Source organism: Bradyrhizobium sp. Rc2d (assembly GCF_900099855.1).
Classification (GTDB): Bacteria; Pseudomonadota; Alphaproteobacteria; order Rhizobiales; family Xanthobacteraceae; genus Bradyrhizobium.
Map to the genome: position 1 here is coordinate 1 of NZ_FNCU01000053.1, position 55,947 is coordinate 55,947.

Annotated in this window: 46 protein-coding genes and 4 pseudogenes; 24 read left to right on the forward strand and 26 right to left on the reverse strand. The window is 61.5% G+C overall.

Annotation, left to right across the window (positions count from 1 at the left end; all coding sequences use genetic code 11):
* Nucleotides 1-59 precede the first annotated feature (59 nt).
* Complete coding sequence (gene ku, locus BLV07_RS38410; protein ID WP_091896623.1) at nucleotides 60-992, reverse strand: non-homologous end joining protein Ku; 933 nt, start codon at nucleotides 990-992, stop codon at nucleotides 60-62.
* Between the two features lie 159 nt (nucleotides 993-1,151).
* Here ku and BLV07_RS38415 point away from each other — a divergent pair, with 159 nt between their 5' ends.
* Nucleotides 1,152-1,370 (forward strand): hypothetical protein, encoded by a 219-nt coding sequence (locus BLV07_RS38415; RefSeq protein WP_091896626.1) that lies wholly within the window; start codon nucleotides 1,152-1,154, stop codon nucleotides 1,368-1,370.
* Between the two features lie 5 nt (nucleotides 1,371-1,375).
* Nucleotides 1,376-1,621, forward strand: coding sequence for a hypothetical protein (locus BLV07_RS38420; RefSeq protein WP_091896630.1), 246 nt, complete (start codon nucleotides 1,376-1,378; stop codon nucleotides 1,619-1,621).
* A 14-nt stretch (nucleotides 1,622-1,635) separates the two neighbouring features.
* On the opposite strand, the gene BLV07_RS48050 is transcribed toward BLV07_RS38420, so the two are convergent.
* Nucleotides 1,636-1,803 carry a hypothetical protein gene (locus BLV07_RS48050; RefSeq protein ID WP_176937125.1) on the reverse strand — a complete coding sequence of 56 codons (168 nt, stop codon included), beginning with the start codon at nucleotides 1,801-1,803 and terminating at the stop codon, nucleotides 1,636-1,638.
* A gap of 302 nt (nucleotides 1,804-2,105) precedes the next feature.
* Here BLV07_RS48050 and BLV07_RS38425 point away from each other — a divergent pair, with 302 nt between their 5' ends.
* Nucleotides 2,106-2,306: a hypothetical protein gene (locus tag BLV07_RS38425; protein WP_091896751.1), complete on the forward strand. Its 201-nt coding sequence runs from the start codon at nucleotides 2,106-2,108 to the stop codon at nucleotides 2,304-2,306.
* 131 nt (nucleotides 2,307-2,437) lie between these two features.
* Here the strand turns inward: BLV07_RS38425 and BLV07_RS38430 are convergent, their stop codons facing one another.
* Nucleotides 2,438-4,396, reverse strand: a complete 1,959-nt coding sequence (locus tag BLV07_RS38430; protein ID WP_091896632.1) for an adenylate/guanylate cyclase domain-containing protein — start codon at nucleotides 4,394-4,396, stop codon at nucleotides 2,438-2,440.
* 421 nt (nucleotides 4,397-4,817) lie between these two features.
* Here BLV07_RS38430 and BLV07_RS38435 point away from each other — a divergent pair, with 421 nt between their 5' ends.
* On the forward strand, nucleotides 4,818-6,584 hold the full coding sequence (locus BLV07_RS38435) for an adenylate/guanylate cyclase domain-containing protein (RefSeq protein ID WP_176946046.1): 1,767 nt from the start codon (nucleotides 4,818-4,820) through the stop codon (nucleotides 6,582-6,584).
* 211 nt (nucleotides 6,585-6,795) lie between these two features.
* Here BLV07_RS38435 and BLV07_RS38440 read toward each other — a convergent pair whose 3' ends face one another.
* Nucleotides 6,796-8,079 carry an adenylate/guanylate cyclase domain-containing protein gene (locus BLV07_RS38440; RefSeq protein WP_091896638.1) on the reverse strand — a complete coding sequence of 428 codons (1,284 nt, stop codon included), beginning with the start codon at nucleotides 8,077-8,079 and terminating at the stop codon, nucleotides 6,796-6,798.
* Between the two features lie 727 nt (nucleotides 8,080-8,806).
* Here BLV07_RS38440 and BLV07_RS38445 point away from each other — a divergent pair.
* Nucleotides 8,807-9,328 carry a Cache 3/Cache 2 fusion domain-containing protein gene (locus BLV07_RS38445; RefSeq protein ID WP_091896641.1) on the forward strand — a complete coding sequence of 174 codons (522 nt, stop codon included), beginning with the start codon at nucleotides 8,807-8,809 and terminating at the stop codon, nucleotides 9,326-9,328.
* 574 nt (nucleotides 9,329-9,902) lie between these two features.
* Here the strand turns inward: BLV07_RS38445 and BLV07_RS38450 are convergent.
* From BLV07_RS38450 to BLV07_RS38490, 9 genes and pseudogenes are all read right to left on the reverse strand, one after another.
* Nucleotides 9,903-10,964, reverse strand: a complete 1,062-nt coding sequence (locus BLV07_RS38450) for an adenylate/guanylate cyclase domain-containing protein (protein ID WP_091896644.1) — start codon at nucleotides 10,962-10,964, stop codon at nucleotides 9,903-9,905.
* Nucleotides 10,961-11,332 carry a response regulator gene (locus tag BLV07_RS38455; RefSeq protein ID WP_091896647.1) on the reverse strand — a complete coding sequence of 124 codons (372 nt, stop codon included), beginning with the start codon at nucleotides 11,330-11,332 and terminating at the stop codon, nucleotides 10,961-10,963. The genes BLV07_RS38450 and BLV07_RS38455 overlap by 4 nt, the downstream gene beginning before the upstream one ends.
* A complete protein-coding gene (locus BLV07_RS38460; RefSeq protein WP_176946047.1) occupies nucleotides 11,325-14,051 on the reverse strand; it encodes a response regulator in 2,727 nt (908 codons plus the stop codon). The genes BLV07_RS38455 and BLV07_RS38460 overlap by 8 nt, the downstream gene beginning before the upstream one ends.
* A 28-nt stretch (nucleotides 14,052-14,079) precedes the next feature.
* Nucleotides 14,080-14,817: a Tll0287-like domain-containing protein gene (locus tag BLV07_RS38465; protein WP_244551359.1), complete on the reverse strand. Its 738-nt coding sequence runs from the start codon at nucleotides 14,815-14,817 to the stop codon at nucleotides 14,080-14,082.
* 57 nt (nucleotides 14,818-14,874) lie between these two features.
* Nucleotides 14,875-17,082 carry a xanthine dehydrogenase family protein molybdopterin-binding subunit gene (locus BLV07_RS38470; RefSeq protein WP_091896656.1) on the reverse strand — a complete coding sequence of 736 codons (2,208 nt, stop codon included), beginning with the start codon at nucleotides 17,080-17,082 and terminating at the stop codon, nucleotides 14,875-14,877.
* Between the two features lie 67 nt (nucleotides 17,083-17,149).
* Nucleotides 17,150-19,375, reverse strand: a complete 2,226-nt coding sequence (locus tag BLV07_RS38475) for a xanthine dehydrogenase family protein molybdopterin-binding subunit (RefSeq protein ID WP_091896659.1) — start codon at nucleotides 19,373-19,375, stop codon at nucleotides 17,150-17,152.
* Between the two features lie 16 nt (nucleotides 19,376-19,391).
* Nucleotides 19,392-19,859, reverse strand: coding sequence for a (2Fe-2S)-binding protein (locus tag BLV07_RS38480; RefSeq protein ID WP_091896662.1), 468 nt, complete (start codon nucleotides 19,857-19,859; stop codon nucleotides 19,392-19,394).
* Between the two features lie 464 nt (nucleotides 19,860-20,323).
* Nucleotides 20,324-21,223, reverse strand: a complete 900-nt coding sequence (locus tag BLV07_RS38485) for a class I SAM-dependent methyltransferase (RefSeq protein ID WP_244551360.1) — start codon at nucleotides 21,221-21,223, stop codon at nucleotides 20,324-20,326.
* A 102-nt stretch (nucleotides 21,224-21,325) separates the two neighbouring features.
* Nucleotides 21,326-21,649 (reverse strand): annotated as a pseudogene (locus BLV07_RS38490) (transposase); the annotation flags it as partial.
* A 24-nt stretch (nucleotides 21,650-21,673) separates the two neighbouring features.
* Between BLV07_RS38490 and BLV07_RS38495 the strand changes: the two are divergent.
* The 3 genes and pseudogenes from BLV07_RS38495 to BLV07_RS49300 all read left to right on the forward strand — a co-directional run.
* Nucleotides 21,674-22,723, forward strand: coding sequence for a CaiB/BaiF CoA transferase family protein (locus tag BLV07_RS38495; protein WP_283806580.1), 1,050 nt, complete (start codon nucleotides 21,674-21,676; stop codon nucleotides 22,721-22,723).
* A 28-nt stretch (nucleotides 22,724-22,751) separates the two neighbouring features.
* On the forward strand, nucleotides 22,752-23,492 hold the full coding sequence (locus BLV07_RS38500) for an SDR family oxidoreductase (protein WP_091896754.1): 741 nt from the start codon (nucleotides 22,752-22,754) through the stop codon (nucleotides 23,490-23,492).
* A gap of 454 nt (nucleotides 23,493-23,946) precedes the next feature.
* Nucleotides 23,947-24,246, forward strand: a pseudogene (locus tag BLV07_RS49300) (IS21 family transposase); the annotation flags it as partial.
* A 127-nt stretch (nucleotides 24,247-24,373) separates the two neighbouring features.
* Here BLV07_RS49300 and BLV07_RS50485 read toward each other — a convergent pair.
* The gene (locus BLV07_RS50485) at nucleotides 24,374-24,745 is read right to left on the reverse strand and encodes a DUF1214 domain-containing protein (protein WP_091896671.1); all 372 of its coding nucleotides are present in this window, start codon (nucleotides 24,743-24,745) and stop codon (nucleotides 24,374-24,376) included.
* Between the two features lie 304 nt (nucleotides 24,746-25,049).
* On the reverse strand, nucleotides 25,050-25,340 hold the full coding sequence (locus BLV07_RS38515; protein ID WP_091896674.1) for a hypothetical protein: 291 nt from the start codon (nucleotides 25,338-25,340) through the stop codon (nucleotides 25,050-25,052).
* 278 nt (nucleotides 25,341-25,618) lie between these two features.
* Between BLV07_RS38515 and BLV07_RS38520 the strand changes: the two genes are divergently transcribed.
* From BLV07_RS38520 to BLV07_RS38535, 4 genes are all read left to right on the forward strand, one after another.
* On the forward strand, nucleotides 25,619-26,554 hold the full coding sequence (locus BLV07_RS38520) for a helix-turn-helix domain-containing protein (protein ID WP_244551362.1): 936 nt from the start codon (nucleotides 25,619-25,621) through the stop codon (nucleotides 26,552-26,554).
* A 229-nt stretch (nucleotides 26,555-26,783) separates the two neighbouring features.
* Nucleotides 26,784-27,410, forward strand: coding sequence for a (2Fe-2S)-binding protein (locus BLV07_RS38525; RefSeq protein ID WP_091896680.1), 627 nt, complete (start codon nucleotides 26,784-26,786; stop codon nucleotides 27,408-27,410).
* A gap of 2 nt (nucleotides 27,411-27,412) precedes the next feature.
* Entirely contained in the window at nucleotides 27,413-28,390 is a 978-nt protein-coding gene (locus BLV07_RS38530) for an FAD binding domain-containing protein (RefSeq protein WP_091896683.1), read from the forward strand.
* Entirely contained in the window at nucleotides 28,387-30,501 is a 2,115-nt protein-coding gene (locus BLV07_RS38535; RefSeq protein ID WP_091896686.1) for a xanthine dehydrogenase family protein molybdopterin-binding subunit, read from the forward strand. The genes BLV07_RS38530 and BLV07_RS38535 overlap by 4 nt, the downstream gene beginning before the upstream one ends.
* A 169-nt stretch (nucleotides 30,502-30,670) precedes the next feature.
* Here BLV07_RS38535 and gcvA read toward each other — a convergent pair whose 3' ends face one another.
* The gene (gene gcvA, locus BLV07_RS38540) at nucleotides 30,671-31,615 is read right to left on the reverse strand and encodes a transcriptional regulator GcvA (RefSeq protein WP_349525553.1); all 945 of its coding nucleotides are present in this window, start codon (nucleotides 31,613-31,615) and stop codon (nucleotides 30,671-30,673) included.
* A gap of 166 nt (nucleotides 31,616-31,781) precedes the next feature.
* Between gcvA and BLV07_RS38545 the strand changes: the two genes are divergently transcribed.
* The 7 genes from BLV07_RS38545 (at nucleotide 31,782) to BLV07_RS38575 (ending at nucleotide 38,638) form a co-directional block, all read left to right on the forward strand.
* The gene (locus BLV07_RS38545) at nucleotides 31,782-32,186 is read left to right on the forward strand and encodes a Zn-ribbon domain-containing OB-fold protein (RefSeq protein WP_091896689.1); all 405 of its coding nucleotides are present in this window, start codon (nucleotides 31,782-31,784) and stop codon (nucleotides 32,184-32,186) included.
* A complete protein-coding gene (locus BLV07_RS38550) occupies nucleotides 32,186-33,337 on the forward strand; it encodes a thiolase family protein (RefSeq protein WP_091896692.1) in 1,152 nt (383 codons plus the stop codon). Before BLV07_RS38545 ends, BLV07_RS38550 begins: the two co-directional genes overlap by 1 nt.
* A gap of 2 nt (nucleotides 33,338-33,339) precedes the next feature.
* A complete protein-coding gene (locus tag BLV07_RS38555; RefSeq protein WP_091896695.1) occupies nucleotides 33,340-34,095 on the forward strand; it encodes an SDR family oxidoreductase in 756 nt (251 codons plus the stop codon).
* Nucleotides 34,096-34,101: 6 nt separating this feature from the next.
* Nucleotides 34,102-34,905: an enoyl-CoA hydratase/isomerase family protein gene (locus BLV07_RS38560; protein WP_091896697.1), complete on the forward strand. Its 804-nt coding sequence runs from the start codon at nucleotides 34,102-34,104 to the stop codon at nucleotides 34,903-34,905.
* An 86-nt stretch (nucleotides 34,906-34,991) separates the two neighbouring features.
* Nucleotides 34,992-35,885, forward strand: coding sequence for an NAD(P)-dependent oxidoreductase (locus BLV07_RS38565; RefSeq protein ID WP_091896700.1), 894 nt, complete (start codon nucleotides 34,992-34,994; stop codon nucleotides 35,883-35,885).
* A gap of 133 nt (nucleotides 35,886-36,018) precedes the next feature.
* A complete protein-coding gene (locus tag BLV07_RS38570) occupies nucleotides 36,019-37,236 on the forward strand; it encodes an ABC transporter substrate-binding protein (RefSeq protein ID WP_091896703.1) in 1,218 nt (405 codons plus the stop codon).
* 76 nt (nucleotides 37,237-37,312) lie between these two features.
* Nucleotides 37,313-38,638, forward strand: coding sequence for an MFS transporter (locus tag BLV07_RS38575; RefSeq protein WP_091896706.1), 1,326 nt, complete (start codon nucleotides 37,313-37,315; stop codon nucleotides 38,636-38,638).
* Nucleotides 38,639-38,725: 87 nt separating this feature from the next.
* On the opposite strand, the gene BLV07_RS38580 is transcribed toward BLV07_RS38575, so the two are convergent.
* Entirely contained in the window at nucleotides 38,726-40,201 is a 1,476-nt protein-coding gene (locus tag BLV07_RS38580; RefSeq protein WP_091896710.1) for an aldehyde dehydrogenase, read from the reverse strand.
* A gap of 227 nt (nucleotides 40,202-40,428) precedes the next feature.
* On the opposite strand from BLV07_RS38580, the gene BLV07_RS38585 reads away from it, so the two are divergent.
* Nucleotides 40,429-41,703 carry a CaiB/BaiF CoA transferase family protein gene (locus BLV07_RS38585; protein ID WP_244551363.1) on the forward strand — a complete coding sequence of 425 codons (1,275 nt, stop codon included), beginning with the start codon at nucleotides 40,429-40,431 and terminating at the stop codon, nucleotides 41,701-41,703.
* A gap of 621 nt (nucleotides 41,704-42,324) precedes the next feature.
* Here the strand turns inward: BLV07_RS38585 and BLV07_RS46905 are convergent.
* Nucleotides 42,325-42,531 (reverse strand): hypothetical protein, encoded by a 207-nt coding sequence (locus tag BLV07_RS46905; RefSeq protein WP_143035631.1) that lies wholly within the window; start codon nucleotides 42,529-42,531, stop codon nucleotides 42,325-42,327.
* 2,176 nt (nucleotides 42,532-44,707) lie between these two features.
* Between BLV07_RS46905 and BLV07_RS38610 the strand changes: the two genes are divergently transcribed.
* A complete protein-coding gene (locus BLV07_RS38610) occupies nucleotides 44,708-44,881 on the forward strand; it encodes a hypothetical protein (RefSeq protein WP_244551364.1) in 174 nt (57 codons plus the stop codon).
* Nucleotides 44,882-45,177: 296 nt separating this feature from the next.
* On the opposite strand, the gene BLV07_RS38615 is transcribed toward BLV07_RS38610, so the two are convergent.
* The 3 genes from BLV07_RS38615 to BLV07_RS38625 all read right to left on the reverse strand — a co-directional run bounded on the left by BLV07_RS38615 (nucleotide 45,178) and on the right by BLV07_RS38625 (nucleotide 47,531).
* Entirely contained in the window at nucleotides 45,178-45,750 is a 573-nt protein-coding gene (locus BLV07_RS38615; protein ID WP_091896727.1) for a c-type cytochrome, read from the reverse strand.
* The gene (gene soxC, locus BLV07_RS38620; RefSeq protein ID WP_091896766.1) at nucleotides 45,737-47,026 is read right to left on the reverse strand and encodes a sulfite dehydrogenase; all 1,290 of its coding nucleotides are present in this window, start codon (nucleotides 47,024-47,026) and stop codon (nucleotides 45,737-45,739) included. Before soxC ends, BLV07_RS38615 begins: the two co-directional genes overlap by 14 nt.
* Before the next feature lie 205 nt (nucleotides 47,027-47,231).
* A complete protein-coding gene (locus tag BLV07_RS38625) occupies nucleotides 47,232-47,531 on the reverse strand; it encodes a hypothetical protein (RefSeq protein ID WP_143035632.1) in 300 nt (99 codons plus the stop codon).
* A gap of 759 nt (nucleotides 47,532-48,290) precedes the next feature.
* Between BLV07_RS38625 and BLV07_RS38635 the strand changes: the two genes are divergently transcribed.
* Nucleotides 48,291-48,512 carry a hypothetical protein gene (locus tag BLV07_RS38635; RefSeq protein ID WP_091896736.1) on the forward strand — a complete coding sequence of 74 codons (222 nt, stop codon included), beginning with the start codon at nucleotides 48,291-48,293 and terminating at the stop codon, nucleotides 48,510-48,512.
* A gap of 265 nt (nucleotides 48,513-48,777) precedes the next feature.
* Here the strand turns inward: BLV07_RS38635 and BLV07_RS46910 are convergent, their stop codons facing one another.
* Nucleotides 48,778-49,161, reverse strand: a complete 384-nt coding sequence (locus BLV07_RS46910) for a hypothetical protein (RefSeq protein WP_143035633.1) — start codon at nucleotides 49,159-49,161, stop codon at nucleotides 48,778-48,780.
* A gap of 146 nt (nucleotides 49,162-49,307) precedes the next feature.
* On the opposite strand from BLV07_RS46910, the gene BLV07_RS38645 reads away from it, so the two are divergent.
* A complete protein-coding gene (locus tag BLV07_RS38645) occupies nucleotides 49,308-50,048 on the forward strand; it encodes a hypothetical protein (protein WP_091896742.1) in 741 nt (246 codons plus the stop codon).
* Nucleotides 50,049-50,282: 234 nt separating this feature from the next.
* On the opposite strand, the gene BLV07_RS38650 is transcribed toward BLV07_RS38645, so the two are convergent.
* The 3 genes and pseudogenes from BLV07_RS38650 to BLV07_RS48055 all read right to left on the reverse strand — a co-directional run.
* Nucleotides 50,283-51,146, reverse strand: a complete 864-nt coding sequence (locus BLV07_RS38650) for an aldo/keto reductase (RefSeq protein WP_091896745.1) — start codon at nucleotides 51,144-51,146, stop codon at nucleotides 50,283-50,285.
* Between the two features lie 177 nt (nucleotides 51,147-51,323).
* Nucleotides 51,324-52,145: a Crp/Fnr family transcriptional regulator gene (locus BLV07_RS38655; protein ID WP_244551365.1), complete on the reverse strand. Its 822-nt coding sequence runs from the start codon at nucleotides 52,143-52,145 to the stop codon at nucleotides 51,324-51,326.
* Nucleotides 52,146-52,304: 159 nt separating this feature from the next.
* Nucleotides 52,305-52,952, reverse strand: a pseudogene (locus tag BLV07_RS48055) (Crp/Fnr family transcriptional regulator); the annotation flags it as partial.
* Between the two features lie 522 nt (nucleotides 52,953-53,474).
* Between BLV07_RS48055 and BLV07_RS38660 the strand changes: the two are divergent.
* Nucleotides 53,475-54,755: a S41 family peptidase gene (locus tag BLV07_RS38660; RefSeq protein WP_091896748.1), complete on the forward strand. Its 1,281-nt coding sequence runs from the start codon at nucleotides 53,475-53,477 to the stop codon at nucleotides 54,753-54,755.
* Between the two features lie 109 nt (nucleotides 54,756-54,864).
* Here the strand turns inward: BLV07_RS38660 and BLV07_RS38665 are convergent.
* A pseudogene (locus tag BLV07_RS38665) lies at nucleotides 54,865-55,947 on the reverse strand (Rieske (2Fe-2S) protein); the annotation flags it as partial.

A 55,947-nucleotide genomic window follows, 5' to 3' on the forward strand; every position in this document is an offset into this window, starting at 1 on the left:
GGGAAACCCCCGTCCGCCTGCCCCGCATCTGCGATGGGCGTATCCGGACCGCTCGGCTCCTACGCGGACTTCCGTTGCTGTTTGGAGGACTTCCTTGCAGCAGCCTCCTTGGCCGGCTTCTTACCAGCGATCGGCATCAGCATTTCCTTCTGACCTGACGACGCCTTCTTCGGCTTCTTCCCCGGCTTCTTCGATTCGGTCTGGGCGGCTTCCCTGCCGACGCTCCGGCGCAGCGCCTCCATCAGATCGACGACGTTGCCCGCTGGGGGCCGCTCCTTCGGCGTGATCGGCTTGCCGGCGCGCTTCTGGTTGATGAGTTCGACCAGCGCGGATTCGTAGTGATCCTCGAACTTCTCGGGATCGAAGCGCCCCGCCTTCTGGTTCACGATGTGCTTCGCCAGGTCGAGCATGTCCTTGGTGACCTTCACGTCCTGGATCTCGTCGAAATATTCCTGCTCGCTCCGCACCTCGTAGGGGTAGCGCAGCAGCGTGCCGACCAGTCCCTTGTGCAACGGCTCCAACCCGATGATGTGCTCGCGGTTGGTCAGCACGACCCGTCCGATCGCGACCTTGTCCATCTCGCGGATGGTCTCCCGGATCACCGCAAAGGCGTCGTGCCCGACCTTGCCGTCTGGACGGATGTAGTAGGGGCGGATCAGGTAGCGGGGGTCGATGTCGGCTTTGTCGACGAACTCGTCGATCTCGATGGTGCGCGTCGACTCCAGCGCGATCTCCTCGAGTTCCTCCTTGGTCACCTCGATGTACTGACCCTTGTCGAGCTCGTACCCTTTGACGATGTCCTCGTTCGGCACCTCGTCGCCGGTGTCCGCGTCCAACTTGAGGTACTTGATGCGGTGGCCCGTCTGCCGGTTGAGCTGGTTGAACGAGATCTTCTCGGACTCGGAGGTGGCCGGGTAGAGCGCCACTGGACATGTGACGAGCGAGAGTCTCAGAAATCCTTTCCAGTTGGCTCGGGGCGCCCATGTACGCAGAACTCCGTTGGAGGCGGCCTGGATTCAAGACGAACGACAGATGCCAGTTCCGACAGGCCAGCCTTTCTGGGCGAAGATTCATCCGCACGGTCCCTCGCCGCCAGCGGAATCCAACTGATGCCCATTGGCTCATGCGGAACAAATGAAGAACATGAGAGCATGTCCGCCGCTTCCGAACCTGCTGCGCCCGCCGATGGCGATCTTGAACTCGCCGCCGACCAGGCCATCGAAGCCTGCGGCGGAGACCCCCGCGAGACGGTCAAGGCGTTGTTGATCGCCATCGACTTTCTCGAGGCCGAGGCCAACGAGCTGCGCGCGGCGGTCTCGAAAGGATATTCACGCGGGCGACATGGCGCGCAACGCGAACGCAAGGAGTGACTGCGATGGACGTCACGTACTATGTGGCACTGCCGTTCGTCATGGCGGACGACGGGGTGGCGGCCGGTGAGGCGGTGGAGTGCCTGAGCGCCAACGCGGCCGTCATGCGCGCTGAAGCGCTCTCGCGGAAACCAGGTTGCGCCGTCGCCGTCGCCTTTTCTCGGACAGGAGACCCGTCAAGCGGCGATTTCAGCGACGCCAAACTGATCCGGAAGTTCGGCGAGGTGCCGGACGACCTGAGCACTATGTGACCGGCACGAGCCGATCATTCCTCGCCCGGGGTGGCGGCATCGCCCGACTCGAGCAGGTTCAGCGCGGTCTCGATCTGCGCGAGTAGGCGCTCGATTTCCTCGCGTTCGTTCGGCCCGGTACCGCTCTCCAGTCGCTCCATGAGCGCCTGCTTCCGCGCAAGCAGGTTTGCGACAGCCGACACATCGCACCTCCCCATGTTTGGCATCTACAAGGGAGTTGGTGCGGCCGTGACGAACTTGCCAGTCCCGATTCTGCGAGGTCCGGACCTGCCCCTGCCTTCCGGACCGCTATTTCGCGGGCGGCCGCAGCGGGCCGCCCGCCCACAGTGCGGGCAAGGCTTCCGGATTGGATGCTGCAGCGACATTTGGCTTCCCCCACCTCGGTCAGCGTAGTGCCCTTTGCCGGGCGGGCACAAGCGATCTCTTGACGTGAGCCTCGTCGACCATCGAAGATCGGCATTCGGTGATGTTGTGGGGTGGCGTCATGGAAGAGTTCTACAGTGGCTTCGCGCAGCGGGCGCGGGATCTGGCGGAGAAGGCCGACCCGTTCACCAGGCGGCGGCTTCTCGATCTGGCCCAAAGGTACGAGCTCAAGAGCAGACCGGGATCGAGCTACGGACGGCCCACGCCCCCCACGCGCGCGACCCCGCCCACGGTGCTCTTCTCGGGCTCCGGCGAAGCCTGACACCGGGGGCCTGCTTTCGCCCCGCGAAGCGCGGTTTCCAGACGATTGGCCAGTCAAACCTAGGCACAATGTAACGAAATTCCCTTGGACCAAATTGGCGCTTGCGGCTATCTCACGGTACTTAGCGGCCCTCACTCTTCGGGTAATCCGGCCTTCCGGAGCCCCTCAATGATCCGCTGATACTGGGCGAGGAAAACCGGATTGTCTGACCAGTCCTCATTGGCAAATTTCCGCACCGTGTAATTTGGCATTTGCTTATTCAGCTCGGCTATCGCGGCACGGGCGTCATTTTTCTGCCCCTTCCAGCCGTAGGCCGAGATCAGGTCGATATAAACAAACCCAGCCGGATTAGTCGCGATCGACCTGCTACACCAGTCGATCGCCTCGTTATCGTGACCCAGATGCGTATGTGCGTGACAGATATAGAATAGCCAGACGTTCAGGAGCGGATCGCGCGGACTCAACTGGATGGCGGTCTCGATCGGGGCGAACGACTGCTCCGCTTGTCCCACAAAGAGCTTGGTAAAACCGCTCGCAGCATAGGCGTCCGCGAGATTGCGGTCGAAATTGATAGCTGTCTCGAACTCAGCGAGTGCCTGCCCAAATTGTTTCCGCGCCCACAAGATCCAACCCTTGGTATCGTGTGCCAGCGCATTGCCAGGCGAATTCGAGAGGACCCGTCCCACCGCTTCATCGGCGCGCGTGAGGTCGGCGGCGGGAGCATCGCTAAAGCGGCCGTTTACTGCTACGAGAAGCGTGCTCGCCAGGCCATGCAGTGCCTCGGGAGATTGAGGATTGATGCGCAATGCCCGCTCGAACAGCATCCGCGCTTCGGCCAGTTGCTGACGGGATCGCGGCCGGTAGTAGGCGGCCCAGCCCCGCATGGCGAGGTCGACGGCGTCAGGATTGTCGGGATGCTCACGCTCTGCGCGCTGGCTTTCCGCCCTGATCAGTTCCAGGTTGAGGGTGCCGGCGATGCGAGCGGTGACCTCGTTCTGCATCTTGAAGATGTCCGCGCGATCCTTGTCGAACCGATCGGCCCAGATGTGTGCACCGGTTTCGGCGTCAATCAGCTGTGTATTTACTCGGACTTGGTCTCCATCGCGCCGCACGCTGCCCTCCAGGACGTAGCGCACATTCAACTCGCGGCCGACCTGTTTGATGTCTACGGGCTTTCCCTTGAAGGTGAACGCGGTGTTGCGGGCGATCACGAAGCTACCTGAAACTCGTGATAAGTCAGTAGTCAGATCATCGGTGATCCCGTCCGCGAAGTATTCTTGATCGGGATCGCTGCTCAAGTTCGCGAAGGGCAACACAACAATCGAGAAGCGTGGCGCGGAGGTTGCGTGAGTGATCGTAGCAATGCTCTTGGCGTTGTTCGAAGCATTTGAGGCCGATGAGGGGATGCCAGAGCTCGGTCGAAACCACCAAGCGGCTGCTGTGACACCGCCGACGACTGCCAGGGCGATCGCAGCGCCAGCCCAAAGATGTCTGCGTGGCGTCGACCTTAGGGCGGCAGGGCCCTCCGGAGGTACCGGAAGACTACCCAGAACATCGGGCTGCAAGGCGAAGACGTGCACGGGATGGGCGATGTTTTTAAGGTTCTGCTCGCCCAGATCGGCGAACTCGACGCCTACCTTGCCCCGCACTTGATCGTAGGCAGAGGACGAGACGCAAATGCCGCCCGGTTCTGCGATGCTCTCAAGCCGCGCCGCGATATTGACGCCATCTCCAAAGATGTCGTGCGGCTCGATGATCACGTCTCCGATATTGACGCCCACACGGAAGGCAATATGCCCGTCTTCCACCTCACCGATCGTAAGTGCCTTAATTTGGACTTGAAACTGCACAGCAGCTCGGACCGCTTCAACTGCGCTGGGAAACTCGGCCAGGAGCCCGTCTCCGGTATTCTTCACGGTGCGCCCGCCATGCTCGGCGATTGCCGGGTGAATAATCTCGGTCAAGAGCGCGGTTAGCCTGGCGTGCGTAGCTTCTTCGTCGCGATGCATGAGCCGCGAATAGCCAGACACGTCAGCGGCCAATATCGCCGCCAACCTGCGCTCGACCCGGACTGGCCGCTCTTGCACCATGGCCCGAAATCCAACTCAGCACATTTGTACGACGGATCACACGGCAGCGCCAACGCGCTTTGACGGAACGCCCCCATCCAGAGCTCATGTCGCTCGTTGCCACTAGCTTGAAGTGTCAGTCGCGCTGACGGATGTCTGCTCGGGATGTGCGAACAAAGATTTGGAAGGGAATGTCCGCCTCTGGCCCATCAGCGAAGTAACGCCCTGTCTGATGGAGGTCCCCTTATTCGGGCATAGCGGACTAAACTTGCTCACCCTGAGTTCTTCGCATTTTGACCCCACAGCAGTCATTCCCAGGAATGCGGGGCCGCTCGAAGCGGGGCAACGGCCGGAACTTTCCAGCCAAAGGTGGGAGGGACGTGATACTATCTCCGCTACCTGCGGTGATCCGCAAAGGGAATCCCACGGGAGGGAAACCCAAATGGCTTCGGATCAGGTCAAGCGCAAACTCGCCGCTATTCTCGCCGCCGATATTGCTGGTTATAGCAGGTTGATGGGTGCAGATGAGGCCGGCACGCTGGCCCGCCTGAAGGAGTGTCGGCGCGAGCTGATCGACCCCAAGAACAAGCAATATCGCGGTCGCCTCGTGAAAACGACGGGCGATGGTATGCTCATTGAGTTTCCAAGCGTCGTGGATGCGGTAAGTTGCTCGATCGAGGTCCAGCAGGGCATGCGCGAACGCAATGCCCATATCCCTCCGGAGAAACGCATAGAATTCCGCATCGGGATCAACCTTGGTGATGTGATTATCGAGGGGCGCGACCTCTATGGCGATGGGGTTAACATTGCTGCTCGACTGGAGGGTCTAGCGGAGCCGGGCGGCATCTGCATATCGCAGACCGTCCTCAATCACGCTCGCGGCAAGGTCGCCTTCGAGGTCGAGGATCTGGGCGAACAGCAGCTCAAGAACATCTCCAAACCGGTCCGCGCTTACGCTATATGCGCGGGAGCGCATCGCGCGCCGACCGAGCGGCTAAGTGCGGCTCCTCCACTTCCGGAAAAGCCTTCCATAGCCGTGCTGCCGTTCGAGAACATGAGCGGCGACCCCGAGCAGGAATATTTTGCCGACGGCATGGTCGAGGATATCATCACCGAGCTCTCGCGTATCCGCTGGCTTTTCGTGATCGCCCGCAATTCGAGCTTCACCTACAAGGGGCAACCCGTCGATGTGAAGCAGGTCGGGCGCGAGCTAGGCGTTCGCTATGTGCTCGAGGGCTCGGTGCGCAAAGGCGGCAACCGGATCCGGATCACCGGACAGTTGATCGATGCGCTTACAGGCGTGCATCTCTGGGCCGAGCGCTACGACCGCGATCTCAGCGATATCTTTGCAGTGCAGGATGAGATTGCGGCGAGCGTCGCCGCGGTTATCGAGCCGGCACTGGCAGCCGCCGAGCAACAGCGCGTGCTGCGCAAACCACCGGAACGGCTGGACGCCTGGGAGGCCTATCAGCGCGGCCTTTGGCACTTCCACCAATACCGGCCTGAGGAGAACAAAACCGCGTTGGCCTTCTTCAGCCAAGCTATCGCGCTCGATCCGAATTTCGCTCCCGGCCATTACGGATATGCGCTGGCTCTCCAGTGGGATATCTGGCACTTCTCGACCCGCCCCTTCTTGGAGGTTCAAGGAAGGGCGCGTGAAGAGGCGCACATCGCCGTATCGCTCGACGACAACGATGCGACGGCGCATGCCGTGTTGGCACACATGATGATGTGGGGCAGCGAATGGGAGGCGGCGATCGCCGAAGCGCGCATTGCGGTTGCCCTCAATCCAAATAGTGCCTTTGTTATCAGCATGCTTGGTTGTGTACTCGGGTTCGGCGGCTATCGAGAGGAAGCACTCGAGAGGCTGCAGCAAGCAATCCGTGCCAGCCCACATGATCCCCTGATTTGGCTTTGGTCGGTCTGGCGTGGGGCTTTGCAGTTTCTTTCGCGCGATTTCGTCGCTGCGCTGCAGACGTGGCGCCAAGTCGTTCGCCTGCGTCCGAGTTATGCTACCGCTTACGAATACATCGCCGCGTCGCTCGCTTATCTCGGGCAATTGGATGAAGCGCGCGAAACGCTGGAACGTATCCCCCCGCAATCGACGGAGCAGCTTCAGCGTTGGCAGCAAAGGCCCCCCTGGATGCGGCCCGAGGACTATGCCCTCCGGGTCGAAGGTGTCCGCCTCGCAGCCGGAGTGCGGGGATGAGTGCGACGCCGCGATCCGAATCCTCTCTGAGCGACTTTCAGGCGGCGCGTCAGTGACGTCTTGAAGGTCTGCAAATCGCGGATGCGAACGGGGCTGTCGACTTCCGTTATTGCCCCCTTTCGGACATCGGTCTAACCGGAATGCGAGGCAGTCGGCCATTTCTAGTGTTAGGTAAGAGCGCACAGCTCGTTTGTCTGGCGGATGAGCGGGCCTAGCCGGAAAAGCCGGTCAAAAGTCGGTTGCATTCGGCAGCAACCTTCTCGTTTGGCAGTCGCCCCTCCGCATCGCGCGAGAATTCCGGTTTCAGGCGGTTGAGGAAGAACATTTCGAGCAGGCGATGGTGCTTCGTTTCAATGGCGCCTCTCGGCTCGAGATCGAAGAGTGACCTCACATGTCCGGCGGCCGTCTCCGAGATATTGATCCGGCCAGGAGCGCCATTCGTCTCCATGAGCGCCGCAGTGTTCACCGCATCGCCCCAGATGTCGAATGTAAACTTCCGCCGACCGACCACGCCCGAAATGACCGGCCCGGTATGGACGCCGACGCGCAGGTCGAGCGACGGCAATCGCATCTTGTCGCGTTGCGCCTTTATGCGGGCGACGGCGCCTTGAATTTCGAGCGCCGCGAGGCAGGCATCGAAAGGATGCCGGCGATTGGCCGCCGGCACGCCGGCCACAGCCATGTAGGCATCGCCGATCGTCTTAAGCTTTTCGAGCCCATGGCGCGTCACGATCTCATCGAAAGCAGTGAAATATTGGTCGAGCAGTCCGATCAGGGCGACCGGCTCGACACGCTCTGTCAGCAAGGTGAACCCCTTGAAATCAGCAAACAGGATAGTGGCCGAGGGGACGTATTTCGGCTGGACCTTGCCATTCGCCTTAAGCTCGTCGGCAATCGATACGGGCAGTATATTGGTGAGCAGTTCTTCGGTGCGTGTCTTCTCGGCGGCAATATCCTTCCTCGCCTGATCTAGATCCTTATTTGCCCGGTCAAACTCGATAAGGTTTCTCCGCAGCTCCAGCTGCGTTATCACCTGATGCGATAGACGGCGTAGCGATTCAGCCTGTTCGAAGGCAAGCTGGCGCGGTTCGAAATCCATGACACACAGTGTCCCAAGCGCATATCCTTCGCCGGTGACAAGCGGCATGCCACAATAGAATTTGAAGTACGGCTCCCCTGTAACAAATGGAATTCTGCTGAAGCGCGGATCTTGCCTGAGATCGGGCGCCACGACGAGTTCGGTGCCGCAAACCGTCTCCGCGCAGAAGGCAATTTCGCGCGGGCACTGGTGGAAATCCGGCGGCAAACCATACTTGGCCTTGAGCCAAAGGCGATCGTCGTCCATCAAGCTGACATAGGCCACCGGACACTGACAAATCTGGGCGGCCAGTTCACCAACTTCGTCATATGCGATGTCCGGCGCGGTATCGAGGATATTGAGCGCGCGAACGGCAGCAAGCCGTTCGGGCTCGTTGGCAGGTATTGGGAATGACATCTTGACCCTCCCGCAATCGGGCTGACACGTTCACTCCGAGGATTAGGGGCGCCTTGGGTAGTGATCCTACCTCCTTGACGACCGCTTTGGTAAGCCCACGCAATTCGAGGCCGAAAGCGTCGTTAGTCCGAACAAAGAGGAATCAACCCGCCACCCGGCTTTGCGGCAGGTCTGCATTTGGCCCGTGACTGACCTTAGCTCAGAGCGCGGCGACGGCCACTTCCGGGAGGTGAGCCGACCAAGGTCTTGCAAGCTGCCGAGGGCTGCCTTTGACCCGATGACGAAGTTCGGTTTGGCTCAGATATGGTCTGCTGATCGGGGCAAACCGGAAGTGACACGCCGCCATTCAAACCGGCGCTGTTGGCCCAAACGCGACATGGATGACCGAACATTAGGGCAAGTCGCTCGGCATGCCGTGAGCGCCTTTCTAAAGGGAGAATTGCTGTCCCAATTTTCAATGGCCGTGTCGTCGCGCTGTGACATGGATTTTGTGCCTCGGTTGCTAAAACGCGTGCATTCGTGGATGAAAATCTAGACTACATTCGGTCGATCCAAGTCCCTGCTATTGACAGACCGGACTTGGTTGAGACGCGTGTCGGAATGCCTACCGGTACGAGGTCATCCGATGACATTAAACCCAAATCGACAGCCTGATCCTTCGAGCCGTCACCAAAATGCGGTGAGGGCCATCGGCGCATGCAGGCGTTTTTCCAGGGAAGGAAAGGTCATGAACATCAAGCGAACTGCGTTCGGCTTTCTCACAGTCGCGAGCCTCATCGGGGCCGCTATGCTTCTGCCAAACGTTGGCAAGGCTCAGGATGCAAAAGTAAAGACGGCAATGGAGCTTCTGGAGTCGAAGGCGAATAAGCTAGGTCCACCTAAGATCGATGGGACCGACACCGTCGCGGGCAAGCAAGTCCCTGCAATCTTTTTTGGCTCTACAAAGATGAACAACCAATTCGATTTGGTCGACGAAGTGGTTAAGGAGGCTCAGGGAACGGCCACCATATTTGTGAAAAACGGCGAGGAGTATGTTCGCGTCGCCACGAACGTCAAGAAGGATGACGGCTCGCGAGCAGTCGGAACCGTTCTCGATCCCAAGGGCAAGGCGATCGAGTCCATCAAGCGAGGTGAGGCGTTTTATGGAGAGGTAGACATTCTAGGTAAGCCCTACATCACGGGCTACAAGCCGATCCATGATGCATCAAAGAGTGTGATCGGTATCTACTACGTGGGATACATGAAGTAGAGGCCACGCTCCTTCTCGAAGCATCAGCCTCCTCGCGGATTTTGGAACTTGCTGGGATCGCAATTCGGGCGGCCCCAGCGAGAGTGAAGCCAACCCGAGGGTCATGACTAATGGTTTGCCGCGCCAACGCGCGACTTATTTCTTCTTGTGGCCCATCGGCGAAGTGGCGGCACCTCTCATGGATGTCCGCTCAGTGGGGTAGGCCGGACTCGATTTGCTCACTTTGAGTTCTTCGCATTTTGACCCTAAGGCGACCTCGGCGTCCCATCGTAGGTCCGCTTTGCGCCGATACTGTTGAAAGTCACTTTGCGCTGAGGGAGAATTCTTAAGCCCCGCCAATGCGTCCTTGCAAAGACGTGGGGCCGCATCAATTCGTGTAGTTGCCGCCAGCGATCTTCGTATTGGTTCTGGGGTGGATTTCAGCGCCTAGAGTCGCCACTGCCAAGCCCGTACGAGAATTTCGCGTTCGTTCAGATTTTGAGTTTTTCAACAGAATCCGCCCTAAGCAGCCGTTTCGGTGACGCCACCTTTTTGCGCGTCTCGGACTAGCCAGGGAGATTGACGAGTACACTGCCTAATTTGGGGTGACCGCCTGAAGGCCATGACATTCGAACAGCTCGAGTGCTCCCTTTCCCTTCAGTTCCACCAGTCCGCAGCTGCGTCCCGCGCAACAGTGCCGGACCTGGGCCCAGGCTGCTGCACTCATGAGGATAGATCCTCCCTGGGCATGCGAGGTGATACGGGCAGCGGTGTTGACGGTATCTCCCCACAAATCGAACAGATATTGACGCCGGCCCATGATGCCGGCGACCACTGGGCCGGTATGAATCCCCACACGGATCGTCCAGCCGGGCTTGAGCCTCTGTGAGGTCTCGATCATCGCCCCCGCACAGCGTACGGCGGCGAGCACACCGTCCTCCATTGGTCTAAGCAGCCCGGCGGTGGCAAAGAATGCATCCCCAATGGTTTTGATCTTTTCCATCGCTTGCGCATCGACGATGTCTTCAAACGAATCAACAAGACCGCGAAGTTCAGATACGACCTGCTCCGCAGGATGGCTGTCGCAGTACTTCGTAAATCCAACGATGTCGCCGAATAGTACCGTCACGCCTTCCACGCGACGGGGCTTGACCTCGTTCGTCGCTTTCAACTCGGCCAAGGCACTTGGCGGCAGGATGGCTTGCAGCAACTGATCGGCGCGGCGTCTCTCGCGCTGGATCTCTTCGCGGTAGTAGGCCTCGCGGTCTCGTAGGCGCTTCTTCTCAAGGCATGCGCCGACCCGCGCACCGAGAATGACCGGGTTGAACGGCTTCAGAAGATAGTCGTCGGCGCCAAGTTCGATACCGCGGACCACGCTGTCAACGTCGTCCACCGCAGAAATCATGATGACGCGCATTTCCCGTAAAGCGGGCTGCGCCTTAACTTGCTCCAGGACCTCATGACCATTCATTCTTGGCATCATGACATCGAGGAGCATGAGATCCACGGCCTGCTCGGAAAGCACTGACATGGCCTCGACGCCATCCGCGGCAGTCAGCACCGTCTCATAGCCAAGGTGTCGCAATCTCCGCACGAGCAGATAACGATTATCCTCGTTGTCATCGACGATCAGTATCGTCGGCAAAGGCTCGTTCATGCCCTCGCCCTCAGAAGAGCCTCGATCCGATCCAGCAGACGCGGAAAGTCGGTTGGCTTCGCAATGAAATCATTGCACCCGGCCGCGAGCGCTCGCTCGCGATCCTCCGGCATCGCGTGCGCGGAGAGGGCGACAATAGGGACGGCCGCGGTTTCCGGCGCAGCGCGCAACTGGCGCGTAACCTCCCAGCCGTCGAGGACCGGTAGTCCGAGATCCATCAGAATCAGGTCCGGGACGTGGCTCCTGGCCTGCGCCAGGCCCTCCGCGCCGTCGCGTGCAACGAGCACCTCGTAGCCCTTTCGATGCAATCGGCGGGACACCATGTAAATGTTGTCTTCGTTATCCTCGATGTACAGGATCTTAGCCATGGCTCTTGGCTCGCCGTTGCAGTCCATTGATGGGAATCTTGCGCATGAGGAGGTCGTGGATTCTCGTCAGCAACTCGTCGCGGGTGCAGCCCGCCTTGGATACGAACTCGACAATTCCGCTATTGAACCGTTCACGATCCGCCTCGCTCAGGTCGTTGGCGGTCATCACGACGACGGGAATGTTCTCGAATGCCGCGTTGCTGCGGAGTTCCTCGATGAACTCGAACCCGTCCATCTCCGGCATCATCAGATCGAGCAGGATCAGACTCGGCCTGCGCTCGGCAAGTCGCTTCAAGCCCTCTCGACCATTTTCGGCTTCGACGATTCGCCATCCCTCGGCGGCAAGTCTTGATGCCAAGAGTCGCCGCGTCCGTTGGTCGTCCTCGACGAGAAGAATATCCTTTCCCGACGGACTTCCGCTGAGATGGTGCAGGACTGCCCGGAGCCTGGTCCAATCGATCGGCTTGGTGATGTACTCGCTGGCGCCCAGCGCATAGCCCTTGCTGCGCTCATCGACGATGGTCAGCATGATCACGGGAATCGAAACCAGCTCCGGCTTTGACTTGAGCTCTCTGAGCACGTGCCAGCCGTCGAGCTCGGGCATCAACACATCCAGGGTGATCAGTGAGGGGCGAAGTTCGCGCGCGAGCTGCAGCCCCTCCCGTCCTCCGCGTGCGGTCAGGACGTCAAAACCCTCTTTGCTGAGGAAGCGACGCATGACATCCAGCGCATCGAGATCGTCGTCGATGACAAGCACCCGCGGGAAACCGTCCATCATCCGCCTAGGCGAGCCGCCCTTCGCGACCGACGAAATCTCGGCGCGCTGTGTTGCCGCATGGACGGCTTGATCGGGCAGACGAACGGTGAAGACGGCTCCGCGGCCGGGCATGCTGGTAACGGTGATTTCGCCGCCCATGGCCCGACACAAGCGCTGGCTGATCGCCAGACCAAGCCCCGAGCCGCCGTATTTGCGGGTCGTCGAGCTATCGGCCTGAGAGAACTCCTGAAAGAGCCGCCCAAGTTGCTCCGCCGTCATCCCGATGCCGGTGTCGGCCACGATGAAGACCACCCATCCGGTTGATCCGTCCGTCTCGCGCGCAACTGTTAAGCGTATCTCGCCGCTTTCCGTGAATTTGCAGGCATTGCTCAGCAGATTCAGAAGCACTTGGCGCACGCGGGTCGAGTCCGCCCGCATCACACCAATATCCGCAGGACATTCGACGACGAGCTGGTTGCGATTCCTGTCGGCGATCGACTGGGTGGTCTTCGCAAGCTCGCCGATGAGGGGTGCGATATCGAGCTCCTCCAGGTACAGATCGAGCTTGCCGGCCTCGATCTTGGACAAGTCGAGAATATCGTTGATCAACATGAGAAGATGTTTGCCGGCCCGTACGATGCGGCCAATGGGCTCGGCAAGAGCGTTGTCGCGCTCCTCCTGCGTTTCCTCATAGAGCATCTCGGCTATACCAATGATGGCGTTGAGCGGCGTTCGAAGTTCGTGGCTCATATTTGCCAGGAACTGGCTCTTTGTTCGGTTTGCCGCCTCTGCCTCCTCCCGCGCGTGCTCGAGCTCAATCTGGCGGCGCTTGAGCTCGGTGATGTCGGTGTAGACGAATACCGTGCCCCTATCATGCGTCTTACGCTGGGTAACTCGCACCCAGAGATCATTCCGGTATGAAATCTCGGCGACACTATACGGTGCGGAATGCTGCCTTAGGCGTTCCTCAATCCAGTCCTCCGCGGGACGTCCATTCAAATCGGCCACAGAACGCGTAACTGCTGCCTCGAGGATCTCGCGAAAGCTTGTCCCGGGCTGGAAGAGGTCTGCCCGGTGAGGGTAGATCTCGCGTACGCGCTCGTTGCACACCACGATGCGGTCATCGGCATCATAGAGGACGAAGCCATCGGAGATGGTTGCAATTGCTGCCGCGAGCGTCTTGCGCTCGTGCTCTCGTTCGGCAGTCAACCGGTCCCGCTCTTTGAGGGTGTCGCGGAACATTGCCAGCGTCCTTGCCATGGCACCGATCTCGTCACGGCCCACGTCGGGAATCGGAACTGCCACGTCCCCAGCGTTAAGGCCGTCGATCGCCACCACAAGCCGCCCGAGCGGAAGCGTGATCGAGCGTAGTAAGAAGAAGGTCAGTAGGGCTCCCATAATTACAACTGCCACTGCGATCCCTTGCGTGATACGCGTCGCAGTGGCGACATCCGCAACTGCGCGATCGCGGGCTGCTGCTGCCTCATTGGTTAATTCGGTTACGATCGATCTTAGAAGTTCATCGACGACCGCACTGTGTTTTCGCGCCTGCGCCAGGAGAGAATTGCCCATCACTCGGCGATCGGCGGTGTACTCCTCAACGGCATCAGCGGCGAATTTCTGGAACTGAGCGAGCTCCTCACGAACGGAGGCGATGCGATCAGGCTTCCGCGTCGCTAGTTGATCGAGAAGATGCTCCATTCGGCTCTGAGCTTCCGCGGCGTTTCTTTCCGAGAGCGTCAGCATGCTAACGGCGAGGTCGGTCAACCAATAGCGCAGCTCTCCGAATGCGATGCGCGCGCCATTCGCCTGTTCGATGACGCCGATCAAATCGGAGACTTGAGCGACGGCCGCTGAATTGTCCACGAGCTTGCGCGTCAGATAGATATTCATTCCCAGGATAACGAGCAGCAGTGCGCTCGACAGAAGAATGATCCGAGTTCGGATATTCAGTCGGGCCATCGTCGCGTGCCTTGCATTTGGAGCTGGGCTATCGGTAGAGGATGATGCTGATAACGCCGCCCAGCTCATCCAATTTCGCGCCTTCCTTCGGGTAGCCTGTTATGTCGACTTCGCCTTTTGGTGAACCATGGCAAGCCAGGCAGGTTTCATCATAGTATTGCGGCACCATGACTCGGAATGCTGCGCGTCCGCCCGTTTCGACAGCCGCAGAATAGGCGTGGTCGCGCGGCCAGTTTGGCGCGAGCAGTTTTGATTTTATGACATTGGTCTCCCACGCGTCTGGACGTGCCTTTCGGTTGCGGATGCGATCGGGCGGTCCCGTGACTTTCACTTCAGCCTCCCCCTTTGCTTTGCGGGCAAAGGCTTCGTTGACGAGGCGCGCGAACACCGCCGGGATGAACCCCTTGAACCCTGTCCCCTTCGCGTTGATCGTTGTCTGATTTGCGTCCATGACCTCGACGATCGCGTCCATTTGGGCGCGGAGAAGCCGGCCATGTCGGGAGGCGGGGTCGACTGCTGCGGCATCGACGCCGGTTGCCCTGCGATAGATTTCGCGAGTCTGTTCCAGCAGCGTCTCGCCGCTAAGGCCCTTGTCGCCGAGCTTTGGATCATCGATCCGGTCCTGCTCGCGGGAGATGACGGTTTCGCCAGCGACCAGCATGTCGGCCAGGCTCTTGCCTATTGACAGATCCTCGCCGTCGGGGGCTGCGTAGATCACCGGTGCCGGAATTGTGCCCATGGATATGAGGGCCACCGTCAGTTTCATCCACCAATGCCTCGACCGGACCATCGCTTTGCCTCGCGTTTACTGAGCGCGTACGGGTCAGCCCTCAATCGCAGCCATCACCTTCGCCGGGGTGAACGGGACCGAGCGCAACCGCACGCCAATGGCGTCGAACAGCGCGTTCGAGATCGCGGACGGCACGATCGTGGTTGCAGGCTCGCCCGCGCCCCACGGCTTTTCATTCGGACGATCGATGAGCTCGACGATGACATCCGGTACCTCGGCGAAGGTGAGGATTGGGTATGTCGCCCAATGCAGGCTCGTCACCGCCGAGCGATCAAAGAGAACTTCCTCTTTCAACGTGCGGCTGACGGTCTGGATGATGCTTCCCTCGATTTGATTTGTCACCCCGTCGGGGTTGATGACCTGCCCGCAATCGTGCGCGACGAAGAACCGCTCCACCCGGATTTCCCCGGTCCTGCGGTCTACCGCAATCTCGGCGACCGCGCCTACATAGGTCCGGACCAAGTCATACATGAGGTAGCTGATGCCTCGTCCGGTCACGACATCACCCTTGATGTCTTTCCGAGGAGAGGGGCGTCTCTCCCAGTTCGCGAGAGCGGACAAGCGTTGCAGGAGCTCTGCGCCTCGCCGGTCATTGAGATGCTTCAAACGAAAATCCAGCGGATCTGCGCTGATGGACGCGGCCAACTCGTCTAAGAAGCACTCGTTCGCGAAGGTGCTCTGCAGACGACCAGGCGACCGGATCCAAGACGCGCGAAGCGGCGTCTCGCCAAGCAAATGTGCCACTGTCTTGACGTTTGGAAAGGCGTAGGGGAGTGCGAGATTGCGATTGTTAAACTTGGGGAGCTGCAACACAGTCGTCCCTGGCAGATTGGCGTGTGTTGCCGCGAGCAGCGGAACTGGTCCGAAACCATGATCGGGTAGAAAGAATTCCGACTCCCACGCGATAGTCTTTCCTTCGTCGTCAATCCCCGCGCGCATGTCGATTAGCATTGGCGGACCTTTCGGGTCCCAGCCGTGCTCGTCTGCCCGCATCCATTGGACGCGCACGGGTCTTCCTCCCACTGCACGGGACAGAAGCGCGGCGTCGCCGGCCGCGTCTTCGTGTCCGTTTCGACCGTAACAGCCCGAACCTTCGATGTAGAGGCAGCGCACATCGTCGAGGGACACCGCCATCATCGCGGCCAGTTGATTTCTGAGCCAGTGTGTCGCCTGCGAGGCACTCCAGCACGTGATTTTGCCGTCGTTGATCTCGACCACCGCGCAAGACGGGCCGATCGAGCCATGCGTGTGGATCGCGAAATCGTAGGTTGCCGAGATGCGTTTCGGCGCATCACGCAGCGCCTTGGCGCTGTCACCAACACTGGAGGTAACCTGATCGCTATTGATCTTGGTGGCGCGAACATGCTCCCAGAGGTGCGCGCGCTCTGGCAGTTCTTCCCATTTTGACCAGGTCGCCTTCAACTTGCGCGCGGCTTGAATGGCGCCCCATTCGGTTGCCGCTACGACGCCAAGGAAGTTGCGTTCGCGCACCACCTTCACAAGACCCGGAACGCCGTTTGCCGAAGAATCGTCGACATCCTCAAGTTTGGCGCCGATCGCCAAGGGACGAATTACGCGGCCATGCAGCATGCCCGGGACGCGGAAATCCTGCATGTACATGAATTGTCCCGTCGCCTTTGCCGGAATATCGAGACGTGGCACAGACTTACCTACAATTGTGTACGACGCCGGGTCCTTTACCGGCGCGTCCTTATCGACCTTCAGCGAGAAGGTCCTGCCGCCGATGAGATCGGCATATGAAATGCTCCTGTCTCTGCTCTTGATTGTACCGGCCTCGATCCGCAACTCGGTCGCCGGGACGCTGAGGTGCCCGGCGGCCATTTCAACGAGCGCCTTTCGCGTCGTCGCCGCCGCCTTCCGGATCTGCATCCCGCCCATCTGGATCGAGATGCTGCCCCAAGTGGGACCTTGGTCCGGCGTCAGCGCTGTGTCGCCCTGGATGAGCCTTACTCGGTCAAGCGGCACGTCGAGCTCTTCGGCCGCGATCTGCGTCAGCGCAGTACGCAATCCGGTCCCGAGGTCTACCTTGCCGGTATAGACGGTGACCTGTCCGTCGGCATCGATCGACAGAAATCCGTCGACCTCGTCTGATGCGATAGTCTTCTTCGGCGCGCCACTCTGCTCCAAAGCGGAGCAAGCCGTTTCTGCGAGCGTGAAGCTGACGAGCAGCACGCCGCCGGTCTTCAGTATCTGACGACGGGTGGAGACGAAATTCAGCATCTCTGCCTCTTTTGTCCTATGCCCTCCGGACCATCGCTCTGTCACACAGTTACTGAGCGAGTGCAGGTTAGTGCCCCTCAATCGCAGCAAGAACCTTCGCCGGCGTAAACGGGACTGAGCGCAATCGCACGCCAAGAGCGTCAAAGACCGCATTCGAGATTGCGGACGGCACGACCGCGGCTGCAGGCTCGCCCGCACCCGAAGGCTTCTCGGTCGGACGGTCTACGAGTTCGATGATGACGTCCGGCACCTCGGGAAACGTCAGGATCGGATAGGTTGCCCAATGGAGGCTTGTGACCGCCGAACGATCGAAGAGAATTTCCTCTTTCAGCGTGCGGCTGACGGTTTGGATGATGTTTCCCTCGATCTGATTCTTGACGCCGTCTGGGTTGATGATCTGCCCGCAATCGTGCGCGACGAAAAAGCGCTGCACACGGATTTCTCCGTTCCTCCGGTCGAGCTCGATTTCGGCGACCGCACCAACATAACTGGACGATGGCCAATCCTTGGCATAGCTGATGCCACGTCCAACCACGAGGTCAGTCTGGGGGGCCTCCCGTGGCGAGGGCCGTTTCTCCCAATGAGCGAGAGTGGCCAGATGCAGAAGAAGCTCGGCGGCGCGCGGATCATTGAGATGACTAAGACGGAAATCGAGCGGGTCGGCAGCGACGAAAGCAGCCAACTCATCGACGAAGCATTCATTGGCAAAAGCGTTTTGCAGGCGACCGGGCGTTCGGATCGGGGACCAGCGGAATGGCGTCTCGGCGAGGAGATGCGCTACGGTCGTGATGTTTGGGAAAGTGTAGGGCGGCGCCGAATTGGCGCTCATGATATTGGGATTGAGGTAACGATATGGCTCCTTGATCTGACTCGCAGGTAGGCCGGCGAGCGTCGCAGCGATGAGTGGCACCGGCTCGAAGCCGTCCTCAGGAACGAAGAACTCCGACTCCCAGGCGATAATCCTGCCATTGTCATCAACTCCGGCCCGGAGGTCGACCAGTATTGGCGGGCCTTTGGGATCCCAGCCATGCTCGTCAGCGCGCATCCACTGGACGCGCACGGGTCTCCCGTCTACAGCGCGCGAGAGGAGTGCGGCGTCGCCGGCCGCGTCTTCGTGCCCGTTGCGGCCGTAACAACCCGAACCTTCGATATAGAGGCAGCGCACATCGTCGAGTGGCACATCCATCATCGCCGCGAGCTGTCGTCCCAGCCTGTGCGTCGCCTGAGAGGCGCTCCAGCACGTGATCTTGCCCTCGCTAATCTCGACCACCGCGCAAGATGGGCCAATGGAGCCATGCGTGTGGATGGCGAAATCGTAGGTCGCCGAGATGCGTTTCGGTGCATCACTCAGCGCCTTGGCGCTGTTACCGACATCGGATGTAACCTCATCGCTATTGATTTTCGTGGCGCGAACGTGCTCCCAGAGCTGCGCGCGCTCCGGCAATCCTTCCCATTTCGACCAGGTTGCCTTCAGCTTACGCGCCGCCTGGATGGCGCCCCATTCGGTTGTTGCCACGACGCCAAGGAAGTTACCTTCGCGCACAATCTTCACAAGACCCGGGACGCCATTCACCGAGGATTCGTCGACACTCTCAAGGCGAGCACCAATTGCCAACGGGCGGACCACGCGGCCGTGCAGCATGCCGGCGACGCGGACATCCTGCATGTACATGAAGTGTCCGGTCACCTTTTGCGGAATATCGAGACGTGGCACAGACTTTCCGACAATCATGTATGACGCGGGGTCTTTCACCGGCGCGCCTTTATCAACCTTCAGCGAGAACGTGCCGCCTCCGACGAGCTCGCCATATGAGACGCTCTTGTCGCGGCCCTTGATTGTGCCGGCCTCGATCCGCAGCTCGGTCGGCGACACGCCGAGGTGCCCAGCGGCCATTTCAACGAGCGCTTTGCGCGCAGTCGCCGCAGCCTGGCGAATCTGCATCCCACCTATCCAAATCGAGCGGCTGCCCGAGGTGACGCCCTGGTCCGGCGTCAGCGCCGTGTCGCCTTGGACGAGCCTTACCCGGTCGAGCGGCACGTCGAGCTCTTCGGCGGCGATCTGCGTCAGCGCAGTACGCAATCCGGTCCCGAGATCGACTTTGCCAGAATAGACGGTAACCTGTCCGTCTGCATCGATAGACAGAAATCCGTCGACCTCGTCGGATGCGAGAGCCTTCTTTCGGGGACCACTCTGCGCCAAAGCAGGGAGAGCGGTTCCCGCAAATGTGAAGGTGACGAGGAGTGCGCCGCCAGTCTTCAATACGTCACGACGGGTGGAGACGAAATCCAGCATCTCTGTCTCCTGTGTCTCATGCCTCCCGGGCTGCCCGCTGCACCGCCCGAATGATGCGAAGGTGGGTGCCACACCGGCAAAGATCGTCGGCAAGCGCCTTCTTGATCTCTGAAACGGTCGGGTTCTTGGTTTTCGCGAGGAGTGCAGTCGCGTGTATGATCATACCGTTGAGACAGTAGCCGCACTGTGCTGCCTGTTCGTCGATAAAGGCTTGTTGTACAGGCGACGGCTGCTCCGGGCTGCCGAGTCCCTCGAGCGTTACGACCTTCTTGTTGGCCACCTTGGTGAGCGGTATTTCACACGAGAGCACAGGCTCGCCATCCAACAGCACGGCACAGGTGCCGCACTGCCCTAGTCCGCAGCCGAAGCGCGGCCCCTTCAATTCAAGATTATCTCGCAGGGCATAGAGAAGCGGCATGCCCGGGTCATCGACTTCAATTGAGACCGCGCGGCCGTTTACATTTAGCGAAACCGACGTGGGCATGAGCACCTCCCACAATCGTTCTTGGCTACTACCGCTAATTTATACTCCCTTCGGCGGCCATTTTGAATGCCCTGAGGGCTCCTGTCTGCCCGATCGCGTCCCTGACGCACGCGTCGGCATGTCGTCTGACTTCATCCCAGGACTTAATCCTTAACCTGCTGCGCCAATGACATGCTCTTGTAGGATGTGGTCTAAGCTCGCAAATTTCCCACTTGAACACTGAACGGTCCTATTCGCCAAGTCAGGTTCAGGCGCTTGGCCGAACCCGCCGCTTCAACGTGTGTCCGCTTTAGCGCCAACAGCTGCCGTTCCGCACAAGACAGCTTGTGGCCCTAATCCGAAGTCCGGGCGCGCTCTGGCATAGTCAGCTCATCGGGGTGGACCGGAAGCGACTGACCGGCTTGCCAAACGGCGCTTTTGACCCGAAACCGTCATTCGAGAGAGCCTATCTTCCGTTCGGCAAATTAGCGGAGGGAAGCCGTTACCACGAACGATTCTTGGGGGAATGTTAGCTTGTCGTCCGCCAGCATCGAAGCGTCCAGGCTGGAGGCGGCGTCGACGGCAATCGATCCAATCAGGCGCTCGCGCTCTGCTGCATCTTTCCCCTTCAAGAGTGCAGCCATCGGCGTTGCCGTGAGCTGAAAGCGAACATAGTCCAACATTGACGGGAAAGTGATTTGTTTGGCGACGGTGACTACATCGACAACATCGAACCCGGCCCGCTTCGCCCACGTGCCAACCTCCTCCGCGATGCAGGAAAGATGCTCGGAACGCTTCGTTCGAGAGGACTCCTCTCCCAGATACTTGTCGAGCGCCTGCACGAAGGCGTATGCCGCCGGCGTTCGTTCGATTGCGCTGTAGACGCTCAACCCGGCGCGCCCGCCCGATTTGAGCACACGCACCATTTCTTGGAGCGCCAACGGCCGATTGGGGAAGAACTGCAGCCCTAGCTGGCAGAGCACGAGATCAAAACTGTTTGCATCGAACGGCAGGTCCAGCGCGCTACCCTCGACCCATTCGATAGTCGCGGACTTTCGCCGCGCCACCGCGAGCATCGCTGCGTTGAGGTCGATGCCGACCAGCCGCCCGGCATGCCCGCGCTGCTCTGCCAACCGCGCCACGACGCCGGTACCGCAGGCTATGTCGAGTACGCTTTCCTTGCGCCTTGGTCCGATGCGGTCGAGCAGATCATTGGCCCATACGGAAGTGATGGCCGGGACGAGATAGCGTTCGTAGAGCTCAGGGGCGCTGGCATCCATTTGCCAATGTTCATGGGCCGACATGACTACCCCCGAAATACTCGCAACTGGAAAGTGCCGACAAAAACCACGCCCTATGCTGGCCGACTTGGCGATCAACTGCAAGGGATGTCCGAGGGTCGGCTTTTGGCCGATTCCGTTGAAAAAGGGCGGCAGTATTTCATTGTAATAGCTTCGTCGCGACGAGGCCGAACTGCTCTACCGACCCTATGCGAGTCTCGGGGTGGGCATCGGGATCAGCTTGGCCATCTTTCGAAGGTTCTGGGCGGTGGCCGCGAGGATGAACTCGTCGCGCGCGCCGTTGGGGCCTCGTAAACGCAAACGGTCGAGCTTGAGAATACGCTTGAGGTGGGCGAACAACATCTCGATTTTCTTGCGGAGCCGGCGCGAGGTGTCTCCCTCCCACGATCTCGCGATCTGGCGCGCCATGTCGCGAGCGCCTTCGTAGATCGAGCGAGGCACCCTTCGTGATGCCTGCTTGGGGCAACACCGAGCCTTCAAACGGGTTTGAGGACACCTCCTCTTCTGGGCGCCACCGTCCTACGGCTCGATCGAGTGGAGCCGAGTGGTCTGGGCATCGGAAAGCCACCGCGGTTCGACATCCTGTTGCGCGGGCGCAAGCGCGTGGCTGTCGATCTTAAGACGCCGGCGGGCACAGGTTTGGCGCTTGAACTGATCGAGCGTGCCGACGCAGTGATCGAGGGATTCCGCCCCGGCGTCATGGAGCGCCTTGGACTAGGCCCCGACATCTGCATCGCCCGCAATCCACGATTGGTTTACGGCCGCATGACGGGCTGGGGACAGACCGGCCCGCTGGCGCAATCGGCAGCTCACGACCTCAACTACATCGCGATTTCGGGTGCCCTCGATGCGATTGGGCGCCGAGGCGCAGCACCTACGCCGCCGCTCAACCTCGTGGGGGACTACTCTGCGGCGATCTATCTCGCCTTCGGTATGGTTTCTGCCATCTTGAGCAGTCGCGAGACGGGCCAGGGTCAGATCGTCGACGCCAGCATTGCCGAGGCGGCAGCGCACCTGATGACACACGCATTCGGCATGGCGGCCGCTGGCCTTTCCTCAGGCGAGCGTGGGACCAACCTGCTCGACGGCGGTGTCCCCTATTGCGATAGCTACCTTTGCAAGGACGGGAAGTACGTCTCGATCGGAGCGATCGAAGGCAAGTTCTTCAATGAGCTGCTGACAAAGATCGGCTTCGATCCGAGAACCTTTCCCCCTCAGCGTGATGCGTCTCGACACGAGGAGATGCGGCAGGCCTTTGCGTGCAAATTTCTCGAAAAGTCCCGCGACGAATGGTGCCAGATCCTCGAAGGCAGCGACTCATGCTTCGCCCCAGTCTTGAGCGTCGCTGAGGCTGCCGGGCATCAGCAGTACGCCGCGCGCGCGTTCTTTCGGGAAATCGATGGGATCGTGCAGCCGGGGCCGGTTCCCGCATTTTCGTTGACGGTCCCGCCGACGCCTTCTCCACCCCAGACCGATCCCCATGCCGATGCGGCGGAAGCCCTCGGCGGCTGGTTGCCTGCGGACCGGGTGAAGCAGTTTTACCGTTCGGCTCGAACCGCCTCGACCCGATTCCGGGCGGGCTGAAACAATCTTTCAGATGGAGACGCTTCGCATGAATCTCGAAATCGCCGGTAAGACCGCCATCGTCACTGGCGCGGCGCGTGGCATCGGCGCGGCGATTGCTGAACGTTTCGCCGCCGAAGGAGCTTCGGTCGTCTTGGTCGATGTCAATGACGCAGAAGAACAGGCCGACCGACTGCGGCGAAGTGGCGGCTGGGCCTTGGCGCTTGTCGCGGACGTCTTGGAGCAGTCGTCGATCCATGCGATGGTGTCCCGCGCTTGCGAGTCCTTCGGCGGCGTCGACATCCTTGTGAACAACGCAGGCTTTACACGCGATATGCGCATCGGCCGGATGACGGAGCCGGACTGGGATGCCGTCGTCGATGTCATCCTGAAGGGTGCTTTTCTGTGCACCAAGGCGGTCTCAGGCCTTATGACCGAGCGTGGCTGGGGCCGGATCGTCAACATCTCCTCGCGAGCCCATCTTGGAAATCCAGGACAGGCGAACTACTCCGCGGCGAAGGCCGGGCTGCTCGGCTTGACGCGCGCCCTGGCGCTTGAACTCGGCCGCTTCGGCGTGACCGTCAACGCGGTTGCGCCGGGCATCGTCGACACAGAGGCAGTCAGAGCTCTCGCTCATTTCGACAAGATCAGGGGAGCCGCCGAGAAAGCCACGCCGATTTCGCGCCTGGGTAACGTCTACGACATCGCGGACGCCGTCGCATTCCTGGCTTCAGACAGGGCTGGCTACATCACGGGAGAAGTACTTCATGTGACCGGCGGCCGATACTGAACCGATCGGGCGGATCGTGGCGCAAGTGCCCCTTTGGGAGATGCACAACGTCGTGTCCAGCGTCTCAACCCGTGGGGAGATGTTGTAGATCGCCACCGCGGTGATGCCGATGAAACTACGTGGGATCGACGAATCGACCATTTGGACATTCAGGCACGACAAACAAAAGTCAAGTTGCCGCCTGGTTCGCCGATGCGCTTTGAAGCAAGGCCCCATCCGCTGGCAGACCGGTTCGTCTGCTTCCTCCCGACTTAAGCCGCTGTTGGTGAAAATCCGCAGCGGCCTTTTTTTGGGCCGACTCATTATTGAGGCGCGAACAAAGTGATGTCACCAGATGCTGTTTGTTGTCGGGCGCATTCGAGTGCGGTTGCGCTACGTCGATAGATGGTGGTGCGCCAGAGACTTGAGTTGGGATGCTTTTGGCCCTAGTCGGCAGGTATGACCCGACGGTGCGCACGCGGCCAAATCGGCTCGTGAACAGCCAACGTTGATACGGATCTTCGAAAAGCTGCGCGGCCGCGGCTATGACGGCGGTTACGATGCGGCGCCGCGTTACGCCAAGCTGTGGAGCAAAGAACGCGGGCAATCGACCGCGGCCAATTATGTCCCGCTGAGCTTTGCCCCAGCGAAGCCTACCAGTTCGACTGGAGCCACGAGGTGGCCTTCCTGAGCGGGCACCACGCTGATAGTGAAGGCCGCCCATTTCGGGCTCTGTCACAGCCGCATGCTGTTCGTGTGTGCCTGTTCGCGCCAGCTCCTCTTCCACCTCGTCAGCCGGCTCTATGAGCGCGCCTCGTCATCGTCGTTTTTTCAATGGGTTGGAGCCATTGGCGGCGGAGGTTCGAGCCCCCGCCAGATTGCGTCTAACCCCCTGAAATAGTCTAGCTCTCTCGAACGGCAGGAAGCTCATAGCTGGCCTCGACCAGAGACGGCTTAGGCAGGTAGGCGCGCAGGAGCAGGCTGAAGTTTCCTTCAGTGGGGGTAGGCAGCCAGTTTGCGTCCGACCCGGACCGGGGTTTGCTTCTCGACATCTGGATGTCGATCGAGCCGTCAGCTGCACGTTTTAGGTCCCGCGTGCGATCCCCGATCGCATAGCGATCGATCGGGTTGTCGACGAAATAGAACGGCTTTCGGGGCAGCCGTGCTGGTCGTGATGCCAGCCTGGCTGTACTTCTTGGTACGCGCCGCGGTTTTCGCGGCGGCTTGGTTGTTCTCCTGATGCCGGCCGAAGGATTAGCCGAGACCGCGTCCATGCATTCGCGAGCCGCCTCGAAATCGGCCGAACTTGACGCCCCGAAAGCCCGGATCGGTGGTACACGCCGGTGGTCACAAAATTCGGCCGGGCATTCTAGGAATCCTTGTTTTACGCGGGTTTTTGCGCAATCGGACCAGAGGGGAAGAGAGTTCTCTCCGCCACCGTCGAACGGCGCCGGAAAAGTCCTTCAAATTCAAGCGGTTCGAGAACGGCCGCTTTTCGACAGTGTAGCACCTCGGTGTAGCACTCTCCACCGGTTAATGAGTGGTTAATGCTGCCACGCGGCCACTGCCGGAGCCATGTTACTGGAACTTTGACGACGCCGGGACATCGCCCACGCGGATGTCGAGCCCCTCGGCGTTGATGATGCGACGGTACGATTCGGCGTGTGCTGCCGCCTCCTTCGCGAAGCGGTGCTTCGACAGCGACAAAGCCGGCAGGGCGGGATCGTCTCCGGGTTGCGCGTTGACCCGGGCGGTGAACCGCTTGCACTCGGCTTCGCTATCGAAGACGACGATCTCGGCTCCGCGATGGAACTCGTTCTGGCCTTCCCCGAGGCGACAACACGGCCTCCCGAAAGCATCGACGACCACCCACCCCTCGGGATGGAGTTTGGCGGTCTCGGGCGCCCGTAGCACAACAGGCGATCAGCGAAGCGCGAGGTAGCCAGTTACTACGTCGCCACGAGGCCTAGGCATCGCCCGAACCACGCGTCCATCAATGCGCTGACCAGTTTGTGGGCAGATCCGCGGACGGCACCGGCGAGGTCGCGGACTTTTGTCAACCTTCGTATGCCCTGCGGGCCCTTTGGTATAATTGAGCCTCAATCTCAATCATTCCAGTATATTACCAGCTCGAGGAGGGCGACAGTTTGGACCAGCGAGCTGCGCCGAATTCACGCGGCGTGCGCCGATCTGCAGCGGACCACTCAAGTCCTGATGCTGCCATTGAAATGGCCCGCATCCTGGACGAGCCGCCGGTACTGGTGCCTGAGGTTTTGCACGGTGATACGCGCCTGACCCGGAAGTGGGCGCATGGCGGGTTGCAAGAGGATTACATGCGCGGCGTTGCTGGGCACGTCGCGGTCGGCTGCCACGAAGGACAGCACGCGATATCCTGGCGGATTGAGAACAAGCGCCTGACTTCCAGGACCAACTCGAAAGCCTTTACCCTCATTCCGAAAGGCGTTGACGGCCACTGGAACATTGCTGGCCCGGTGGTCGTTTCGCATGTCTACCTTACCCAGGAACGCCTCCAGACATGCGCCGACGAGATTGCGGGTGGAAGAGGTGTCGAGATTCTTCCACGCGTGGCGTTCGCCGATCCAGCGGTGGCGGGGCTGCTTGAAATTCTGAGTCACGAGGCGACGCGCGACAGTGCATCGTCCCGTCTGTTCGTGGAGCAGGCGATCGATCTTCTCTGCTCGCGGCTGATCCGGGAGCATTCATCGTTTGGCAGCTTGCCTGCTCCCGTCAGAAAGGGCGGCCTTGCTGACTGGCAGGTGCGGCGTGTCACGACGTTCATGCGCGAGAATCTCGAACAGCATATCGGGCTCAATGAGCTCGCCGCCCTTGTCGGCCTGAGCCGCTTCCACTTCTGCACGGCATTTCGGCACTCGACCGGCCAGACCCCGCATGCATGGTTGACCGTACAACGCATGCGCCGTGCCCGCGAGCTTCTCGCCCACTCAGGCCTGAGTGTCACAGAGGTCGCGCTTGCAGTCGGTTACGAGACGCCGTCAGCCTTCACGGCGGCCTTCCGTACGATTGTCGGGGTGACCCCATCGGGATTCCGACGCGCTCTGTAAGCGCCGGCGGCAGTTCATCGCAACACTGCGATAGTCACCGCAATATCCGAACGGTACCCCCAATCCGGGTCATGTTTAGTTCATGGTGCTCTGGGGCGGTGGCCCGGCGGCGCTCGTTACTCGAGCGCGGCGCAATCCGATCCGCCTCCGAGCGTCGAAGAGGAATCATGGTGCCATCTTGTCGCAATCAAGCGAACCATCATCACCTCACAAGCGAGCAGACGAGACTATGAAAAACGTTGACCCGTTCACCGACGACGCTGACGAGACTGAACAAAGCCGTGGCGGATTATCGCGCCGTTCGATCCTGCTTACAGCCGGCGGAGTGGCCGCCCTCGCGGCCACATCGGAAGTTGCCGCGCAACCCTCATCTGACAGGCCTCCCACCGCATCCACGGGACGGGTGCGCTTGACCGTCAACGGAAAGCAACATGAGCTTGACTTGGACCCCCGCCGCTCACTGCTCGATGTACTCCGGGAGACGCTCGATCTCACCGGCACGAAGAAGGGCTGTAATCAGGGCGCCTGCGGCGCTTGCACCGTGCTTGTTAATGGCAGGCGGATCGTCTCTTGCCTGACACTGGCCGCGATGCATGACGGGGCTGAGATCAAGACGATCGAGGGCCTTGAAACGAATGGCGAGCTTCATCCGCTCCAGACTGCATTCGTCGAGCACGATGGTTTGCAGTGCGGCTTCTGCACCCCGGGACAGATCATGTCGGGAATAGGCTGCATCGCGGAAGGCCATGCGGGCACGCCGGATGAAATCAGGTTCTGGATGAGCGGCAATATCTGCCGTTGCGGGGCCTATCCGGGGATCGTCGCCGCCGTCGCCGACGCTGCCAAGAGGGCCTGACCATGCTTCCATTCACGCTCGAGAAGGTGACCTCCGTCCAAGACGCCATCGCCGCTGCATCGTCCGGCCGACGTTTCATCGCCGGTGGCACGACGTTGATCGACCTCATGCGGGAGGAGGTGGAGCGGCCCGAACACCTGGTCGACATCAACACGCTCCCGCTTTCCGAAATCCGCATCGAGGGCTCCGATCTCGTGATCGGCGCGCTGGCCCGTATGGCCGATGTCGCCGCCCATCCCGACGTGCAGCGCCTGCACCCGCTCGTGGCGGAAAGTTTGATCGAGGGCGCATCGCCGCAACTGCGCAACATGGCCTCGATCGGCGGCAATCTGCTCCAGCGCGTACGCTGCCCCTATTTCCGGATGCACGATGCGCCCTGCAACAGGCGCACGCCGAACTCGGGTTGCGCCGCGATCGATGGTCTCAATGCCGGCCACGCCATACTCGGCACCAGCAATCATTGCGTCGCAACGCACCCTTCGGACGTCGCCGTCGTCCTGGTCGCCCTCGAAGCTACGATGGAGGTGAGGGGACCGCGGGGCGAGCGCACCTTTCCAGTCGAGGAACTCTTTCGCCTGCCAGGCGATACGCCCCATCTCGAACACACGCTGCTGCCTGGCGAACTCATCCTCGCAGTGCGGGTCCCCGGTGGCCCGTACAGCCGGCGGGCGCGCTATCTCAAGGTGCGCGACCGCGCCTCCTATGAGTTCGCGCTGGTGTCCGCGGCCGCCGCACTCGACATTGGCGGCGGGGTAATCCGCGAGGCGCGGCTCGCTGTCGGCGGTGTGGGCACTCGGCCGTGGCGCCTGCGCGCGGTGGAGAAAGCACTGATCGGCAAGGCGCCGGATCGCAACGTATTCGAAACAGCCGCCCGGTTGGCAGTCGAAGGAGCCCGTCCCCTCTCGGGCAATCACTACAAGCTCGAACTCCTGCCCCGGACGATCGTCCGCGCCCTTGAAATGACCGGAGAAGCCGCATGAAGACGAATGTGATCGGGAAGCCGCTGCCGCGCGTGGATGGTCGTGCCAAGGTCACGGGCGCCGCGCGCTATGCGGCCGACTTCAACCAGCCCGGCCAGGCCTACGCGGTGATCGTCGGTGCCACGGTCGGTCTCGGCCGCGTGACCGGCATCGACGCTGCGCAGGTTGAGAAGATGCCGGGCGTCATTGCTGTCATCACCCATCGCAATGCGCCACGTCTGCCCTACGCACCCCACAAGAGCTACATCGATCCGGCGACAGGCGAGCGGCTGCATGTGTTGCAGGATGACCACATCCGCTTCTACGGGCAACCGGTAGCGATCGTCATCGCCGATACGCTCGACCAGGCGGAGCGCGCGGCTGCGGCGCTACGCATCTCCTACGCGGCCGAGCGGCCGATCGTTGATCCGGCCGACCCAAAGGCCCGGCCTGTCGTTCCCGAAGCCGGGAAGCAGCCGGATGCGATGTTGCCGGCCGACACCGCGCGCGGGAATGCCGACAGCGCTCTCGCGGATGCGCCGGTGAAGGTCGATGAGATCTACGAAATCGCGCGCGAGAACCACAATCCAATGGAGCCGCACGCCACCGTCGCTGCCTGGAATGACAATCGGCTGACGCTGTGGAGCAAGAGCCAGTTCGTCGTCAATGAACAGGCCGAGATCGCAGCCATCTTCGGCCTGCCGCCCGAGAACGTACAGGTGATCTGTCCGTTTATCGGCGGCGCCTTCGGTACGTCGCTCAGGACGTGGCCGCACGTGACTCTTGCGGCCATGGCCGCGCGACAAGTGGGGCGTCCCGTCAAGCTCGCTCTCACACGCAAGCAAATGTTCTTTACGACGGGCCATCGGCCCCGCACCCTGCAGCGGATGGCTCTCGCGGCCACGGCGGATGGCAAGCTCACCAGCATTGTCCACGAAGGCACCGGAGAGACGAGCCGCTACGAAGAATTCATGGAGGCCCTGACCTCGGTCACGACCTTCCTGTACTCTACGCCGAACGTGCGGACCCGCTACCGGCTGCTGCCACTCGATATCGGCACCCCGAACCATATGCGCGGTCCCGGCGAGGCAAGCGGCGTCTTTGCGCTCGAATGTGCCATAGATGAGCTGTCGTACAAGCTCGGGATCGATCCGATAGATCTGCGGCGCCGCAACGAGCCGGCGATCGACGAGGGTAAGAACAAGCCTTTCTCCAGCCGTTCCCTGATGAAATGCCATGACCTCGCTGCCGAACGTTTCGGCTGGTCGCGCCGGATACCCGAACCGCGTTCGATGCGCGATGGCCGGCTGCTGGTCGGCATGGGTGTGGCATCGGCGAGCTATCCGGCCTTCCATGCGCCGGCGAACGCGCGGGCGCGGCTGCTTGCGGACGGCACGGCCGAAGTTGAGGTCGCGGCAAGCGACATGGGTCCCGGCACCTATACGTCGATGACGCAGGTTGCTGCTGAGACTCTGGGACTTCCCGTTGAACGGGTGCGCTTCAGCCTTGGCCGCTCTGACTATCCGCCGGCTCCATCCCATGGTGGCTCATGGACGATGGCCTCCGTCGGCTCTGCGATCCGTGCCGCCTGCATTGCCGTGCAAGAGGAAGCCGCAAAGCGCCCTCAGAGCAGCCGACCCGTCGAGGCTACGGCTTCTGCTGAGCGCGATCCCGATATCGCGAGCCGCTTTTCCATGCATGCCTTCGGAGCCGTCTTTGTGGAGGTGGCTATCGATCCCGACGTCGGCACAATCCGGGTGCGCCGTGCGGTCGGCGCTTATGGCATCGGTCGTGTCATCAATCCGCGACTCGCCAGGAGTCAATGCACGGGCGGCATGATCGGCGGCATCGGCATGGCGCTTATGGAGCGCACGGTTCTCGACCCGCGCGACGGCCGCCAAGTCAACGCGCATATGGCCGACTACCTCATGCCTGTGAATCTCGATATTCCCCAGCTCGAGGCGCATTTCGTCGAAGAGGTGGATCCCCACGTGAATGCCCTTGGCGTCAAGGGCATCGGCGAGATTGCGCTGGTCGGCATGGCTCCGGCCATCGCCAATGCCGTCTTTCATGCTACCGGCAAGCGCGTACGCACCTTGCCCATCCGGATCGAAGACGTGCTGACTGCCTAGTTGCCGTGCTTCTGGCACTCATCCTACGACCGAAGGATATCCGCGATCTGGGATGGTGGCCGATTGTGCGCCACGCCCGGCTCGCTCGTTAGGGCGGGTGTGTCATTGATCCTCTCTGATGGTTTTGAAGAGGGAGGCGCGGCTTCCCTTCCGCAACGTGAGGGCGGGCTCAGGGCCGGCCCGCAGTTGCAGTAGCATCGCCAGGATCCGGGGACGCTTCAAGCGTCTGCTGGACCAGCCATTGCCGAAAAGTCCTGAACGAGGGATTGCGCAGCCGGTTCTTAGGGTAGATCAGGTAATAAGTGAAATCCCCGCGATCGCAGGTCATCGCAAAGGGTTGAACCAGCCTCCGGCGACGCAGATCGTCTTCGACCAGGAATTTCTGTGCGATGGCGACGCCTTGCCCTTCGATCGCCGCTTGGTAGACCATCACGGAGCTCTGGTACTTCAATCCGGCAAAGGGATCGATGCCGGTCACCCCGGCGGCATTGAGCCAGTGCATCCAGTCGTCCGGGCGCGCCAGCGAATGCAACAGCGTGCGTCCGGCCAGGTCCGAAAGATTTTTGAGTTTGGCTTCGCGCCGATAGTCGGGACTGCAGACCGGAATGAGCTCGTTCGAAACCAGCCGGTCGACCTCACAGTGGGGCCAGTTGCCATCGCCCAGGCGAATGGCGCAATCGACGTCCTCGTGCTCGAAGTCGACGGCTTCGAGGGAGGCCGTGATGCGTACCTCGGTTGCGGGATTTGCGTCGTGAAATGATGAGAGGCGCGGGATCAACCACTTGCTCGCGAATGTGATGTAGGCGCGGACCTTCAGGATTTCGCGGGAGCGCCCTCGCACGCCGGTCAGCTTCAAGGTCGCCTCACGAATGCCGTCGAGATGGGCCGTGATCTCCGCCAGATATTGCTCCCCGGCGGCGGTGAGGATCGCCGCGCGGGCTTCACGCCGAAACAGTGGAACTCCGAGATAGGTTTCCAGGATTTGGACTTGGCGGCTAACGGCGCCGGCCGTGACCGACAGCTCTTCGGCCGCCTTTCGTATGCTCTTCAGGCGACCGGCTGCTTCGAACGCGCGCAATGGGTTCAAGGGCGGCAACTGGTTCATCAACCGCATGAGATGACACCGTTGCGTTTTAGTCAACGATCGGCGTCGGTTTTCTCGTTCAGCTATTTCCTCGGCGATCCCTACTATCCGGCAAATTCTTGATGCGCCGCAGCAGACGCGCGCCGACTAAGAGCGAAGCGCGGACGGCCAACGAGAAGCGGATCGGAGGAGATCTATGCCGAAGCCACAGCAACAGACTAGTCAAGAATCCCGACCCTCGTGGGTCTCGGAGCGACCCGACGGCTTTGTCCTTATCGGATCGAAAGATCTGAAGACAGGGAAATGCATATTCCCCCGCATTCCCGAAACGTCCCCATCGGCCTCGCGGTACGCCGCCATCGAGCTTTCGCGACGCGGCGAGATCTACAGTTTTACCGTGATCCATCCGAACCCGAAAACGGGCGAGAAGCCCTTCACACTTGCCTACGTGGACTTCCCGGAAGGCGCGCGCGCTTTCGGACGCCTGCATCTTCCCGCCGGCGAAACGGCAAAGGTCGGCAAGGCCGTCGAAGTATGTGTCCAGAGCACCGTAGAAGCCGGCACGCTCTACCATTTCATTCCCGCGAAGGAGCAAGCGTGATGAGCAGCGACGTCTTCATCGCTGGTGTCGGCATGACCCCGTTCGGCCGACACGATGGCGCGAGCATGCAGGATCTCGCCCAGGCGGCCGTGCTGAAGGCGCTTGCGGACGCCTCGATCGACGCTTCGCAGATACAGGCCATGTATAACGCCAATGTTTATGGCGGGATGGTGCTGGGCCAGGTTCTGATGCGTGACCTCGGCATCACTGGACCGGCGGTTTACAATGTCGAAAATGCCTGCGCGAGCGGCGCCACCGCCGTGCATCTCGCCTGCCAGGCCCTGTGGCTCGGCATATACGACACGGTGCTCGTCTGGGGCGTCGAGCAGTTGACGCGACTTGGTGGCGGTACCATCCCCTTGCAGCGTAATGACTATAAGACCGAGCTGTATGCCTCCCAAGGCATGACGCTGCCGACCGTCTACGCAATGCGTGGAACCCGCTACCTGTACGAACTCGGCGAGAAGCCGGAGCTGCTGGCCAGGATCGCGGTGAAGAATAGGGCGCATGGGGTTCACAACCCTTTCGCTCAACAGCGCAGGGCTGTTTCGATCGAGGAAGTGCTGCAGTCGCGTGCAATCGCCGAGCCGCTGACGCTACTGCAATGCTGCCCCTCGATGGTGGACGGCGCCGCCGCCGTGGTCCTGACGACAGTCCGGCCACAGGGATCGCGTCCAGCGGTGCGCATTATGGGCTCCGCCGTCCAGTCCGGCCATATCGAGGAGGGATGCGACGACATCCTTGACGCGGAGATCACGGCCCGGACCGCGCGGATGGCCTACGATCAGGCGGGTGTGGCGCCACGCGACGTCGACGTCGTCGAGCTTCACGATGCCTTCACGATCGCTGAGCTGCTCTACTACGAGGCGCTCGGGCTTGCCGAGCGCGGCGGCAGCGCGGACATGTTGCGCCGTGGTGATACCGCGCTCGGCGGCCGCGTGCCGGTCAATCCAAGCGGCGGGCTGCTGGCAAAGGGGCATCCGCTCGGGGCGACCGGCGTCGCGCAAATGGTTGAGGTGGTCTGGCAGCTGCAGAACCGTGCCGACGGACGGCAGGTCGAAGGCGCGCGGATCGGGTTGACCCAATGCACCGGCGGCGGCATTGCGGGCGTCGATCACGCTGCTTCGTCAGTTCATATCATGGGGGTCTGAGCATGAGCGGACAGGATGTAGCGCTGGTCACCGGAGCCGCACGCGGCATTGGTCTTGGCATCGCCAGGCGCCTTCTGGACACCGGTTACAACGTTGCCCTGCTGGATCTGGATGCCTCCGCGCTCGACGTCGCACTTGAGGAGCTTCGTCGAGCTCATAGTGCGGAGCGGGTGGTAGCGGCGCAGGCAAATATCACGCGGCCCGGTGACATCGCGCAAGCGCTTAAGGAAGTGACTGAAAAATTCGGCCACGTTGACGTGTTGGTCAACAACGCTGGCATCGTACGCGACCGTCGCTTCATGAAGCTGGAGGAAGCCGATTGGGACGCGGTGATAGACACCAATCTGAAATCTCAATTCCTGACCTGCCAGGCGATTATTCCGGGCATGATCGAACGCGGCTACGGCAGGATCGTGAACATTTCGTCGCGGGCCTGGCTTGGCGGTTTTGGACAGGCCAACTACTCCGCGGCCAAGGGGGGCGTGGTGAGCCTGACGCGCAGTCTCGCGATCGAATTCGCTGCACAGGGCATCACGGTTAACGCCGTGGCACCCGGCATCGTCGACACCCCGATGTTTCGGGGCTTCAAGCCGGAAGTTCAGGAGCGTTTGCAGGAGAGCGTGCCGGTCCAGCGCATTGGCACCGCGGATGACGTCGCGGAGGCCGTGCTGTTCTTCGCGAGCCGGCAGAGCGCCTACATCACCGGGCAGCTACTCTACGTGTGCGGCGGCCGCTCGCTCTCGAGCCCAAGCGTGTAATCGGCCATGGCGATTACAACTGTAAGGGAAAACGGGATCTCGACGATCACCCTCGATCGCCCTGAGAACCTCAACGCGCTCGATGTCGAGCACTTGATCGAGCTGCGCGCGCAACTGTCCCGAGCCTCCGCGGATCCGGAGGTCGGCGTCATTGTCCTGACCGGAAGCGGCACAAAATCATTTTGTGTTGGCGCCGATCTGACGGCACCGCGAAGCGCCGAAGCCGGAGTGGCCGAGGCGTTCGGATTCGATCTCGAATCCTCCGGCCAACGCGGCCTGTATATCCGCCTGCTCGATTTCGCGGGACTCAATCTGCGCAAGCCCGCGATTGCCGCGGTGAACGGTTATTGCCTCGGTGGCGGCCTCGAGCTTGCATTGCAATGCGACATCATCGTTGCTTCTGAGACAGCGTCGTTTGGCCTGCCGGAGGTGGTGGTGGCAAGCCTCCCAGGCGCCGGCGGCGTGCCCAATCTGCTCCGCGCCATTCCGCGCGCGGTCGCGATGCACATGCTTCTCACTGGCGAGCGCATTACGGCGGTGCGCGCCCTGGAGGTCGGCCTGGCAAGCGCGATCTACCCCGCGCGATCCTTCGCAGCGGACGTTTCCGCGCTGGCCGCTCGGATCGCAGGTAACGGACCGCTCGCCATCCAGATGGTCAAGATGCTTGCGCAGCAATCGGCGTCGATGGCGCCGGCTCAGGCCATGCAGCTGACGGAGCTGGCCTGGGGGCTGCTGCGCGACACCGAAGACCGCGACGAAGGACGGCGTGCCTTCGCCGAGAAGCGCACGCCGAAATACGCCGGACGATAGCGCTTTCTAAACAAGACTTGTCTGCCAGAGGCGGAGCGGCCGATCGGCTGCGGCCGCGCGATTTCACGAACCGGGAGGAAACCAGCATGGAGGTCGGATTTATCGGACTGGGCATGATGGGTGGGCATATGGTGCGCCATCTGCTCGCGCGGGGCTTTGCGGTGCATGTCTTCGACGTCGACGCGCAAGCGGTCGATCGGGCCGTGAGACTCGGGGCAACGGCGCATCGCACCGCCGCGGCTGTCGCTGACGCGGCCGAAGCCGTGTCCGTCTGCCTGCCGACGCCCGATATCGTGCGCAAAGTCGTGCTCGGGAAGGACGGCATCATCGAAGGCCGCAAGATCAAGATATATGCCGACCACTCCACCACGGGCCCCAGCGTTGCCCGCGAGGTAGCGTCTGCGCTGGCCGAGCGGCAGATCACAGCGCTCGACGCACCACTCGCCGGCGGCGTCGCGGGCGCCGAGGCCGGCACGCTGTCCGTCATGGTCTCGGGACAGCCCTGGGCCTTCGAGAAGATGCAGGATGCCTTCAAGAGCTTTGGCCGCAACGTCGTCCTGGTCGGGGCCGAAGTCGGCCAGGGTCAATCGCTAAAGCTCGTCAACAACATGATCGTCGGCGCAACCCTCGCGGCAACCTGCGAGGCGGTACTGTTCGGCATTCGTTGCGGCCTCGCGCCGCGCACAATCGTGGACATGATTAACGCGAGCACGGGACGAAGCTTCAGCAGCGAGCACATCCTCAACAAGGCGATTATGACCGGCAGCTTCGACTTCGGCTTCCGCCTTGAACTGATGCGAAAGGACCTGCGGCTTTGCCTTGCGGAGGCCGAGGCCGTCCGAACGCCGATGCCGACGTGTTCGACGGCAAAGCAACTTTACGATCTCGCCGATTTTCACGGACCGGCCGGGGCCGATATGACCGAAATGGTCCACATGCTCGAGCGCTGGGCTTCGACGCAGATCCGGGAGCGATCGTGACAGTACGGCTCACTCGCGCTGCGTAAAACTCAACGATCAGAAGAAATCTTCTCGCTCTGCGCTGATGGCAGCCTTCGTTAGGTTCGCGCGCAACGGGCTTACAGAAGACCTGAACTAGCCAACGGAGGAGCAAATGTATCGAAACACGCTGACTGCGCTCGCTATCATCGCGGCACTTGTCTTCCCAGGGATTGCCGACGCCCAGACGACCATCAAGATCGGCGTGCTGACGGACATGAGCGGTCTTTACTCGGACTTTTCCGGCGCAGGGTCGGTGGAAGCCGCAAAGATGGCGGCCGAGGATTTCATGGCCGCCAATCCCGACGTGAAGGTCGAGGTCGTGTCGGCGGACCACCAGAACAAGCCCGACATCGCCGCCTCCATTGCGCGGAAATGGTTCGAGAACGACGGCATCCACGCGATCGCCGACGTCGCGACATCGAGCGCGTCGCTCGCCGTTGCCCACATCGCAAAGGACAAGAACAAGGTCTTCCTCGCCACCAACGCTGCCACCACCGATCTCACCGGCAAGCAATGCACGCCAAACACCGTGCACTGGACGTTCGATACCTGGGGCTTCGCCCACGGTACCGGCGAATACCTCGTCGAGCAGGGCAAGAAGCGCTGGTTCTTCCTGACGGCCGATTATGTCTATGGCCATACTGTCGAACGCGAGACGAGCGACGTCGTCAAGGCGGCGGGCGGCACGGTAGTCGGCTCGGTCAGGCATCCGCTCAACACGCCGGATTTCTCCTCCTTCCTGCTGCAGGCGCAGGCGTCGAAGGCCGAGATCATCGCCCTCGCAAATGCCGGCGGCGATACCATCAACACGATCAAGCAGGCGGCGGAATTTGGCATCGCGGGCGGACGACAGGAACTCGCTGCAATGGCGATCTTCCTTAGCGATGTGCATTCGCTCGGGCTCGAGACAGCCCAGGGGCTGAAGCTCACGACATGGTTCTACTGGGATCTCAACGACACGACCCGGGCCTTCGCGAAGCGCTTCGCAGCGCGCCGCGGCGGACAGTATCCGTCGATGGGGCAGGCCGGGACTTATGCCGCCAGTCTTCTGTATCTCAAGGCCATGAAGAAGGCAGGGAGCGCCACCGACGGAGCCAACGTGGTCGCGACCATGCGCGGCTTCGGCGAATATGACGACCCGCTGTTCGGCCGAACCCAGGTCCGCACCGACGGACGCGCGACCCATCCGATCTATCTGGCCGAAGTCAAGAAGCCATCCGAGTCCAAGGGGCCGTATGACTACTACAAGATCCTCGCGACCATTCCGCCCGAGCAGTCTGCGCGCTCTCTCGCCGAGAGTCGGGCCGCCGGCTGCGAGCTGACCAAATAGCGACGGGCCCAGCCAACAGCCATCAGAAGGACAAAACCGGGGATCGGCCCGGTGGAGCAAAACGGGAGAATCGAAAATGGAATGGGCACAGTTGGCGGTCGTCGACCGCATCGCAGCAAGCGCTGCTGTTGGCTCGAGGCAAACGAGCCTCACGAGGGGCCAGAAGAAGGCAATATTGGCCGCGACGCTTGGGACCGTCGTCGAGTGGGCGGACTGGCTGATCTACGCGATCTTCTCGTCCGTCCTTGCCGGAGAATTCTTTCCGTCTCACGACAAGACGGCAAATCTGCTTTCGATCCTAGCCGTCTTCGCGGTCGGTTTCGCTGTCCGGCCGGTTGGTGGCGCCGTGCTCGGCGTCTTCGCCGACCGCCATGGGCGCAAGCGGACGCTGGCGCTGTCCGTCTCGCTGATGGCCGGCGCCTCGTTCATCATCGGCATCTGTCCGACCTATGAGACGATCGGCGTCGCGGCTCCGGTCATTCTCGTCATCGCACGGCTGGTTCAGGGATTCTCGGCCGGCGGCGAATTCGGTTCGGCATCGGCATTCCTGGTCGAGTCGGCCCCGCGCGATCGCCGCGGCTTTGCCGGTGCGTGGCAGCATCTCGCTGTCAATGCCGGCGTTATGGTCGCAGCGTCCGTCGGCCTTGCCATCACTTCTGTTGCCGACGATCAGGCCATGCGGAGCTGGGGCTGGCGCGCGGGGTTCATCATCGCCGGCATGCTCGGCCTTGTGGCGCTGTGGATCCGGAGCGCCGTGGCGGAAAGCGAGATTTTCCAGCATCAGAAGTCGCAGCGGAGTGCCAATCCGTTCGCCATCCTGGTTGGCCAGCATCGCGGCGCGGCGCTCCGGGTGATCGGGATCGCGATGGCGGGAAATCTCCTCAATTATCTCTGGCTTGTCCACTATCCGACCTATGTTCATGTCGAGACGGGCATGCCCCTGCGGCAGGCGCTGCTCGCCAATGTCATTGCGATCAGCGTATCGCTCCTGCTCATTCCGTCTCTCGGCGCGCTCTCCGACCGCGTCGGACGTCGGCCGATTTTGCTCGCCTTCGCGTTGGGATCGGCGATATTTGCCTGGCCGAGCTTTGCCCTCGTGACGAACGACTTCGGATCGGTGCTGCTGCTGCAGACGATTGCGATGGTGCTGCTCAGCGGCTTTGCTGCGACCTGCGCAACCGTCATGGCCGAGCAGTTTCCTGCCGAAGTTCGAACGACGGGAGTAGGGTTCCCCTATGCGCTATCCGTCACAATCTTCGGTGGGACCGCGCCCTATATCTCGACTGCGCTGACAAGCTGGGGCTACGGCCAATATGCCTGGGTCTACGTCGTCGCCGTCTGTCTGACGAGCGCCTTCGTCTATGCAACGATGCCGGAAACCAAAAGCAAGGCGTTAGGCTGACGCGAGTCGCTTGAGACGATCGATAGCGGCCGTTAGCGGCGCTGCATGTCGAACGACATGCAGCGCCGCTAATCTCGTTCAGGCGTGCTACCTCATGACAAAGGGATTTGCCGGTGCGCCAACAGCGGTCGAGACCCAGACGCTCTTGGTCTCGAGGAATTCACGGATCGCCTCGATGCCGTTCTCGCGGCCGAGGCCAGAATATTTCATGCCGCCGAACGGCATCATATAGCTGATCGCCCGATAAGTATTGACCCAGACCGTGCCGGCCTTGAGTGCCTTTGACATGCGAAGGGCGCGACCAATGTCTCTGGTCCAGACGCCCGCCGCCAAGCCGTAGATAACATCGTTGCCGATCGCGACCGCTTCGGCTTCGTCCTCAAAACCCAGCACCGACAGCACCGGACCGAACACTTCCTCCTGCGCGATCCTCATCTTCGGCGCAACATCGACGAAGATCGTCGGCTCGACGAATTGGCCGCCCGGAAGGCCGCTCGCAGGACCGCCCCCAAGCACGCAGCGTGCACCCTCGCTGTTGGCAATCTCGATGTAGTCGAGCACTTTTTGATACTGCGCCGGTGTCGTCACCGGTCCGATGTTGGTCGCGGGGTCCATGGGATCGCCGATCCGCGCCATCTTGGCAGTTTCAATGAGTCTCTTAGTGAAAGCCTCCCTGATGCTGTTCTGGACCAGGAGGCGGGAGCCCGCGATGCATGTCTGTCCGGTGGCGGCGAAAATGCCGGAGATGGCGCCGGCAACGGCCGCATCGAGGTCGCAGTCGTCGAACACGATGTTGGGCGACTTGCCGCCCAGCTCCAGCGACACACGCTTCATGGTTTTGGCCGCCGTCGCGTAAATCTTCGCGCCCGTGGTATCGGATCCCGTGAACGTAATCTTGGCGACATCCGGATGCTCGACCAGCGCGCTGCCGGCTTCTGTGCCATAGCCCGCGACCACGTTGAAGATGCCGGGCGGAAAACCGGCCTCGCGGGTCAGCGCCGCGAATTCCAGAGTGCTGGCGGAGGCAAATTCCGACGGCTTGACCACGACGGCGCACCCGGCCGCAATGGCGGGCGCGCATTTGAAGGCGACGAACAGCAGCGGAGAATTCCAGGCGGTCATCGCGCCGACGACGCCAACGGGTTCGTGGCGGGTGAATGCAAAAATCTCGGGCTTGTCGATTGGCGTGACCGCGCCCTCGAGCTTGTCGGCGAGCCCGCCATAGTACCACCACCATTCGGAATGGTAGCGGAGCTGTCCCAGCATCTCCTGTTTCAATTTGCCGTTGTCACGGACCTCGATATCCGCCAGCCGCTCGGCTTCGCGTGCGACGAGATCGCCGAGACGGCGCATCAGCTTGCCGCGCGCCGTGGCCGTCATATCGGTCCATGTGCTTTGGCGCATCGCTCTTGCCGCCGCCGCGACCGCACGATCGACGTCCTGCGCGTTGCCGCGCGGGATTTGTGCCCACGCTTCGCCCCGATAGGGGTCCACCGTATCGATCCATTGTCCAGAAGCAGGGTCGACAAACTCACCATCGATGAACAGTTGGTACTTTTTCATGGTCGTCTCCTTGGCTCGTCATGGGGTGATCGATCGTTCCCTGACTGCGGTAAGGGTGGGATGCTAGGGGGCAAGTAAATTGAGTTTTGCTGGCGTCTCCGTTGAGATTTCCTCTTTAGCGAGATGGGCTATGCGGAGCCGACCGCATGTTGCGTTTTTGTAAACGACGGACTGCGCCATTCTCGCTCTGCGACCGAGCGAACTCCGCATAATTTGAGGAGCTTTCCATGGCGGAGAACTCGGCAATGTCATCGTCCGATTATTCGACGGTCCAGCACGGGCATACACCAAGCGATGCTTCGGCTTTCCGGGGCGCATCATCGAATCCGCTCGTCTCCGCGCTAAAGGGAGTCCGGGTGGTCGATTTTACCCAGATTGCGGCCGGGCCGCTGTGCACCATGCTGTTAGCTGACATGGGAGCCGACGTTATCAAGATCGAGCCCCCCTCCGGTGATATCGGACGTACGCTGGGTCCACCCTTCATCGGCGGCGAGAGCGCCGTATTTCTGGCGCTCAATCGCAACAAGCGCGGCCTCGTCATCGACTTGAAGACCGAGGATGGCCGACGCGATGCCGAAGCGCTGATCGCTACGGCCGATGTTGTGATCGAAAGTTTCCGCCCGGGCGTCGCCGATCGCCTGGGCATCGGCTATCGGGCTATGAAGGCCCGCTTTCCCGATCTGATCTACTGTTCGATCTCAGCCTATGGGCAGGACGGACCGTGGTCGAAGAAGCCGGGCGTCGACGGGGTGTTGCAAGCGGTGACGGGCCTGATGAGCATCACCGGTTCAGACGGCGAACCGCCGACAAAGGTGCAGGCGCCACTTGCCGACATGGTCACCGGCTATCACGCGGTGATCGCTGTGCTTGCTGCGCTCAACCAACGGATAGCCGGTTCGGTTCCAGCTCATATAGATGTCAATCTCTACGCGAGCGCATTGATGCTGCAGCAGGTGCCGCTGCTCGGCTATCTCACGACCAAGGAGTTGCCGAAGCGCTGCGGCAGCGGCGCGCCCTATGCGACGCCGAACGAGGCCTATACGACCGCGGATGGTTACATCCTGATTGCCGCCTACCAGCCTGAACGCTGGGCCAACCTTTGTTCAGCTATCGGTCGACCGGACCTGCAGACGAACGTTCGTTTTGCCACGCTACCGGACCGGATGAGAAACCGGGCCGCGCTGACCAGGGAATTGAATGAAGTATTCGCCCGCTGCGGGACCGATGAATGGATTGCTCTGCTCGAGCCGGTCGGAATCATCTGCGCGCCTGTTGCGACCTATGATGACGTCGCTGCATCGCCCCAGTTGCCAGCGATTCTAACAACAATCCACCACGCGTCCGCAGGCGAATTTGTGCTGCCGGGCTTTGCGATCGGCGGTGCGGCCATGTCCGCCCGTCTGCCCCCGCCAAGGCTTGGCGAGCATGACGACCTGCTTGCTGACATTCTCGCTGAGGTCGAGGACAAAGGCGCTTTGTCCAGTGGATCGCGTTCTGTATAGGATCGCACCGTCCTGGTGGAGTGATGGGGTATCGATTGGAGTGAGGTGACGCGGGTACATTGACCGGGTGGGGATCCGATCGCTGGGTTGCTCTCGCTGCCGGAGGACGCGCTGCCTCCGATCCTGCAGATGAAGGTGGACGACCGCTTCCGGTTCGTCGGGATGCACGGCACGCGGATCGGCAACGGCTTACGGGTTGAAGATCTGCATGGAATCTATGGACGAACCCGATCGATTCCGGATCGACGAGCCTAGCCCTTGAAAGGGGTGAGAGGGCTTTTTGTAAGGTTGACGTTCAAAGGGTATTTCGCGCTTTCCGCGAATCCCTCCCTCTCCGCCATATTAAAACGGCTTCGAGAAAGCCCCGTAAAATAAGGTCTTACTGCACGCCAGAGGCTTCTGGTGTAGCCCCAGGGTGTAGCCCCAAAGCAGCTCCTATTTGGCATACCCAGGTCTTACGGGCAACATTGAAGGCCTTCAGAAGCCGGCACCTGGCCAGAGCCAAACTAAATGTCATCTCGGACGCGCGACGTATCCGGAGAACCTCGTTAGCGCCGCCAAGTCCGGATCTCGGTCAATGGATTTTGGGGTCTGGAGGACTTCGGTTGGGGTCAACAGCGCCTACTCGATTACGTTCTCGCCGACGATCTTGACCAAGTCGAGATCGCCGGACTTGATGTTGCAATCGACGTATTCTCCGGACGCGACGAAGAAGAACTGCGCGCCTCGGATCCACTCCAGTTCGTCGCACAAAGAGTAGTGTTTTCGATGACGCTCGATTGCATTAGCAACCCTGCGCCCATCGAACTCATCCTGAAATTCCCGCATTCACGAATAGCCACCGTCCAAGTCCGTCGCGTGCGACTGCATGTGTCACTGCGCCCATGACACCGTGCTGCTTAAATCGAATCAAAGGCCATCACTCGGCGCCGACACAACATGCTCACTCTGCGAAGTGAGCCACAGCGGACTGCAGGTCAAAAGCCCCGTCGGTGCAACAGGTTTGATGTCCTTTTGGTTGTGGAGATGCTGTAGAGATTGCACATAGTGGGAGCGTTACTGATCCTTCAGAATGGCGCCCGCCGCCTCCGGGACCGACGTCGGACTACTCGACTCTTCGGCTGGCGTACCTGTTCTTAGCTCCGGCGCCGCCGTGCATTCGCCCGCCCAGAGCTTCGTTCCCTTGACCATTCCGACGAGCTTGCAACCAACGGGCGCCCTCGGCTTCGCCTGAATGAGCGTCTTCGCACCAACGGTCGGTCCCTTTGCCGGTGTCGCGCCTTGCGCGAGCGCGATCGTGGCAACGAGCAACATAGTGAAGCAAAGCGCTGTTCTCATAAAGTGGCTCCAGTTCTTCAAAACAAAGATCAGATTACCGATTTGTTGGCGCGCGCCAGATCCTCCAGTGCGTCGGACAAATCAAAACCGGCTCATCGGCCCAAGCATTGTACCAAGCCCCCAATTTTCGGCGGCATGGAAAACCCAGTGGCATAATCCCGGTCTTATCAAGTTCGCCAACCTCCAAGTCGCAATCTTCCGGCGCGAGTTGGATCGGTAGCCACCGCACAGCCCGACATGACATCCCTTAAAGCCTAGAGGGCATCTGTAACTAATGCCGCCACCCGCCTATGGAAGCTACCGATCTGTCTGAACGCATCCTGCCGCTCTGATCCCTCGGGAAGCCGTTGCGCGGCCTCCCATAAGCTCGTTAGCAACCGCACTAAGTCTTCCAATTCATCGGCCTCGGACATTCCAACTGTACGTCGGGTCAACGTTGAGTCCTCACGCAGGAACGGACAAATGTGGGCTGGGCGCGACATGATAGCGCGGCGAGTAAGGGAAGAGAGTAATGCAAATGGCAGTATCGATGCATTCGCCGCGCGGAAGTAGTGGCGCAGCAAAAGGTGCTCTTCTCCACGCACTTTGCGTAGCATCGATCTTCACCTTTTGCTCATGTTGAATACGAGGATCAGCCAGCTTTTGCGGCATCCCTGGATCAACATGGAGCTTTGGTCCAAACACTAACCAAAAGTCAGACTATAATTTTCGGCGCAAGCTGGAGGAAATGAGAGAAGAAGCAACCAGTCTGATTTTCGTTTCGGCTTTCAGATCGCTTTCGCAACGAAACCATTCCGTGAAGGCTGCCAATCCGCATCACAGGTTTGATGACATGGTCCTGTTTCAGGCGTAGCGTTCTGTTCCGGGATGGGGATCGAGGCTATGCAACGCGGCAAGGCGATCACGACGTTGGGTGAGCGGCTTCTCAAGTTCGCTGAGGAGACTCGCCGCGCGGCGCGATTGTTGCCCCGGAGAAGGACGTGAAACCCTGCTAAGTAAGGCGCGTCAGGCTGAGGCGACCGCGAATATTGATAAATGGCTTTCGTCACCGGGGTTAAGACCGCCGGTCTAGCCCGCTGCGAATGCGGGACGATTTCAAGAGGAATTATGGAAGTGAAATTGCGGGGGGCGTCAGGTGAAATTTACAAGCACTTCGGACCGGGGCCTCTTGGCTCTTTACGAGAGCGTGCGCCGTGAAGTCATCGCGGACCTGCGAAATGGCGCGCGCTATCGTTTCATAGGTGAGAACGCCAAGCAATACGCGCGGAAACTGCGAGAGGAACTGGTTCGTCGGCAGCTACCGTTTACTCCGATAGATTGGCCATAGACAGTGCAAGCGTTTCCTCGCCGTCAGCACAACGGCGACGAGCTTCTTTTGTATTGAACTGATGAGACCGGCAGATGAGCGACAAGGCTTCGCTTCCGTCCAGATTTTTAGTTCGTCAGGGGTCTAAGGGTTGGATGGTCTACGATCGGCAGCGAAGGGGGCCGGCAATGGTTGGGACCAGGCCAGCGGTCAATCTGACGAAAGAACAAGCCGACCACATCGAGCGGAAACTCATGGCCGAGGGGGAAGGCACGCGTTGAGCAGTGCCCAGGCGCTAGGTGATAATGGCGCGAATTGTCAGGTTGCGCTGCCCCACTGGCCTATGATCAAGCCCTGCGCTTGCTCGGCTGGGTTGATCGCAACGTCCCTGTCGCCGAAATCGCCGCGAAGAAGATAATCGAGATCGGCGCGACGGGCGCTCGCGATCCCGCAGAGATTTCCAAGCTCGCCGTCGAGCAGCTTGGCATCCGCTTAGACCGCTGGCGCCGTGAAGCGCGTTTCGGGTTAGGGTGAAGAACCGTCGGCATCCCGGCTGCCCATGGGCGTGAACCCGACGGGATACAACATGGACCGGTTTGCTGCGCGCGCATCACCTTCGGTGATCACGCGGGAAAGTCTGTGGAGAGCCACCTGATCCTCCCGAGTGTTTGTTCTCAGCAATTTTTGACAGGATGTCAGCAGAGCCGCAACGGTGGAGACCGCCAAGCGAATGGGAGGGGGTCTACAGTGCATTGCGCTTCGGGGTGTACGACAGGCTTGCCGCGGTCGCACCCTTGTGATGCGAATTTTCGCGAAACGTCCTTTACCGCTTAGCGATAAAGCTGCATCTCCGGTCGCGGATCCGGCTCGAAGCCATCGCGATTCGGCATCGCCACTTTGGGTAAGGTGGCGGCGTTCATCGTCTCGGTTGGCTTGATGATCGTCGCTTGCGCGAGGATATAGGCCACAACACCATAGACGTCGTCGTCGCTTAGCGATCCGGGCGCGTTGAACGGCATCGCCCGTTTCACGTAATCGAAAAGTGTCGTGGCATAGGGCCAGTAACTTTCGACGGTCTTGCTTGGAGTTTTGGTGGCAAGCGTGCCGCGTCCTCCGGTCAGTTTGTCGCCGCCGACGCCCTTCGCCGGATTGCCTTCCAGATGATCGCCGTGACAGGAAGCGCAGTTCTGCGCGTAGATCTTGGCACCCATGGTGGCGTCGCCGCTGCCTGGCGGCAGGCCGCGCCCGTCAGGCGGGATCGCATAGAACTTCGCGAGTTCTTGCTGCGTTGCCGGCACTCCGAAACTGAAGCGAGTAGTGTCCTGCGCCAGCGCGCCGACCGTCAATGGAAGGACAGCCACGCATAGCGATGCCGCGCCGATGCAGGCGTCACGCGTGAACATTGGTCACACTCCCATCGGCGGCGACGGCCCAGCTCTGGATCGCGTTCAGGTGATAGATCGAGCCGAACGGCCCGTTCGATCCGCGGATGGCGACCAGTTGCGCCAGTGTTGGCTGAGTGTAGCCGGTCTCGTCGGTGCACCGGCTTTGCAGCACCGCGGGCTTGCCGTCCCACGTCCAGGGAAAGCCGAAGCGTACGGTGCAGATCGGTTCCGGGACCGACTCCATATGGGCCGGATACCAGGTCTTGCCGGCGTCGCTCGACACCTCCACCGACTGGACGCGGCCGCGGCCCGACCATGCCAGACCAGTGACATTGTAGAAGCCAGACCCTGGCAGCTTCATCTCGCCCGACGGGAAGGTGATGACCGACTTCGCCTCCATTTCGAATGTAAATTGGCGCGCTTTCCCGTCCGCCATCAGGTCGGTGTACTTCGATGTCTCTTCGCGGGTCATGAACGGCTTTTCACTGACTTCGAGCCGGCGAAGCCACTTGATGTGGGTATTGCCTTCGTAGCCCGGTAGGATCAGCCGCAGCGGGTAGCCCTGCTCCGGACGGATCGCCTCACCGTTCTGACCGTAGGCGAGGATCGCATCCTTAAGCATCTTCTCGAGTGGGATGCTGCGCGTCATCACCGCCGCATCGGCGCCTTCGGCGAGCACCCATATGCCACCTTCATCGAGGCCAACCTCGCGGGCGATCGTGGCAAACTGAACGCCGGTCCATTCGGAGGTGCTGAGCAGGCCATGCGTGCCCTGTACCGTCTTCAGCGTCGGCTTGGTCCACTCGGTCAAGCCGTTGCCCGAGCATTCGATAAAATACTTGCGGGTGACGGAGGGAAACCGCTTCAGGTCCGCCATCGAGAACTTCTTGGCCGTACCGACCATGCCGTGCACAAACAGCATGTGCTGTGACGGATCGATGGTCGGGGTGCCGCCGTGGTGACGCTCAAAATGCAGCCCCGAAGCAGTCAGGTTGCCGAGCATTTTGTCGAGCGGCGTCATGCTCCATGAGGTGTATTCATTGGGCGTCGGGTATCGCCAGCGCACCTCGCTTTCGAATTGCGACCGCGATCCGTATCCGCCGTCGGCCGCGACCGCCCGCCCCAGTTCTTTGGTCGGATCGGCCGGAACGTCGAAATACTGCGCGCCGGGTGGCGCCTTCTGGTCTGCGGCACGGGCCGTGCTGCCAAGCACGACCGCAGCCGCGGCGCCCGCGGTCGATCCTGCGGCAAACAGGAATGCACGGCGATTGGTTGGCGTACGGCTGGGGAACATTCCCTCTTTGCACGCGCATTCTTCCTGTGCGCGGCGTTGCGCTAAGTGACGCGCTTCAGCGGCGATCATGTCATCGATCATTCGCCGGGCCTTGTCGTCCAAGATCAGAGTGGGTGCGTTGTTCACGACTCTCCTCCCTGAAATTTTCAAGCTCTCAACGGCCTCCGCCGCGCATGATATCCCGCTAAAGGATAGAAAGCTCTGCCTAATTTCGATTGTCGTAGCAGACATCGCGCTCCCTGATCAGGTCAGTGACGAACAGTTGCCGCCCATCGGCCAGGCTCGGATTGCCAGTCTGACCGAGATCGGTGGCGGGAATGAAGGTTTGCGCGCCGACTTCCTGCCGTGCGGCAGCAGTCTCTTCGACTTTCACTCGCCGCCAGTACCGCATCCACTCCGAATGCGCCTCCGGTCCCATCAGTGGATCCATCGCGCACAGCTCGATCCAGAGGCTCGCCTGAGCGCCGCGAAACGTTGATTGGCCGGATGTTTTACCTCGAGCCATCGCCCCCGCCTCGAGTTTCTAGTGGTGGAGCAGGTTCATGGATGAGGGAAATTCACCATGACACGGTGCCGGCTTCCCAAACCGGATAGGACACTGGGCGAACGACTTATCAAGGAGGTTCGGCTGGCGAGGGAAAAGGCAGATCAATTGCCGCCAGGTGCGGAGCGTGAAGACCTTTTGGAGAAGGCCCGCCAAGCCGATGTGACCGCCCACATTGACGAATGGCTGAACTCGCCGGGATTGCGTTCGCCCAAGTAAGGCCATCTGCCATTTCGCGCGTCACGCCTGGTCTCCGGCGCCGCCGCGATGGTGCCGAGGGTCCCATGTGCCGGCCACATCAATTCGCTCAAACGTCAGAGCCCTTCCTGACCGCATGAAGAGAACTCCGAATCGAAAAAGCGTTTCAGAAACCGAAGCCGCGGCCTGCCTATGCCGCCATTGATATCGCGGTGGGGTACCTCATCAGACGCGGCAAGCGATGCAACTGTCAATCGCGCATGTCGCTGAAATTTATCGCCGGGGTGAGCGAAGGCCGTTGGCCTTAGCGAATTTCGCCATCGCGGCTATCGAGCGCGAGAATCAAGCCGCCCGCGATGCACTTCAGAGCATGCAGAACTTCCACTTTAGAACTGTTGATTAGGTAAGCCCACGCCCGGTCACATCCTCCGCCGGAGCCCGTGGGATTTCCCCGTCGCCGGCAATGCGCTACAATAAGCTCACCGGAAAGAAATACGGGCAACCCCGAGTTTGATAGCCGCTATGGTCAAGCCCTCGCCTGGAATGCGCAAAGTGTTGAGGCAGGCGCACCTGTACGGCCGCCTGATTGCGCACGATGGCAATCTGTATTTCCCCGGCGGCACCCACCGTTTATGCAGCGAGGAGACCGCCATCGCGATGGTCAAGGCAGGCTGGCTCAGGCATCGCGGCGAGGACTACGAGGTTACGCCCGACGGCGTCAGGGCTGATGCGCGGCGCGAATAGCTTGCGTCCGTTGCTACAGGAACGGCGCGCCGATGCAAAGGCAGCCATCGCCGTGCCCGAACAAGATTTGGAGAACAGCCGAGCAATACCCTGACAGCGAACGGCTGCCCGGTGGTCCCTGTTGGCGGGTCAGGCCCGATTCACTTAGTCGTGAATTGGGTCCGCTGCCTGCGCAGGTCTACATCAAGGGTGGGTTGATCGAGACGGTCTCTCGCACCACGAGCGCCATGGGAGGACTGGCCGACAGTGCCAGTGCCCGACGGGGTCAGCGCCGACAGCGCCAGCGTCCTAGCGGCCAGAGAAAGCGAGCATCAACCTCCGCGCCCCACGCGGCGCAAGCGCTTGCGCCCGCGAGTTGGGCGCGGTTGTTTAGCTCGCCATCCAGCGCAAGCAACAAATCGATCGTCGTTTTCTGCTTCGGATTGGGTGAAGCAAGAAGACCCCGAGCAATCGGATCGGTTTCTTCGCGACGACGCGACCGATCTTGCGCTCGTGTGTGCGTATCTGCCTGCGCATGTGAGGCGTGTCGTTGCAGAAGTAATTGAACTTCACAGCGCGCCCAGATCGTCCGGAAGGTCGATTTCGGATCGCTTTTTTGATTTCCCAGAATCGCCGGTGGCGAGATCGATGTGCGGCTGAAGGTAACCAACGCGCGGCTGCAGGCTGGCTGAAGTCGGGCCCGGATCCCGGTTCCAGGCCAGAATGAATCCCCCGGGTTGCCGGATTTCAGCCGCATTGCGACCCAGAACGCGGCCAACGGTCGTAGGCGGGCGGGGGCGCAACACCGGGGTTTTCATGTCCGGTCATTTGCGATTTTGCTTCGCCGCTTTTCTCCTTCTCGCAGGTCTCTCGACGTCGCCTGCATCCTCGAATCCCTTCGCCACCTTCTTTGGCCAAGCCGCTCCTGTTGAAGCCACCGCGCCGGCGCCGGCCGAAAAGGAATGCTTGTCGCAGCCCGGGAAATCGGCGGCCGAGGGCCAGCACTGGGTCTATCGTTTCGATGGCAGCCGCAAATGCTGGTTCTTGGCCGCCGAGGGGACCCCGATGGCAAAGAAATCGGCTCGTCACCGCGCCCCGAAACGGGTCGCCGCCCCCGAGGCCACGCCGCGCAAGCAAAAGGCGGTCGTGGATGCGCGCGCGGAGCTGCTGCGCTCCGCGCCGGCGGACACGCCTCGGCCGGCCCAGCCCGCGCTCGAGCTCAAGGTGGTCGATGCCAGTCCCGTTCCCGCTACGGCGGCCGCGGCGCTCGTGCCGCCGGCACCCGATATCGCCAAGCCCGCGACCGGTCAGCTCACGCTCGATAATCCCACGCCGCGCCAGGTCGACGTGGAGACGCTTCTGGCGGCCGCGCCGGCCGCCAGCGACGCGGTTGCCGCCTCCGTACCCCCGGCGACCCCGGTCGCCGTTCCCATCGCCGAGACGGGCGACGACGGGCCGGGGTGGACGGCAACCTGGCTCGGCGTGCTGCTGATGGCGCTGGGCGTCGGTTGTCTTCTCAGCTCGAGCCGGACACTTCGGGGCGTGCTGGCCGGCTGACCGGTCCTCGGTCGGAGGATGGGGCGGCGGCCATCGCAGACGAACGATCCGCAACCGTCTTTTGCGGTCGCGCGGGATACGTCCGATACGGGCGGCCAAGCCGGAGCGGTCGTCGACGGCTCGACTGGCCGGACCGGTTCGGACTCAGGTCGGGCGTCCGCGCGAGTTCGCACAGTCAGGTTTCCGCGAGAGCGCCTCCGCGCGCCTCACTGGGGGGTTTGATGGGCACCGGATTCATTTTCCACGCTTTGCTGAGGCTCGGTCGATCGCGTCGAACTCGGTCTCATTCAAGCGCCAACCGAGTGCATCGAGATTGGCCCTGGCGTGATGAGGCTTGGTCGCGCCGGGGATGGGGATCACGTGACTGTCGCGCGCCAACAGCCAGTTCAGGGCGACCTGGCTGATGCTGGCATCGTGCGCGCGGGCAATTTCGGCGAGACACGTCAGCAGCGCTTTCGTTTCCATGCTGTCCGACGGCCGCGTGAGGCGGCCGGACGCAAGGGGAAAATACGCGACCAGGGCCACATCGAGCTCACGGCAGGCTTCGACCACGCCGTTTGTTTCCGCCGCTCGCCGGAGCAGGCTGTAGTTGACCTGATTGGCGGCGAGCGGAACGCCCGCCCTTGCGAGGTGATCGGCGATGCGGCGCATCTGGTCCGCATTGAAATTTGCCACGCCGACCGCGCGTGCCTTGCCCGACCTCACCGCTTCGACGAGGCCTTCGGCGAACACTCCCACGTCGATCAAGGGCAGCGGATAATGGACATAGTAGAGATCGATCGTCTCGAGGCCCAGGCGCGCGAGCGAACCGTCTAGCGCGCTCATCAGGCGGCGCGGCGAGGTGCGGCCCGGAAAGGGAAGGAATTTCGATGCGATCACCGCGCAGGTGGGACCGGCGCGCAAGCAGTCGCCCACGACGCGCTCCGAGAAATAGATCTCAGCCGTGTCGATCATGCACGGGCCGGCATCATGAATGGCCCGGCATGTTTCCAACACCGCCCCACGATCGGCGCGCCGCCACTTGTTCGTGCCGATGCCCAAGGGCAGCACGTGGATGCCGGTTCGACCCAGAGGGCGCGGATCATGATCTGCGGGCATCGCGGGGCCTCTGAACAAGGCGATATCTTGGCGAAGCACGACGGCTGAAGCCGGGCTCCGCGCGCAGCGCTGCGCCAAGTGGCGAAGGTGCTCCGCGAGCTTGCGAAGCTCAAGGCGCCATTCGAGTCCGCACGGGACTTTGATCGACCGGAGTCCTGATCGGGACGGAGGGCCCCGCTATGTGCTCACCGGCGAAGCGGCCTTGATTTCAGCACGGTCTTCGCCGGCTTCACCGGAGGTGACGAAGGAGCGTTCCGGGAACAGCGCACGGGCAAGTCGCGGCGCGGACAATTCCTGGCAGGACATGCGATCGATCCTGCGCTGCATCAGTGCGTAGCATTCGCACGCTACGCCCTCGAGCCGCGTCCGGTCGACCTCGACGAAGCCGCGCCGGTCGGACCTGATGGCCCCCGCTGCGCGAAGCTTGCTCATCGTCAGCGTCACCGTCGTCCGCCGCACCCCCAGCAATTGGGCAAGTGCCTCCTGCGTCAGCGGAAGCACGTCGTCGGGAACGCGGTCGTGAATCTGCAGCAGCCACCGCGCCATGCGGCCTTCCACCCGATGCAGCGCGTTGCAGGCGGCCACGTGCTGGAGCTGCAACAACAGCATGCGGGCGTGGACCTGCACCACATGCCGGATGGCCGCGCTTCGCGCATAGGCGAGCCGGAATTTCGCAGCGGAAATCCGCGATGCGGTGCCGGCCACGCGAGCCATCGCGGTCACGGACGACCGCGATGGGCCGAGCACCGAGAGCGAGGCCAATGCGCCTTCCCGCCCCATCAACGTGGTTGCAACCGTTTGCCCGTCGGGCATGTCGACCATGAAGGCGATGGCGCCGCTATGGGGAAAATAAACCTGGTCGAGCTCATCGCCCGCCCGCACCAACACGGCGTCGGGTTCGAACGAGATTTTCTGGAAGTGGGGCGTGAGCAGGCCGAGATCCGCCGGCGGCAACGCCGCCAAGAGCCTATTCCCAACGCTGGTCGGGTGCGCGGTCACCGAGTAGTCCTTCCCGGAACGGGCAACCAATGCCCCCAGTGAGATGCGCTCATCATCCTCAACATTCAGAAGGCGAGATCGGGCCGTATGCGTCGAGGAAGATTCCTCAACTTCGAGACCCATGGTCCCGTGGCATTCGCACGCCACCGCCGCGAGGCGCGATCGGTCGATCTCGATCTGGCCTCGTCGATCAGATCTGATCGCGCCCGACGCGCGCAGATTGCGCATCAGGAGCGTCACCGTCGTTCGTCGCACACCGAGTATTTGCGACAGCGCTTCCTGGGTGAGCGGGAGGACGTCGTGGTCGATGTGGTCGCTCAAATAGAGCAGCCAGCGTGCCATGCGGACTTGGACCGGATGCAGCGCATTGCAGGCCGCGCCGAGCTGGAACTGCGTCAGCATCGCGCTCAGGTGAGCCTGGAGCGCGTGCCGGAGCGCGGGGCTGCGGTTGAAAGCGGCGCGAAATCGAGAGGCGGGAATTCGCGAGGCCGTGCCTGCCGCGTGCACGATGGCGGTAATGGCCGAAGGTGACGGCCCTAGCGCGGAGAGGATGCCGACTGCTCCCTCACACCCGATTGCCGCGGTGGCAACCGTCTGCCCGTTCGCCATGTCGATCATCAGCGAGATGGCGCCGCTATGAGGGAAGAAGACATGCTCGACCTGATCACCCGCTCGCGCGAGGACCGCATCCTGATCGAGCGCGACCGCTTCCAGCTCGGGCGCCAGCAGAGCGAAGTCCGGTGGCAGCAGTGCTGCCAGAAGCCGGTTACCACTTCCGGGGCGACGCGTCACTGCAGGGTGAGGCATCCGCCGCCTTCTCCATTCCGAGGGGCGCGGACCAATGGCCTCAACATCTGTTCGGATCTGCCTTCTCTGTTTGCACCAAGATCCAGTTCACTTCCGGACGCTTTCACTCTCAACAGATAAACTCAAAAACGCTCGCAACTGCGAAGCGGATTTCCTTCTTGCAACATCATCGGGACTTAGATGCAAGTACGCTATGACGCACAATTGGGTATGGGTAACACCGTACGGCGCGGCCACATGAGTTCCAATTTCCGGCGCGCGGCAAACCCTGCTGCGATGGCGGAAACGGCCCCCGCGCCTCAAAAAACGCGGCGGCAGCGTCTCTGCAGGGGCCGCCTCTCATTCATGAGCTAGGGCCAATAGGACTGTACGCGTGCGGGGCTCGACAGGCGAAAAGTCCGGCAAGTAGCCGCACAGTGGCAGGATTGCTATCGTGGGTATGTCCTGACCTCAATGACCGCCTGAGCCGGCATCGCGGCCGGCGAACGCGCTCCGGCAGGCGCTCCACCGCGAGATCAGACGATGAAAGAGGTTATCGATACATCGCCTTCGCGTCGCCAAGTGTTGCGGCTGGCAGCGGTTGTTACGGCATGTGCCGTGGCTGCAAAGGCCCCGAACGCCGCGGAGCCTCCAAGGGGAGAGACCAACTCCTACGTTCCCGCTGATGGTACCGCTACATTCGAGAGCGTTTGGCAGACCGTACGTGATCGCTTTTACGATCCGCGTCACAACGGACTGGACTGGCTGGCAGTCCGGGAGAGATATCTTCCGGAAGTTCAGCGGGCAGCTTCCGGGGATTCTCTGGCGCGCGTCATTAATTCCATGCTGTCTGAGTTGCACGCTTCGCACACGCGTTTCTATACACCGGATGAGCCGGAATATTATCAGCTTGCGGACATTTTCTCCGGCGCACTGCGACGTCGGGGACTGCAGCGTGCGTTTCCAGACGGCCGCGTATCGTACCCTGGCATAGGTATCATTTCCCGTATCGAGGTGGCTGGCCGCAACACGATCACCGCCGTGATCGACGGAACGCCGGCTCAGCAGGCGGGCCTCCGTGTTGGAGACGAGATACTTGCGGCTGACGGCACGGCATTTGAGTCGGTCGAGTCCTTCCGTGGGAAGGTAGGTGAAACAGTTGCCTTAGAGGTGCAGCGGGGCGCCTCGGTGGTGCAAATCCCGGTCAGGCCGGTCGACCTCGAACCCACGAAAATGTTCCTTCGTGGGTTGGAGTCGAGTGCGCGCATCATTGAGTCCAACGGACGACGCATCGGCTATGTCCATGTTTGGTGCTATGCTGGCTCCGTCTACCAACGCGCTCTTGTATCCCTGCTGTCTCAAGGGGTGTTAAGAGACGCGGACGCGCTGATTTTGGATTTGCGGGATGGCTGGGGCGGCGCGCAACCCGAATATCTCGATCTCTTCAATCCCCGCGCGCCAACAATGCAGGTCACAGGCCGAAGCGGCACTAGCGAATTCGTGAATGTGAAGTGGCGCAAGCCCGTTGCGATGCTCATCAACGGCGGCACCCGCAGCGGCAAGGAGGTCCTTGCCTATGGCTTCAAGAAGTACCGGCTGGGCGAACTCATCGGCACCCGGACAGAGGGCGCGGTCCTTGCCGCCACCGCATTCCTCATCGGAGGCGGCCTGCTGCTGCTCGCAGTCGAAGATGTCCGGGTCGATGGCGAGCGCTTGGAGGGCGTGGGCGTGACGCCGACGATCGAGGTCCCGGCAGGCGCGGCCCCCGCCGGGTCGGACGACCCCCAATTGAGCCGTGCTGTCGCGGTTCTGTCCGGGACATGATCCGGGCGTCGTACGCGTGCGCGAAGCAGGGCCAGCGCAAAAATGGTAACTGGAAGCGCGTGTCGGACGCAGGCCTTTGTCGCTTCAGATCGCCCTCGGCGCGTGATGTTCAGAACGATCCAGCCTCTTGATGTAGCTCGGCACCCCGCATCAAGCGGCGGGCGATGTCGGCTGTCTGGTGTGACGCGCGTTCGGTCGGTGAATGGGCCGCCAGATAGCGGGCAACCGCGATGAGAATGTGCCGGCCCTCGTCCGTGTTGCCCCACGCCCCGAACTGCCGGACCCCCGCCTCCAGCATCTGATATGTATGGAAGCCTGCATCTTCGCGCAGCACCGCATGCGCGAGCGTGGCGATCAGCGCCTGCGGCGAATGGCCGAGCGTGAGGTGCCGTGCTACCAGGCGTGCGGCAAGATCGACCTGTCGCTGCCGGTCGAAGGCGTCGAGCAAGGCGGCGCGGATCATCTCTGGCTCCGCGGGCAGATCATCGAGCTGCTCGCCGCCGTCGCCCGGGATGCCTGCCGGCGGCACATTGAGATAGCGAGCAAGGTAGAGCGCCATCGCGCCGTGCAAGACGCCGCGGACAGCCGTGACGTGAGTGTCGACGCTGGCAGTGTCCATCCGCGTCAGCATCTGGTGGACTGCATTGGCGTAGGTGAAGACGTGATGTGCCGTCTCCCAATCGGCGTGCTCGTTGGCAGTGCCGAAGCGCGCCACCCTGAGCGCTGCCGCATACGCGAGGGATTGGCCAAGGTCAGCAGGATCGGCACCGGCGCGGATCGCCCCCTTGAGAGCGTCAACGATCCCGGCCGGATCGTCACCGACGAGTTCTTGAGCAAGTGCGGCGTGGCCCGACCAGTCACGCGCGCCGCGTCCGGCAGCGAACAGGTCCGCGAGTTCGCTGGTTGATTCCTCACACAACAGAACAAGATCAACGGGCTGGCGCCAGGCGGTGGATTCCTCGGCACCACGGGCCGCCACCATCTGACCGACGACTGCCGGCAGCAGAGCCGCCGCGTGTTGCCAACCGATCAGGTCGAGGCACTCGAATGCCTTGTTGATGAAGTCAAGCGAGTGCCCGGTGTCGGCGAACGCCCGGTCGGTCGCAGCGGCGAGCAGGGCATCAGCGAGTTCAGCCGGGGAGAAGCCGGCCGCAATCGCCGTGAGCAACGTGCGCTCGGCGGCCTCACGATG

Coding starts and splice junctions, on each gene's coding strand:
- BLV07_RS38415 (WP_091896626.1), top strand. CDS start 1,152: ATGTCCGCCGCTTCCGAACCTGCTGCGCCCGCCGATGGCGATCTTGAA.
- BLV07_RS38420 (WP_091896630.1), top strand. CDS start 1,376: ATGGACGTCACGTACTATGTGGCACTGCCGTTCGTCATGGCGGACGAC.
- BLV07_RS38425 (WP_091896751.1), top strand. CDS start 2,106: ATGGAAGAGTTCTACAGTGGCTTCGCGCAGCGGGCGCGGGATCTGGCG.
- BLV07_RS38430 (WP_091896632.1), bottom strand. CDS start 4,396: ATGGTGCAAGAGCGGCCAGTCCGGGTCGAGCGCAGGTTGGCGGCGATA.
- BLV07_RS38435 (WP_176946046.1), top strand. CDS start 4,818: ATGGCTTCGGATCAGGTCAAGCGCAAACTCGCCGCTATTCTCGCCGCC.
- BLV07_RS38440 (WP_091896638.1), bottom strand. CDS start 8,079: ATGTCATTCCCAATACCTGCCAACGAGCCCGAACGGCTTGCTGCCGTT.
- BLV07_RS38445 (WP_091896641.1), top strand. CDS start 8,807: ATGAACATCAAGCGAACTGCGTTCGGCTTTCTCACAGTCGCGAGCCTC.
- BLV07_RS38450 (WP_091896644.1), bottom strand. CDS start 10,964: ATGAACGAGCCTTTGCCGACGATACTGATCGTCGATGACAACGAGGAT.
- BLV07_RS38455 (WP_091896647.1), bottom strand. CDS start 11,332: ATGGCTAAGATCCTGTACATCGAGGATAACGAAGACAACATTTACATG.
- BLV07_RS38460 (WP_176946047.1), bottom strand. CDS start 14,051: ATGGCCCGACTGAATATCCGAACTCGGATCATTCTTCTGTCGAGCGCA.
- BLV07_RS38465 (WP_244551359.1), bottom strand. CDS start 14,817: ATGAAACTGACGGTGGCCCTCATATCCATGGGCACAATTCCGGCACCG.
- BLV07_RS38470 (WP_091896656.1), bottom strand. CDS start 17,082: ATGCTGAATTTCGTCTCCACCCGTCGTCAGATACTGAAGACCGGCGGC.
- BLV07_RS38475 (WP_091896659.1), bottom strand. CDS start 19,375: ATGCTGGATTTCGTCTCCACCCGTCGTGACGTATTGAAGACTGGCGGC.
- BLV07_RS38480 (WP_091896662.1), bottom strand. CDS start 19,859: ATGCCCACGTCGGTTTCGCTAAATGTAAACGGCCGCGCGGTCTCAATT.
- BLV07_RS38500 (WP_091896754.1), top strand. CDS start 22,752: ATGAATCTCGAAATCGCCGGTAAGACCGCCATCGTCACTGGCGCGGCG.
- BLV07_RS50485 (WP_091896671.1), bottom strand. CDS start 24,745: ATGGACGCGGTCTCGGCTAATCCTTCGGCCGGCATCAGGAGAACAACC.
- BLV07_RS38525 (WP_091896680.1), top strand. CDS start 26,784: ATGAAAAACGTTGACCCGTTCACCGACGACGCTGACGAGACTGAACAA.
- BLV07_RS38530 (WP_091896683.1), top strand. CDS start 27,413: ATGCTTCCATTCACGCTCGAGAAGGTGACCTCCGTCCAAGACGCCATC.
- BLV07_RS38535 (WP_091896686.1), top strand. CDS start 28,387: ATGAAGACGAATGTGATCGGGAAGCCGCTGCCGCGCGTGGATGGTCGT.
- gcvA (WP_349525553.1), bottom strand. CDS start 31,615: ATGCGGTTGATGAACCAGTTGCCGCCCTTGAACCCATTGCGCGCGTTC.
- BLV07_RS38545 (WP_091896689.1), top strand. CDS start 31,782: ATGCCGAAGCCACAGCAACAGACTAGTCAAGAATCCCGACCCTCGTGG.
- BLV07_RS38550 (WP_091896692.1), top strand. CDS start 32,186: ATGAGCAGCGACGTCTTCATCGCTGGTGTCGGCATGACCCCGTTCGGC.
- BLV07_RS38555 (WP_091896695.1), top strand. CDS start 33,340: ATGAGCGGACAGGATGTAGCGCTGGTCACCGGAGCCGCACGCGGCATT.
- BLV07_RS38560 (WP_091896697.1), top strand. CDS start 34,102: ATGGCGATTACAACTGTAAGGGAAAACGGGATCTCGACGATCACCCTC.
- BLV07_RS38565 (WP_091896700.1), top strand. CDS start 34,992: ATGGAGGTCGGATTTATCGGACTGGGCATGATGGGTGGGCATATGGTG.
- BLV07_RS38570 (WP_091896703.1), top strand. CDS start 36,019: ATGTATCGAAACACGCTGACTGCGCTCGCTATCATCGCGGCACTTGTC.
- BLV07_RS38575 (WP_091896706.1), top strand. CDS start 37,313: ATGGAATGGGCACAGTTGGCGGTCGTCGACCGCATCGCAGCAAGCGCT.
- BLV07_RS38580 (WP_091896710.1), bottom strand. CDS start 40,201: ATGAAAAAGTACCAACTGTTCATCGATGGTGAGTTTGTCGACCCTGCT.
- BLV07_RS38585 (WP_244551363.1), top strand. CDS start 40,429: ATGGCGGAGAACTCGGCAATGTCATCGTCCGATTATTCGACGGTCCAG.
- BLV07_RS46905 (WP_143035631.1), bottom strand. CDS start 42,531: ATGCGGGAATTTCAGGATGAGTTCGATGGGCGCAGGGTTGCTAATGCA.
- BLV07_RS38615 (WP_091896727.1), bottom strand. CDS start 45,750: ATGTTCACGCGTGACGCCTGCATCGGCGCGGCATCGCTATGCGTGGCT.
- soxC (WP_091896766.1), bottom strand. CDS start 47,026: ATGTTCCCCAGCCGTACGCCAACCAATCGCCGTGCATTCCTGTTTGCC.
- BLV07_RS38625 (WP_143035632.1), bottom strand. CDS start 47,531: ATGGCTCGAGGTAAAACATCCGGCCAATCAACGTTTCGCGGCGCTCAG.
- BLV07_RS38635 (WP_091896736.1), top strand. CDS start 48,291: ATGGTCAAGCCCTCGCCTGGAATGCGCAAAGTGTTGAGGCAGGCGCAC.
- BLV07_RS38645 (WP_091896742.1), top strand. CDS start 49,308: ATGTCCGGTCATTTGCGATTTTGCTTCGCCGCTTTTCTCCTTCTCGCA.
- BLV07_RS38650 (WP_091896745.1), bottom strand. CDS start 51,146: ATGCCCGCAGATCATGATCCGCGCCCTCTGGGTCGAACCGGCATCCAC.
- BLV07_RS38660 (WP_091896748.1), top strand. CDS start 53,475: ATGAAAGAGGTTATCGATACATCGCCTTCGCGTCGCCAAGTGTTGCGG.